General features: G+C 71.3%; 42 protein-coding genes, 4 pseudogenes and 1 CRISPR repeat array. Of the genes and pseudogenes, 24 read left to right on the top strand and 22 right to left on the bottom strand.

What is annotated here, in order from left to right:
* Nucleotides 1-197 precede the first annotated feature (197 nt).
* Together ACIRD3_RS32180 and ACIRD3_RS32175 are read left to right on the top strand one after the other, a co-directional pair.
* Nucleotides 198-4,247 (top strand): DEAD/DEAH box helicase, encoded by a 4,050-nt coding sequence (locus tag ACIRD3_RS32180; protein ID WP_402223638.1) that lies wholly within the window; start codon nt 198-200, stop codon nt 4,245-4,247.
* 132 nt (nt 4,248-4,379) lie between these two features.
* Nucleotides 4,380-4,757: a hypothetical protein gene (locus ACIRD3_RS32175; RefSeq protein ID WP_402223636.1), complete on the top strand. Its 378-nt coding sequence runs from the start codon at nt 4,380-4,382 to the stop codon at nt 4,755-4,757.
* Here ACIRD3_RS32175 and ACIRD3_RS32170 read toward each other — a convergent pair.
* Together ACIRD3_RS32170 and ACIRD3_RS32165 are read right to left on the bottom strand one after the other, a co-directional pair.
* Entirely contained in the window at nt 4,747-5,157 is a 411-nt protein-coding gene (locus tag ACIRD3_RS32170) for a transposase (RefSeq protein ID WP_402223634.1), read from the bottom strand. The two genes, ACIRD3_RS32175 and ACIRD3_RS32170, sit on opposite strands and share 11 nt — an antisense overlap.
* Nucleotides 5,158-5,201: 44 nt before the next feature.
* A pseudogene (locus ACIRD3_RS32165) lies at nt 5,202-5,360 on the bottom strand (transposase); the annotation flags it as partial.
* A gap of 356 nt (nt 5,361-5,716) precedes the next feature.
* On the opposite strand from ACIRD3_RS32165, the pseudogene ACIRD3_RS32160 reads away from it, so the two are divergent.
* Nucleotides 5,717-6,523: pseudogene (locus ACIRD3_RS32160) on the top strand (IS5 family transposase); the annotation flags it as partial.
* Between the two features lie 873 nt (nt 6,524-7,396).
* Here the strand turns inward: ACIRD3_RS32160 and ACIRD3_RS32155 are convergent.
* The 3 genes from ACIRD3_RS32155 to ACIRD3_RS32145 all read right to left on the bottom strand — a co-directional run bounded on the left by ACIRD3_RS32155 (nt 7,397) and on the right by ACIRD3_RS32145 (nt 8,717).
* Entirely contained in the window at nt 7,397-8,059 is a 663-nt protein-coding gene (locus ACIRD3_RS32155; protein WP_402223632.1) for a hypothetical protein, read from the bottom strand.
* A gap of 320 nt (nt 8,060-8,379) precedes the next feature.
* Nucleotides 8,380-8,535 (bottom strand): hypothetical protein, encoded by a 156-nt coding sequence (locus tag ACIRD3_RS32150; protein WP_402223630.1) that lies wholly within the window; start codon nt 8,533-8,535, stop codon nt 8,380-8,382.
* 17 nt (nt 8,536-8,552) lie between these two features.
* Nucleotides 8,553-8,717, bottom strand: a complete 165-nt coding sequence (locus ACIRD3_RS32145) for a hypothetical protein (RefSeq protein ID WP_402223628.1) — start codon at nt 8,715-8,717, stop codon at nt 8,553-8,555.
* A 285-nt stretch (nt 8,718-9,002) separates the two neighbouring features.
* On the opposite strand from ACIRD3_RS32145, the gene ACIRD3_RS32140 reads away from it, so the two are divergent.
* Together ACIRD3_RS32140 and ACIRD3_RS32135 are read left to right on the top strand one after the other, a co-directional pair.
* Nucleotides 9,003-9,764, top strand: a complete 762-nt coding sequence (locus ACIRD3_RS32140) for an XRE family transcriptional regulator (protein WP_402223627.1) — start codon at nt 9,003-9,005, stop codon at nt 9,762-9,764.
* Nucleotides 9,751-10,218 carry an NUDIX hydrolase gene (locus tag ACIRD3_RS32135; protein ID WP_402223625.1) on the top strand — a complete coding sequence of 156 codons (468 nt, stop codon included), beginning with the start codon at nt 9,751-9,753 and terminating at the stop codon, nt 10,216-10,218. The genes ACIRD3_RS32140 and ACIRD3_RS32135 overlap by 14 nt, the downstream gene beginning before the upstream one ends.
* 60 nt (nt 10,219-10,278) lie before the next feature.
* Nucleotides 10,279-11,588: a CRISPR direct-repeat array (repeat unit 28 nt; unit sequence GGCTGACCCCCGCGTGTGCGGGGAGGAG).
* Nucleotides 11,589-11,853: 265 nt separating this feature from the next.
* Here ACIRD3_RS32135 and ACIRD3_RS32130 read toward each other — a convergent pair.
* The 3 genes from ACIRD3_RS32130 to ACIRD3_RS32120 form a co-directional block, all read right to left on the bottom strand.
* Nucleotides 11,854-12,966: a ParB/RepB/Spo0J family partition protein gene (locus ACIRD3_RS32130; protein ID WP_402223624.1), complete on the bottom strand. Its 1,113-nt coding sequence runs from the start codon at nt 12,964-12,966 to the stop codon at nt 11,854-11,856.
* A gap of 29 nt (nt 12,967-12,995) precedes the next feature.
* Nucleotides 12,996-13,634, bottom strand: a complete 639-nt coding sequence (locus ACIRD3_RS32125; RefSeq protein WP_402223622.1) for a ParA family protein — start codon at nt 13,632-13,634, stop codon at nt 12,996-12,998.
* Between the two features lie 736 nt (nt 13,635-14,370).
* Complete coding sequence (locus ACIRD3_RS32120; protein WP_402223620.1) at nt 14,371-14,784, bottom strand: hypothetical protein; 414 nt, start codon at nt 14,782-14,784, stop codon at nt 14,371-14,373.
* 398 nt (nt 14,785-15,182) lie between these two features.
* Here ACIRD3_RS32120 and mobF point away from each other — a divergent pair, with 398 nt between their 5' ends.
* From mobF to ACIRD3_RS32060, 12 genes and pseudogenes are all read left to right on the top strand, one after another.
* The gene (mobF, locus tag ACIRD3_RS32115; RefSeq protein WP_402223618.1) at nt 15,183-20,414 is read left to right on the top strand and encodes a MobF family relaxase; all 5,232 of its coding nucleotides are present in this window, start codon (nt 15,183-15,185) and stop codon (nt 20,412-20,414) included.
* Between the two features lie 506 nt (nt 20,415-20,920).
* Complete coding sequence (locus ACIRD3_RS32110; protein WP_402223616.1) at nt 20,921-21,199, top strand: hypothetical protein; 279 nt, start codon at nt 20,921-20,923, stop codon at nt 21,197-21,199.
* Nucleotides 21,192-21,413, top strand: coding sequence for a hypothetical protein (locus ACIRD3_RS32105; RefSeq protein ID WP_402223614.1), 222 nt, complete (start codon nt 21,192-21,194; stop codon nt 21,411-21,413). Before ACIRD3_RS32110 ends, ACIRD3_RS32105 begins: the two co-directional genes overlap by 8 nt.
* Nucleotides 21,410-22,318: a CehA/McbA family metallohydrolase gene (locus ACIRD3_RS32100; protein WP_402223613.1), complete on the top strand. Its 909-nt coding sequence runs from the start codon at nt 21,410-21,412 to the stop codon at nt 22,316-22,318. Before ACIRD3_RS32105 ends, ACIRD3_RS32100 begins: the two co-directional genes overlap by 4 nt.
* 52 nt (nt 22,319-22,370) lie before the next feature.
* A complete protein-coding gene (locus tag ACIRD3_RS32095; RefSeq protein ID WP_402223611.1) occupies nt 22,371-22,940 on the top strand; it encodes a hypothetical protein in 570 nt (189 codons plus the stop codon).
* Nucleotides 22,941-23,010: 70 nt separating this feature from the next.
* Entirely contained in the window at nt 23,011-27,186 is a 4,176-nt protein-coding gene (locus ACIRD3_RS32090; RefSeq protein WP_402223609.1) for an NUDIX domain-containing protein, read from the top strand.
* 492 nt (nt 27,187-27,678) lie between these two features.
* Nucleotides 27,679-27,792, top strand: a pseudogene (locus tag ACIRD3_RS32085) (AAA family ATPase); the annotation flags it as partial.
* Between the two features lie 761 nt (nt 27,793-28,553).
* Nucleotides 28,554-28,808 carry a hypothetical protein gene (locus tag ACIRD3_RS32080; protein WP_402223607.1) on the top strand — a complete coding sequence of 85 codons (255 nt, stop codon included), beginning with the start codon at nt 28,554-28,556 and terminating at the stop codon, nt 28,806-28,808.
* Nucleotides 28,711-30,732 carry a zeta toxin family protein gene (locus ACIRD3_RS32075; protein WP_402223606.1) on the top strand — a complete coding sequence of 674 codons (2,022 nt, stop codon included), beginning with the start codon at nt 28,711-28,713 and terminating at the stop codon, nt 30,730-30,732. Before ACIRD3_RS32080 ends, ACIRD3_RS32075 begins: the two co-directional genes overlap by 98 nt.
* 74 nt (nt 30,733-30,806) lie before the next feature.
* Nucleotides 30,807-31,238 (top strand): hypothetical protein, encoded by a 432-nt coding sequence (locus ACIRD3_RS32070; protein WP_402223605.1) that lies wholly within the window; start codon nt 30,807-30,809, stop codon nt 31,236-31,238.
* A 17-nt stretch (nt 31,239-31,255) separates the two neighbouring features.
* Nucleotides 31,256-31,570, top strand: coding sequence for a hypothetical protein (locus tag ACIRD3_RS32065; protein WP_402223603.1), 315 nt, complete (start codon nt 31,256-31,258; stop codon nt 31,568-31,570).
* A gap of 298 nt (nt 31,571-31,868) precedes the next feature.
* Nucleotides 31,869-32,234 carry a DUF2690 domain-containing protein gene (locus tag ACIRD3_RS32060; protein WP_402223601.1) on the top strand — a complete coding sequence of 122 codons (366 nt, stop codon included), beginning with the start codon at nt 31,869-31,871 and terminating at the stop codon, nt 32,232-32,234.
* A gap of 5 nt (nt 32,235-32,239) precedes the next feature.
* Here the strand turns inward: ACIRD3_RS32060 and ACIRD3_RS32055 are convergent, their stop codons facing one another.
* The 8 genes from ACIRD3_RS32055 to ACIRD3_RS32020 all read right to left on the bottom strand — a co-directional run bounded on the left by ACIRD3_RS32055 (nt 32,240) and on the right by ACIRD3_RS32020 (nt 41,677).
* Nucleotides 32,240-32,764: a hypothetical protein gene (locus ACIRD3_RS32055; protein WP_402223599.1), complete on the bottom strand. Its 525-nt coding sequence runs from the start codon at nt 32,762-32,764 to the stop codon at nt 32,240-32,242.
* Nucleotides 32,757-34,472 carry a type IV secretory system conjugative DNA transfer family protein gene (locus tag ACIRD3_RS32050; RefSeq protein ID WP_402223597.1) on the bottom strand — a complete coding sequence of 572 codons (1,716 nt, stop codon included), beginning with the start codon at nt 34,470-34,472 and terminating at the stop codon, nt 32,757-32,759. The genes ACIRD3_RS32055 and ACIRD3_RS32050 overlap by 8 nt, the downstream gene beginning before the upstream one ends.
* A gap of 1 nt (nt 34,473) precedes the next feature.
* A complete protein-coding gene (locus ACIRD3_RS32045; protein WP_402223595.1) occupies nt 34,474-36,027 on the bottom strand; it encodes a type VI secretion protein in 1,554 nt (517 codons plus the stop codon).
* Nucleotides 36,027-37,553, bottom strand: coding sequence for an SCO6880 family protein (locus ACIRD3_RS32040; RefSeq protein ID WP_402223699.1), 1,527 nt, complete (start codon nt 37,551-37,553; stop codon nt 36,027-36,029). Before ACIRD3_RS32040 ends, ACIRD3_RS32045 begins: the two co-directional genes overlap by 1 nt.
* 9 nt (nt 37,554-37,562) lie before the next feature.
* Nucleotides 37,563-39,488: a hypothetical protein gene (locus ACIRD3_RS32035; protein ID WP_402223593.1), complete on the bottom strand. Its 1,926-nt coding sequence runs from the start codon at nt 39,486-39,488 to the stop codon at nt 37,563-37,565.
* Nucleotides 39,489-39,636: 148 nt separating this feature from the next.
* Nucleotides 39,637-40,410 carry a hypothetical protein gene (locus ACIRD3_RS32030; RefSeq protein WP_402223591.1) on the bottom strand — a complete coding sequence of 258 codons (774 nt, stop codon included), beginning with the start codon at nt 40,408-40,410 and terminating at the stop codon, nt 39,637-39,639.
* Nucleotides 40,410-40,766, bottom strand: a complete 357-nt coding sequence (locus ACIRD3_RS32025) for a hypothetical protein (protein ID WP_402223589.1) — start codon at nt 40,764-40,766, stop codon at nt 40,410-40,412. The genes ACIRD3_RS32030 and ACIRD3_RS32025 overlap by 1 nt, the downstream gene beginning before the upstream one ends.
* Nucleotides 40,763-41,677: a hypothetical protein gene (locus ACIRD3_RS32020; RefSeq protein WP_402223587.1), complete on the bottom strand. Its 915-nt coding sequence runs from the start codon at nt 41,675-41,677 to the stop codon at nt 40,763-40,765. The genes ACIRD3_RS32025 and ACIRD3_RS32020 overlap by 4 nt, the downstream gene beginning before the upstream one ends.
* Before the next feature lie 438 nt (nt 41,678-42,115).
* On the opposite strand from ACIRD3_RS32020, the gene ACIRD3_RS32015 reads away from it, so the two are divergent.
* From ACIRD3_RS32015 to ACIRD3_RS32005, 3 genes are all read left to right on the top strand, one after another.
* Nucleotides 42,116-43,195 (top strand): NlpC/P60 family protein, encoded by a 1,080-nt coding sequence (locus tag ACIRD3_RS32015; protein ID WP_402223586.1) that lies wholly within the window; start codon nt 42,116-42,118, stop codon nt 43,193-43,195.
* Nucleotides 43,196-43,212: 17 nt separating this feature from the next.
* Nucleotides 43,213-43,839: a hypothetical protein gene (locus tag ACIRD3_RS32010; RefSeq protein ID WP_402223584.1), complete on the top strand. Its 627-nt coding sequence runs from the start codon at nt 43,213-43,215 to the stop codon at nt 43,837-43,839.
* Nucleotides 43,840-44,442: 603 nt separating this feature from the next.
* Nucleotides 44,443-44,919, top strand: a complete 477-nt coding sequence (locus ACIRD3_RS32005) for a hypothetical protein (protein WP_402223583.1) — start codon at nt 44,443-44,445, stop codon at nt 44,917-44,919.
* Between the two features lie 148 nt (nt 44,920-45,067).
* Here the strand turns inward: ACIRD3_RS32005 and ACIRD3_RS32000 are convergent, their stop codons facing one another.
* The 4 genes from ACIRD3_RS32000 to ACIRD3_RS31985 form a co-directional block, all read right to left on the bottom strand.
* Nucleotides 45,068-45,481 (bottom strand): DUF4158 domain-containing protein, encoded by a 414-nt coding sequence (locus tag ACIRD3_RS32000; protein WP_402223582.1) that lies wholly within the window; start codon nt 45,479-45,481, stop codon nt 45,068-45,070.
* 61 nt (nt 45,482-45,542) lie between these two features.
* Nucleotides 45,543-47,108, bottom strand: a complete 1,566-nt coding sequence (locus ACIRD3_RS31995; RefSeq protein ID WP_402223581.1) for a DUF2637 domain-containing protein — start codon at nt 47,106-47,108, stop codon at nt 45,543-45,545.
* 40 nt (nt 47,109-47,148) lie between these two features.
* Nucleotides 47,149-47,550 (bottom strand): hypothetical protein, encoded by a 402-nt coding sequence (locus tag ACIRD3_RS31990; RefSeq protein WP_402223580.1) that lies wholly within the window; start codon nt 47,548-47,550, stop codon nt 47,149-47,151.
* Nucleotides 47,551-48,018: 468 nt separating this feature from the next.
* The gene (locus tag ACIRD3_RS31985; protein ID WP_402223578.1) at nt 48,019-48,366 is read right to left on the bottom strand and encodes a hypothetical protein; all 348 of its coding nucleotides are present in this window, start codon (nt 48,364-48,366) and stop codon (nt 48,019-48,021) included.
* 521 nt (nt 48,367-48,887) lie between these two features.
* Between ACIRD3_RS31985 and ACIRD3_RS31980 the strand changes: the two genes are divergently transcribed.
* From ACIRD3_RS31980 to ACIRD3_RS31965, 4 genes and pseudogenes are all read left to right on the top strand, one after another.
* Nucleotides 48,888-51,965: a Tn3 family transposase gene (locus ACIRD3_RS31980; RefSeq protein WP_402223576.1), complete on the top strand. Its 3,078-nt coding sequence runs from the start codon at nt 48,888-48,890 to the stop codon at nt 51,963-51,965.
* A 156-nt stretch (nt 51,966-52,121) separates the two neighbouring features.
* Entirely contained in the window at nt 52,122-54,116 is a 1,995-nt protein-coding gene (locus ACIRD3_RS31975; protein WP_402223574.1) for a hypothetical protein, read from the top strand.
* A gap of 40 nt (nt 54,117-54,156) precedes the next feature.
* Nucleotides 54,157-54,504, top strand: a pseudogene (locus tag ACIRD3_RS31970) (Tn3 family transposase); the annotation flags it as partial.
* A 239-nt stretch (nt 54,505-54,743) separates the two neighbouring features.
* Nucleotides 54,744-54,956, top strand: coding sequence for a cold-shock protein (locus tag ACIRD3_RS31965; protein ID WP_402223697.1), 213 nt, complete (start codon nt 54,744-54,746; stop codon nt 54,954-54,956).
* A gap of 294 nt (nt 54,957-55,250) precedes the next feature.
* Here ACIRD3_RS31965 and ACIRD3_RS31960 read toward each other — a convergent pair whose 3' ends face one another.
* Together ACIRD3_RS31960 and ACIRD3_RS31955 are read right to left on the bottom strand one after the other, a co-directional pair.
* A complete protein-coding gene (locus ACIRD3_RS31960; protein ID WP_402223572.1) occupies nt 55,251-55,574 on the bottom strand; it encodes a hypothetical protein in 324 nt (107 codons plus the stop codon).
* Between the two features lie 105 nt (nt 55,575-55,679).
* Nucleotides 55,680-56,654: a tyrosine-type recombinase/integrase gene (locus ACIRD3_RS31955; RefSeq protein ID WP_402223570.1), complete on the bottom strand. Its 975-nt coding sequence runs from the start codon at nt 56,652-56,654 to the stop codon at nt 55,680-55,682.
* Between the last annotated feature and the right edge of the window lie 1,017 nt (nt 56,655-57,671).

Here is a 57,671-nt window from a genome sequence, read left to right as displayed (position 1 = left end):
TCCGAGTACCCGGCCCGCCTGCGCGTCGTCCGGTAGATTCGGCGGCCGGCTGATCGGCACACGAAGCGGCTGTGGGCCGCAGGTTCGACGCAGGGGGCAACGGGGTGCGGACCGGGGACGGGCGGGGCCAGCGGGTCGGGGATCTGCTGGATTGCTGGCGGGCGATTGAGTTGTTCAGTCCGCCGTCGATCCCGGAGGTGCCGCGTAAGCGCCGTGCCGGGCGGCTCCGGGCGTCGGACACGGTCGTCGTCGAGGTCACCCCGGCCGCGGGAGGGACGGCGCCGGTGTTGCCGTGGGCGCCGGAGCACCCGGAGACGGCGGCGTGGCGGGCGCCGCGGGGGACGGTGTGGCGGCACGAGGTGTACGGCGGGGTGTTCGACCTGGAGCGGCTGCGCCGGGCGATGATCGCCGCTCTGCCGAAGGGCACGGAGTCGGATCCGGGGGTGCCGGACGAGGAGCTGCGGCTGCCGGGCGGGAGCGCGATGTTCGCGCTGGTCCTGGACGAGCACGGCCGCCCGATCGGGGACACCTCGGTGGTGTCCGCGTGCGCCTGGGCGACGGGACGGCTCTTCGACCCGGGGCCGTCGGCGGCCGGATGGCTGGACGGGTTCGAGGAGTTGGGCGAGGCCTTCGAGGTGGCGGTGGGGCGGCTGGCCGCCGCGCCGGTGCCGTACGCACCCGCTCCTGCTCCCCCTCGCCTGCCGAACCCCCTGCTGTCGCGGCCCGTGGGCGCGGCGCCCGTACGGCAGGAGGCCGCCCCCGACGGCGGATGGCGGCAGCTGCTCGCGGAGATCCTGGGCGGCGCGGCGGTGGCGGCGGTCGGGGCGCTGTTCGGCGAGGTCGCCGGGGCCGCCGTGCAGGGGGCGGCGGAGCCGCTGGTACGCCGTGTCGCCGAGTGGTCGGCGGCCCGCCGTCCGAACCGGGAGGACGCGGCCCCGGGGAGCTCGGCCCGGGAGGGCTCGGAAGACCGTCGCCTTCCGAGCCCCGGGCCCACCGCCCCGCCCTCGCCGAGCCCGGGAGCCGCCGACGCGCGGTCACCGGACGGCGAGGCCGCGGACGACACCGGCAAGCGCCCGGTCACGCTCGCCGACCTCGTCGCCCTGACCGCCCAGATCGCCCACCTGTGCGGGGTCGAGGAGCACCTCGACCCGCGGGTGATCCGGGTCCAGAGCAGGCTGGTGCGGCTCCCCCGCGACCCGAAGGACAAGCCCGCCGCCCCCCAGCCGTTCCTCAACAGCCTCCTGCCGCCCGACCTCGCCCGCGTCCGCGCCGCGCTCGGCGACGACGCGGCCGGCGGCCTCGGCCCCGCCCTGCAGGCCTACCTGACCGACCGCCGGGACATCCCCCTCGACGCCCGCATCGATCTGCGCGAGGACCGCCTCACGGTCCTCGAAGGCGTCGACCCGGCCCTCGTCCCCGCCGGGCGCTGGCCCGCCAAGGCGAGCCACCCGCTCGCGCTCAGCCAGCAGTTCGCGGTCAACCGCATGCTCGCCGACCGGGCCGGACACGACCGCGCCGCAGACGCGAACGCCGACGCCGGCGGCCTCTTCTCCGTCAACGGCCCGCCCGGCACCGGCAAGACCACCATGCTGCGGGACCTGGTCGCCGCCCTCGTCGTCGAACGGGCCGCCGTGATGGCGACCTACCGGCGGCCCGAGCAGGCGTTCACCGGTTCCGAGTGGCGCGGCAGGGACCGCCAGGGCCGCCACGCCCGCTTCGTCTACGCCCTCGACCCGCGACTCACCGGCCGCGAGATCGTCGTCGCCTCCTCCAACAACGGCGCCGTGGAGAACATCACCGCCGAACTACCCGGCGCCGACGCCCTCGACGAGCACTGGCACGGCGGTCCCGACCACTTCTCCGACCTCGCCTCCGCCCTGCTCGGCGGCGCCCCCGCCTGGGGGCTGGTCGCCGCCGTCCTCGGCAACAAGACCAACCGCACCCGCTTCACCGAGCGCTTCTGGTGGGGCCGGCTGCCCGAGGATGAGACCGCCGCCCGCGCCGCCGCCGGACTCCCACCGCTGCGCGGCATGAACGAGATCCTCGGCGACTGGATCCCACCGACCCCCACCAAGCCCGCCACCCGCACCCAGCGCGGCGACCACACGCGCGCCACCGCCCGGAGCACCGCCGCCCCCGCCGCCGACCGGAGCGGCACCACCGCGCCCCTCACCGCCCCCGCCCACCCCGTCCCCTCCTGGCGCCAGGCCGTCGCCGCCTTCCACACCGCCCAGACCGAGGTCGAACGCCTGCGCGCCGAACGCGCCCGCCTCGCCACCGCCCTCGCGGACACCCGACCCGAGCACGCCGACGCCCGCCTCGACACCCGGCGCGCCGCCATCACCCGCGCCGACACCCGCGCGGCGGACGCCCGAGCCCGCCACGACGCCGCCCTCACCGCCCTCGACACCGCCACCGAGGCCGTCCGCACCGCCGACGCCGCCCACCGCGCCGCGACCGAGCGCATCCCCCACGCCCGCCAGGACCTCGCCGACGCCCGAGGCCTCCTCGCCGCCGCCCGCGAAACCGCCGAACACCACCGCCGCCAGGTCGAAGCCCTCACCGCCCTCCACGACGAACCCCCCGCCCCCCAGCCCGGCCTGCGCGCCGGCCTGCGCCGACTGCTGCAGAGCACCGCCGAACGCGAGGCCGCCGAACAGCACCGCCACCAGACCCGGGCCGAACTCCTCACCCAACTCGTCCAGCAGCGCACCGCCCTCGAGGACGCCTACGACCACATCGCCCGCTGCGTCCGCGCCCAGGACCTCGCCGCCGACGAACTGCGCACCCGCTCCACCACCGCCCTCACCGAAGCCGCCACCGCAGTAGCCCAGGCCCGCGCCCGCGAGGACACCGCCCGCGCCGCCGAATCCGCCGCGTACGCCGCCGCCGAGAAGGCCCGCGAGGACGCCTGGGCAGCCCGCCGCGACCTGGAGGACGCCACCGCCCGCCTCGACGCCGCCCACCGCACCCTGCGCGAAGCCGCCACCACCCTCCCCTCCCTGCCCCTGGACTGGCTCCACCTCGACGACCACGACCAGGAACTCGGCGCCCCCTGGTCCGACGACGCCTGGAACACCGCCCGCAGCGACCTGTTCCTACGCGCCCTCGACCTCCACCGCGCCCTCGCCGCCCACACCGCCCAACGGATCCGCCGCAACCTCCAGGTCCTCGTGGACCTCATGACCGGCCACCACGGCCCCGTCCCCGACGAACAGGTCCTGCACGCCTGGCAGACCCTCTTCCTCCTCGTCCCCGTCGTCTCCACCACCTTCTCCTCCCTCGGCAGCATGTTCGCCCGCCTCGGCCGCGCCTCCCTCGGCTGGGTCCTCGTCGACGAAGCCGGCCAGGCCACCCCACAGGCCGCCGTCGGCGCCCTGTGGCGCGCCCGCCGCGCCGTCCTCGTCGGCGACCCCCTCCAACTCGAACCCGTCGTCACCATGCCCGCCGCCCTACAACGCCGCCTCCTGCTCGCCCACCGCGTCGACGACGCATGGCTGCCCAGCGCCACCTCCGCCCAGGCCGTCGCCGACCGCGTCAACCGCTACGGCACCTACCTGCCCGCCCCCACCGGCGCCGAGCACGACACCGTCTGGGTCGGCTCACCCCTGCGCGTCCACCGCCGCTGCGAAGACCCCATGTTCACCGTCAGCAACGACACCGCCTACGGCGGCCTCATGGTCTACGGCACCCGCCCCCAGCCCTTCCCCGACCCCGACCACGACGGCCTCCTCCCCAGCCGCTGGCTCGACACCCCCGACCCCGACCGCCCCACCGACGCCCCCTGGGGCGAACGCGACCGCCGCGCCCTCACCTTCCTCCTCCGCCAACTCGACCGCCACGGCGTCGACGTCGACCGCCTGCGCATCATCGCCCCCCTCCGCGCCCTCGTCCGCGAAGCCCGCGAAACCTGCCGCACCCTCCCCGGCTGGACCCCCGAACACATCGACGAACGCTGCGCCACCGTCCACCGCGCCCAGGGCAAGGAGGCCGACGTGGTCGTCCTCCTGCTCGGCGCCGGAGGCCGCCCCGGCGCCCGCGCCTGGGCCGCCCGCACCCCGCACCTCCTCAACGTCGCCGCCAGCCGCGCCAAACGCCGCCTCTACGTCGTCGGCGACCGCGCCCTGTGGGCCCCACTGCCCCACTTCGACGTCCTCGCCGCCGAACTCCCCGCCTACGACCACCTCGGCGACCGCGACACCTGGCCCCTGGACGGCCCCGAACCGACCGCCGCCCCACCCGCGTAGCGTCTCCGCCCCGACCCTCAGACCGCGTTTGAGATCTTCCTTGAAGCTGTAGGGCCCGGCTGAGGATGAAGGACTGGCAGGACGATCCGCGTCGGTGATCGATAGGATCGGCAGGTCGGAGAGGATGTGATCTTGCAGGTTCTCTACAGCAGGGAAACCAGAGAGCTCGAGCTCTCTGGGACGCGTCGAGAGCTCCTGGCGCTCGGACAGTTGCTGCGGGGTAAGGCTGGAAGCTGTGATCTCTCCGAGAACCGGCAACCCATTCCCTACGAAAGGTCGCTGTCCGAGATCGCGTTCCGGGAGGATCCGGAGCACGACACCGCTTCGATCGCCACGGAGGACCAGATCCTAAGGATCCAGGGAGGGCGGGAGGCTCTCGACCTCCTCGCCGACAACATCGAGGACTTCGCATCCGAGGCCGACGCAAGCGATCACTGCCACGTCGACTCCCCGACATACGACTACATAGCGCCCGAGTCGGACCCGTTGGTGATTGCGTTCACGAGGTGAGCGGAGAGCCTTCGGGCGCACGGCAGTTGAGCCCGCAGGCCTCAGCGCGCGAGAACGATCGTGGGCCTGGTCGGCTTGCCGGTCGCCCTCGGGTGAGACGACGGACCATGACGCCGATCATCGTCCAGCGGATCACCGTCTCCGAATGGGCGAGGCTGGTCTCGTAGTCCCTGGCGAGGCGTCGGCGGGCGATGAGCCATGAGAAGGTGCGCTCCACCGCCCACCGCTTGGGTTGCACGTGGAAGCCGCGCTGGTCGGGGCCTCTGCGGACGATCTCCAGCTCACGGCCCAGGATCTGGGCGGTCCAGTGGGCCAGGCGCCCGACGAAGCCCTGGTCAACCCAGACCTTCGGCACCCCAGGGTGGTCGAGCCTGGTCCACAGCAACGGTCGCTTCGCCATCGCGGTCCTGGATTCTCACCGCGACAACGTGCCACGAGCAGGCCGAGGGCGTCGGTGACGATGAACCTCTTGCGGCCCTTCACCTTCTCGCCCGCGTCGTAGCCCCTGGTTGCAGCGGGGACGGTATCGGCGGTGCGGACGGACTGCGAGTCGATCAGGCCAGCGCTCGGCTCGGCGTCGCGGCCGTCGGCTTCACGGACCATGCCGCGCAGGGCGTCATGGATGCGCTCAACCGTGCCGTCGTCGTACCACCACGTGAAGTACCAGTACACCGTCGGCCACGGAGCGAAGAGCAACGGGGCACGGCAGATCTCAAACGCGGTCTCACTGGGCGTTTCGTCCGCGAGGGAGCCGATTGATGCTGGTTTCCGAGCCGTTCGATCGAGCCGCTTGAAGGGGCTTCCGGGGCTGTTGGGACAGCAGCGCCACCACTGCACGAATGTCCGCCGGAACTGCGCCGTTCCTCCTGTCTCATCCCAGGAAGCCAGGTCGAGTCGTACTTGTCCGCCGAGCGCCGCGGCCTCTGGTCAAAACGGCAATCGCGCAGTATGCCGTCATCATGACGGATCGCCGACCGTACCCGAGCGACCTGTCCGACGCCCGCTGGGCGCTGGTCGAACCCACCCTCACCGCGTGGCGAAAGGCCCGCACCGAACGCGCCCTCGCGTTCGGCCGGCCACCCGAGCACGACCTGCGCGACCTGCTGGACGCGATCCTCTACGTCGACCGCACCGGCATCCCCTGGCGCTACCTCCCGCACGACTACCCGCCCTGGGAGACGGTCTACGCCTACTTCGCCCACTGGCAACGCGACGGCGTGTTCGAGCAGCTCAACGGCCTCCTACGGCGCCTCATCCGCACCGCCGAAGGCCGCAATCCGGCACCCACCGCCTGCATCATCGACTCCCAGAGCGTGAAGACCTCCACCAACGTCCCCGCCTCCACCCAAGGCATCGATGTCGGAAAGAAGATTGTCGGCAGGAAGCGGAACATCGTCACCGACACCCTCGGCCTCCTGCTCGCGGTCCTGGTCACCGCCGCGAGCGTGCACGACGGCACCGCCGGGCGGCACCTGCTGACCACAGTGGCCTGCGAGCACCCCACCATCCGCAAGGCCTGGGCCGCCATGGGCTACAAGAACACCGTCGTCGAACACGGCGCCACCCTCGGCATCGACGTTGAGATCGTCCGCCGCGACCCCGCCACCAGGGGATTCGTCGTCCAGCCCCGACGCTGGGTCGTCGAACGCACCCTGGGCTGGCTCATGAACCACCGCCGCCTGGCCCGTGACTACGAAGCCCTGCCGGCCCGCTCCGAAGCCATGATCCACGTCGCGATGATCAGCCTCATGACCCGTCGCCTCACGGCGGATCCACCCCAACCTGACGGGGAACCTGACCTCGACAAACCAGGAACGAAACGCCCACTCAGGCCACGGCGAACGCGCCCGCGCCGCCCAGCTCAGACCAGGACGCTCGCCCCGGCTCACAGTTCCCGGCGCCGTCCCGGCCGGTGTTCTATGAGGCGGCCGCTGAGTGCTCCTTGAACTGCGGGTGCGTGTCCAGGAACGGCTGACCCCCGCGTGTGTGTGGATGGAGAGGGCCGCCGCCGTCCTGCGCACCGTACGGCTCGGCTGACCCCGGCGTGTGCGAAGAAGAGTTGGCGTCCAGCGCCGAGATGGTCAGCTCGTACGGCAGACCCCCGCGTGTGCGAGGAGGAGACGACCGTCCCGATGCGATCATGACGCGCGCCCGGCTCACCCCTGCGGGTGCGGGGAGGACACGTCTTCCATGCGCAGGAACTCCGGCTGAACCGGCTGACCCCCGCGGGTGCGGAGAGTTCCGCGACCTCGGATCCACCTACGCCCAGGCCGACGGTTGACCCCCGCAGGTGCGGGGAGGACATCTGGGCCGAGCACGAGTTCGGCGGCGACGTCGGCTGACCCCGCGGGTGCGGGAAGGACAGGCCGCGTGGCACCAGCTCATCGTTCATGATCGGCTGACCCCCGCGGGTGCGGAGAGGAGCCGGTCCCCAGGTCAGAGGCGGACGCGCCGAGCGGCCGACCCCCGCGAGTGCAGGGAGGAGAGGTGGTACTCGACCGCTTTCGCCTTCTGGGACGGCCGACCCCCGCAGTTCAGGGAGGAAGCGTGGCCCCGGCCGCGAGCGCGTGAAGGGGCGTGCATCCGGAATGGGGAGTGGAGGCCGGGTCTCTCCGGTACCTATTGATCCGACTCACCGTTCAACACGGCAGCAGAACGCCGCGTTCGCGGATGACGAGTTCTTCGCCCTCAGTAAGGCTCGCGTACGCGATGACCTCATCCAACAAGCGGAATGCGCCGCCGATCTCTCGGCGGGCGGTGACGATTCGTTCGGCCATGTCAGAACTGACATCGAGTACCTGGGAGATCGTCTGAGCGTCGGCGCTGTTCAGATCCAGCAGGCCGCCGTCGTCGTAGCCGGTGCCTCGGCCCGGTCGGCCGATACCCAGTTCACGGGCCATGGCGGGATCATCCTGAACGATGCGACGCGCCTCGGCGCGCAGAGTTCGGGCCTGTTGGACGGCAGCGAGAGCACCAACGGGCTCTGGCGAGAAGGCCGGCAGTGGTTGTTGAGTGCCATAGATCAGGGCCCGGTACGGAGACAGGAGGATCGGGGCGATGATCATCCCGGCGAGCGCGGTGAACCCTGCAGCAGGAGGAATGATGAGGCCGATCGCAAGGATGACGGTGAACACAATGGCCAGTCGGCGAGCCTTCGCCGCGTCCCGCGAATGAGCCCGAGATAGTCGCGTGGTGGCGTGCCAGAACGGTGCGCAGGCGAGCAGGCCGATGCTCAATATCGGCGTAAGGACGTACCAGAGGCCGGGGCGACGCTGGGCGGCTTGGGTGGGGTGCTGACTCACGAAGGCAGCGTATCGATGACTGAGCGTCAGATATGCTCGTACGGGAGGACCGGATTGACTTGCACCGAACTTCGCGGAGACGCCCGGTATCCACCTGCTCTGAGGTGGCTGACCCCCACGTGTGCGGGGAGGCCCAGCGGCGACCGGAAATCCGTGTCGAGCCGGGAGCGCGAAGCCACCCCGGCGCCGCTCGACGACATCACCGCGATGGCGCATGTCCTTGGCGTTGCAACCTGGCGCCTGTTCTACGGGTAGCCCCAGCCAGCCAGCCAGCCAGCCAACCAGCCGCGCCGCCGCACGGCCGGCCAGGGAGCTAGCGGCTACTCCGGCTCGCCCTCGACCACGTCCGCCGGGCAGCCGACGTGGTCGATGATCCAATCGGTCAGGGCCGTGCGGATGCCGTCGTACAGGCCGCGCCCGTACTGGCCGCAGTCGCGGCAGTAGCCGCTCGTCTCGGGCTCGGCGTCGGCCGGCAAGGGTTCCCCGGCAAGGTTCACTCGTTGGCCTGCCTTGCGGGCGCGGGGCCGTAGAGGGCCTCCAGCTCGTCGGCCTCGCTCAGGGGCGGCGCCCCGCGCCTCTGGCGTGACAGCTCAACCATCTCCACGACGCCGGCGACCGCCGCACGCCACTCCGGAGAAGTCGGATCGAAGTCAGGCATCAGGTCTCCTGGGGGCATCCGTCGGCGCAGACCACGACGGCCCAGCCGAGCGGGGCGGACTTCTCGCCGGTCGGCGTGTAGTGGTGGCCGGCCGGGACCAGATCGCCCCCCTCCTGTCCGCAGCGAATGCAGGCCTCAGCCTGTAGCTGGGCTCTACTGGGAGAGGGGGATTCCGTCACGACTGCATCGTCGGCCCACCTGATGGGACGTCATACTGCGTTTCGAGGACGTTTGGGACGTTTCACTGGTAGACCTTGAAACGTCCCGAACGTGGAAGGAGAGCCGGTGAATAGCCCCCTGCGTGAGGCGATGGCCCGTGCCAACATGACCTCGCCCCGGCTCGCGCGGTTGTGCGGCGTCGACCCCAAGACGGTCGATCGCTGGCTCGCGAACCCCTCGCGCGAGCCCCACGCCCGGCACCGCGCGGTGGCCAGCCAGGCCCTCGGCGAGGAGGAGACCGTGCTCTGGCCATCCGTGCAGCAGTTGGTGAAGTCGGGTCCGGATCGGGAGCTGGTCCAGATGTACCCGTACCGGTCGGCGGCCCCGGCGACCCTGTGGCGCCAGCTGGTGAGCGGCGCTGAGAGGGAACTCGCCTTCGCCGGTTACACGAACTACTTCCTGTGGCTGGAGCACGCGAACTTCGGCGCCCTCCTGCGCAAGAAGGCGGCTGCAGGCTGCCGGATCCGGTTTGTCCTCGGAGACCCCGCGAGCCCGGTCACCCGGCAGAGGGAGATGGAGGAGGACGTCCCGCTCACGCTCTCCACCCGGATCGAGGTGACGCTCTCCGAGCTGGCCAAGCTGCGCGACACCAACATCGAGGCGCGCTACGAGACCGGGCACGTCAGCCTGTCGGCTTTCCGCTTCGACAACGACATGATCGTCACGCCGCTGCTGCCCGGTAGGATCGGCCACGACGCCCCGATGATGCACTTCAGGCGAGCCCAGGACGACGGCGTGTTCGACCGCTTTGCCGGTCACATCGAGGACCTGTGGGCCAAGGGGCGCGATGTGTGGACGATCCCGGAGGTGCAGCATGCCCAGGCGTGACTACGAGGACGACCCGAACGCCCCGAAAGCAAACAGCCTGGTCCCCGCCGCGAGCGTCGTCGTGGTCGATGACGCTGGCCGCGTCCTCCTTCAGCGCCGCACAGACAACGGTATGTGGGCTCTGCCGGGCGGGAAGATGGACCTCGGTGAGTCCCTCGCCGGGTGCGGTATCCGCGAGACCCGAGAGGAGACCGGCCTCGACATCGAGATCACCGGCATAGTCGGCACCTACACCAACCCCGGACACGTCTTCGCCTACGACGACGGTGAGGTCCGGCAGGAGTTCAGTATCTGCCTGCTCGGCCGGCCGACCGGCGGCCGGCTGCAGACCTCGGACGAGTCGTTCGAGGTCGCGTGGTTCACCCCGGCTGAGACGGACGAGCTGCCGATGGTGCCCAGCATCCGCAAGCGGCTCGCGGATTGGCGCTCGGGAGCGATCCCGGTAGTGCGCTGAGCTTTGACACGACCAAGCGCCCGCGCCCGAGCCGAGCGGGGGCGTAGTCACACGTCGAGGCCGGCTGACCCCGCGCGTGCGGGGAGGAGGCGTGGAGCGACCAGCACGACTACGCCGGATCCGGCTGACCCCCGCGTGTGCGGGGAGGAGAAGTGCCAGCTGTCGAAGTTCCCCGAACTCGGCGGCTGACCCCCGCGTGTGCGAGGAAGGAGCGGCGGGTGGTCGACTCCGAGGTGATCGACACCGGCTGACCCCCGCGTGTGCGGGGAGGAGGATTCCACCAAATGACTGGCCGTGACTAACTGTGGCTGACCCCCGCGTGTGCGGGGAGGAGGTCCCGAACGGGGTGCTCGCCTCGGTGCCGCACGGCTGACCCCCGCGTGTGCGGGGAGGAGCACACTACGCCGGGGGTTTTTGCATGACCGAACGGCTGACCCCCGCGTGTGCGGGGAGGAGCCCTCCACCCCGACCTCACCGAGGAACACCGCCGGCTGACCCCCGCGCGTGCGGGGAGGAGCTCGCCAACCGCAGCATGATGACGATGACCGGCGGCTGACCCCCGCGTGTGCGGGGAGGAGGCGTGCAGGCGGGCCTCGGGGGCGGTGAGCGCCGGCTGACCCCCGCGTGTGCGGGGAGGAGGATCCTGGCAGTCCGGGCGGAGAACGCACAGAAGGCTGACCCCCGCGTGTGCGGGGAGGAGATCGAGCGGTTCCTGGCGCTGGCCTCCGAGTCCGGCTGACCCCCGCGTGTGCGGGGAGGAGGAGACGGTGACGTGGGTGGCGGCGTGCGACAGGGGCTGACCCCCGCGTGTGCGGGGAGGAGGTGGTGGATGCCGGGCACGCTGACGCCGTTGACGGCTGACCCCCGCGTGTGCGGGGAGGAGCGAGGAGCAGTGCCGAGATGCTCAACACCGCCTGGCTGACCCCCGCGTGTGCGGGGAGGAGCGGCCCGATAGCTCCATCTCCAACTCCTCCTCCGGCTGACCCCCGCGTGTGCGGGGAGGAGTTCCGAGTGGCCGCGAAAGGCGGTTCCGGGCACGGCTGACCCCCGCGTGTGCGGGGAGGAGCACGTCCGCCGGGCCGCCATCGCCGCCTTCAACGGCTGACCCCCGCGTGTGCGGGGAGGAGGAACGTCGACCAGACTCCTGCCGCACCGCCCGCGGCTGACCCCCGCGTGTGCGGGGAGGAGCTGTTCACGGCAAACCTTATTATCGACCCCTACGGCTGACCCCCGCGTGTGCGGGGAGGAGCACTGCTACCGGCGACGCGCGCGGGGGGGCCGCGGCTGACCCCCGCGTGTGCGGGGAGGAGTGAGCTTCCAGTCGCCGCCGGTCCACGACAGCGGCTGACCCCCGCGTGTGCGGGGAGGAGACTTCCTGACCTGCGGCGCAGCAGGGGCTTTGCTATTTCTTTGCCGATGAGATGTTGGTACCGAATGCTTGCCACTTCGTTGCCGTAGGGGGCGCGGTTGGGCTGTTGAGGAGTCAAGGAGCGCCTGACATCGTGCCATGAGCGGGCCTGGCAGCGTCCGCGGAGTGTCGGCGAGGATGAGCCGCCGAATCGCATCGGCGGCCAGACCCGTAACAGCTGTGGTGTCCCGCCTCGCCTTCGGGAGAGGCGGGACACCACGGGTACGTCAGCCGCTGGTCGTCAGCAGACGGTTGGCCAGGGCGTCGGCGAGACGGTAAGCCTCGTCGGCTGACAGAGTGCGGCAGATGGCGTCTGCCAGTTCCTCGACGTTGTGCCAGTCGACATCGGCGAGCTCCACCGTCGGGGTGGGGGCCGCCGGCTTCTCCCGCTGCTCAGGCATCGGGAGCGGCTCGGAATTTTCCGCGGAAAATCGGTCAGCGCTAGGCGTGGGCTCAGCGCTCGCGAGCGGAGCCTGCGGCGCGGGCTCCGGCCGGGAGACGGGAGGTACCACTGGCTGCGGCGCCGCCGGCGCCGCCTCCGTGACTGGCTGGGCGGCCGGCGCCGGCGCGACCACCGGCTGCGGAGCCGGCACCTCGGCAGGCGCCGCCTTGGCTGCGGCCTTGGCCTCCACCCGCGCCGCCCGCTTCGCCGCCACCGCGTCGGCATCGGACTGGAGCAGCTGCTCCAGCTCCGACGTCTGCTCGGCCAGGGACATCTCCTCGATGCCCTTCACCGACCCCAGACGCCGCGCGACGTTGATGGAGATGCCCTCCTCACCACGCGCCTTGGCACGCACCTGCCGCTGCAGCTCCGGATGAAGCTTCAACAGGTTCTTGCGATGCGAGATCCAGCTCTGAGACCAACCCTCCGCCTCGGCGGCCTCCTTGGCGGTCGGGTACTGCGCCACGATGAGTAGGACCGCATTGGCCTCCTCGATCGGGTCGAAGTCCTTCCGCGCCATGTTCTCGTCGAGCGCCGCCCGCAGCAGGCTCGCCTTGGACTCCGCCACCGTGTCGTCCACGACGACGAGCAGCTGCTCCCGCCCGTACAGCTGCGCCGCGGCGCGGCGGCGGTTGCCGTTGACGATGACGACGTCCTGCGGACCGGCCCCGAGCGCCTGCCGGTCCTCCGGCCACAGCCGCAGGTAGGCGTTGGGGGTGACGGCGAGGCAGCTCTGGAGCTGGCGGTCCTTGATGCTCGCCAGGTCGGAGAGGTCACCCAGCTCGTCTCGGGGATTACGCGGGTTGGGCAGGCAGTTGGCGGTGGGGACCCACCGGGCCGGGGTGTCCTTGGTACCGCTGTCCACACCCGGGGCGTCGACGACCGGGTCGGCGGCCATGGACGCGAAGGAGACACGACGGCCCGCCATCAGCGACCCCCGTACCCGAGCTCGAGGGACAGGCGGAAAAAGTCCTCGCGCGCCCGGTAGGCGGTGCCGCTCTCCTTGTACTGGGTGACGACGGTGCCCTCGGCGACCGCCCGCGAGTGGATCTTGTAGCGGCGCAGAACGGTCTTGGCGCGCGGCCAACCCTTGGCCGCGATATACGCCTCGGTGTCCTCGAGGTCGGCGCGGCCGTCCCGGGGGTCCCAGTTGTTGACGACGATCCGGAAGGGGATGTCCATCGGCTCGATGACCTTCTGGATGGTGCGGGCCGTCGGGTCGAAGCACAGCGGCTCGGTGATCATCGGGACGAGGACGTCGTCCGCGATCTCCAGCGCCCGGCGCAGGATCTCCTCATCGGCCAGGGTGCCCGGCGTGTCGATGAAGATGTGCTCGTACTCGTCCTTCTCGCCCAGCACGTCGAAGGTGCACGCCGCGAGGTTGACCGTGGTGGTGGTCTTGCCCACGCCGCCCTTCTGGTTGGCGATGACGTGGATCTTCGCGCCGGTCTTCTTCAGGTGGATCAGCTGATCGGCCTGCTCGTGCGCCGCCATGAAGTCGAAGGGCAGGTTGTCTCCCACCCGCTCCGCCCAGACGACGGCGGACCCCTGGGGGTCGGTGGACACGACAAGCACAGATGGCTTCATGATGTTCCGTTCTCTCCGTGGGCTTCCCGGGCGGTGTTGCCCGGTACTGCGGATGCCCGCCGCTCAAAGCCGAGGGCGGCGGACGGGGAACAGCATTCCAGATGATCACGTAGGAGCCTCACCCGACCCGCGTGTCATTGAGCACAATGATCGGATCTGATTCCGTGCCGAGAGTCGACCTCTTCTCTTGAAAGTGGGGTCCCTGGTTTGTTTCTCGGCAGGCATGGCGACGTTTGTGCGGCAGAGGGGGGAGAACGCCTAAAAGGCAGTAACTCAAGCGCGAGAATCGAACCCCGGTTGCTGTGGTCCGACCTGCGCGTGGTGGTTGGGTGAGATCGTCCTCGCCATGGCGTCGTGTGGGAAGATGCTCTGATCCCTCGTGGAGACCCAGCAGTTGGCACGACTGGGCCATGGCGGGTCAAGAAGTTGCAAAGGCGCTGCGTCGCCGCGGCTCGGAAAGTCCCTTCCTCGCACACGCGGGGGTCAGCCGGGCATGCTCGTCACCAGCGACCGTTTCGATGCGTCCCTCCCCGCGCTTTGTGGGGGTCAGCCGTACGGCGCGCGCTTCCCGTTCATCTGGGAGGCTCTTTCCCCGCACGCGCGGGGGCAGCCGGACACGAGCGGTGCGGTGACCACCGAGGTTCGATTCTTCCTGGGTCCGCTGCGGCGGGGAGGCGTACGACAGTCCCCGCCGGGCCGGCACGGCTCGCGGCGTCTACGACGCATGCGGCCCCGCGCCCTCGGTCGCCGACTGACGCACGCTCGCGGCCGACGCGGCCTCAGCGGCGGTGTGACGCCGCCTCGCCGCCTTGACCTCGGCCTGCGACAGCCCGATGCGCTCCGCCGCCTCGGCGGCGTCGGCACCGGTGTCGAGCAGGGCGACGACGAGGGCGTCGGCCGCCGCGGACTTCGCGGCGAGCTTGGCGGCGCGTTCCCGGCGCAGGTCGGCGACGAGCCGCTCGGTCTCCGCCGCGAACTCCTCGGCCTCGCCGAGGCTCAGGATGACGTCCTCGGCCAGGCGCCGGCGCTCGGCCTCGCGGCGTTCGAACCGCTCGGCCCGCTCGGCCGCCGCGAGGCGGGCCTTCTGGCGCGCCGACAGTCTGCGGGCTCCCCCGGTCTCCTGTGTCACGAGATCCCCTCCCCAAGCGATCATCCGTGGGCCCCATTGTGCCGCGCCGGCGTCGCGCGCGGGCGCGATTCGGGCAGGACCCGGCGGCTGCCGCGCCCGCGGCCGGTCCGCTCGACGCGTCCGTCGTCGCCGCACCGTCCGTCCCGGCGCACCCTCATGCCGCGCTCGAAGGCACGTCGCAGGTGCGGTTGTCCACAGCCGTGCTCGGTGAGCCCGGCTGTGGACAACCGCCTCGCGAAGCTCGTGACTGTCTTGATCTAGAAAAAGCGCCGCTTCCCCGAGTACGTCGACCGCTCGCGAACTCGCTCCACGCCGTCCTCGGCTCGCCTCGCACTTTTTCAAGATCAAGACAGTCACACCTCTGACACTCGAGTGACCTTGGCGGCTAAAGTCCCCGCATGATGACCGTCCATCGCCTCAGTGCGGGGGACGGCTACGCCTACTACCTCCGCGAGACGGTCTCCGCCGACGCGCCCCGCCGAGGCGGCGACCTCGGCGACTACTACACCGCCGAGGGCCAGCCGCCGGGCCGGTGGACCGGCTCCGGGACCGCCCTGCTCGGCGTCACCGGGACCGTCACCGAGGACCAGATGCGCGCGCTGTACGGCGAAGGCCTGCACCCGGACGCCGCCGCCGTGATCGCCGCCCGCATCGCCGACGGGGCCACTGCCAAGCAGGCCCTCGCCGCCGCCAAGCTCGGCCGCGCCTACCCCCGCTACAAGGAGCCCGACGGCGAATTCGGCCGCGAACTCGGCGAGGAGGTCGCGGCGTTCGAGCGCCGCCACCGGCGCCCGCCGACCGCCAGCGAACACGCCGCCCTGCGCGGCAAGGCCGGGGCGCGGCTGTTCGTCCGGCGGTACGGGCGCAGGCCCGCCGGCAAGGAGGAGCTCGGCCGGTTCGTCAAGGCGGCCGAGGCCGGCCGCCGGCAGAGCGCCGTCGCCGGGTTCGACCTCGTCTTCTCCGCCGCCAAGAGCGTCTCCGTGCTCTGGGCGCTCGGCGACGCCGAGGTCCGCCTGGCCGTCGAGCGCGCCCACGAGCGGGCCATCGACGACACCCTCGCCTGGCTGGAGGCCGAGGCGACGATGACCCGCACCGGCAGCGGCGGCGTCGCCCAGGAGCACGTCGACGGCGGCCTGATCGCCACCCGCTTCCGCCACTACGAGAACCGGCTCGGCGAGCCGATGCTCCACGACCACGTCGTCGTCGCGAACAAGGTCCGCGGCCGCGACGGCCGGTGGCGCAGCCTCGACAGCGCGCTGCTGTACGCGCAGGCCGTCGCCGCGTCCGAGCTCTACAACGCCCGGGTGCTCGAGGAGGTCTGCGCCGCCCTCGGACTGCGCGCCGAGGCCCGCGAGGTCAGCGCCGGCAAGCGCCCGGTGATGGAGATAGCCGGGGTCGGCACCGACCTGATCGAGGGCCACTCCCGGCGCTCCCTCGGCATCAGGGAGCGCGTCGCCGACCTCGTCGACGAGTACCGAGAGACCCATGGCCGCGAGCCGTCCGCCAAGACGCTGACCGCCCTGATGCAGCGGGCCACCCTCGACACCCGGCCCGACAAGGACCGCGCCCGCTCGCTGTTCGACCTGCGCACCGCGTGGCGTGAGGCCGCCGTACGGGCCTTCGGCGCCGAGCGCGTCGACGGCCTCTTACGCGCCGCCCGGCAGGCCGCCGACGGCTTCCGGGAGGACAGCGCCGTCCTGCGGATCGACGTCGAGACGGCGGCCCGCGAAGTAGTCGACACCGTCTCGGAGCACCGCTCCGTCTGGGGCCGGCGCCAGGTCCTGGCCGAGGCCCGCCGTTGGGTGACGAACGCGACCAGGGGCACCCGCCCGGGCACCGCCCTCGCCGAGGAGATAGCCGCCCGCGCCCTCGCGGCGCACTGCCTCGACCTCACCCCGCCCGATCCCAACCCCCGCTTCGCCCCGCTCACCCGCGACGACGGCGAGAGCGTCTACCGCCGCCGCGAAGCCCGCCTCTACACCTCCACCGCCGTCCTCGCCGCCGAGGACCACATCGTCGCCGCCGCCCGCACCCCGGTGATCCCGGCCGTCCCCGCCGCCGTGTACGAACGCGTCGAGGCCGCCCACCGGGAGGCCCACCCCGACCGCCCGCTCGACGCCGGACAGCGCGCCCTCGCCCGGGCCTTCGCCACCGGCGAGCACCTCGTCCAGGCCGCCATCGGCCCCGCCGGCGCGGGCAAGACCACCGCCATGGCGCTCGCCGCGGACGCGGTGCGCGCCGCCGGTGGACGGGTCGTCGGCCTCGGTCCCTCCGCCCGCGCCGCCGCCGAACTCTCCGCCGGCATCGGCGCCGCTGCCTACGTTCTGCACGAGTGGCTCGCCCGGCGCGAGGGAGCCCACGACGGCGCAACCGTGGAGCCCGGCTTCGAGCTGTACCCCGGGGACCTCGTGATCGTCGACGAGGCCGGCATGGCCGGCAGCAGGCGCCTGGCCGCCGTCATCGCCGACGCCCGGCGGGCCGGCGCCCTGGTCCGCCTGGTCGGCGACCCCGCCCAGCTCGCGAGCGTCGAGTCCGGCGGCGCGCTGCGCCTGCTCGCGGGCACCACGGACGTGGTCGAGCTCGAGAGCGTCCACCGCTTCCGCGTCCCCGGCGAGGCCGCCGCCTCCCTCGCCCTGCGCGGCGGCGAGCCCGAGGAAGCCTGGACCTGGTACCTGAGCCGGGGACGCGTCGTCGCGGGCACCCGGGAGCAGATGCTCCACCAGGTGTTCGCCGACTGGCAGCGCGACACCGAGGCCGGTCTCACCGCCATGATGATGGCCGACGACAACGCCACCGTCGACGAGCTCAACGCCATGGCCCAGGCCCACCGCCTCGCGACCGGACGCCTCGACACCACCCGCGCCGCACGGCTGCGCGACGGCGGCCGGGCCCACGGCGGCGACCTCGTCGTCACCCGCAGGAACGCCCGCAGGAACGTCGTGCGCGGCGGCAAGGACTTCGTCAAGAACGGCGACCAGTGGTCGGTCGTCAGCGTCGAGGACGACGGCTCCCTGGTCGTGCGCCACACCGGCCACCGCGGCCGCGCCACCCTCCCCGCCGACTACGTGGCCCGGTCCGTCGACCTCGGCTACGCCGGCACCGCCCACCGCGGCCAAGGCGCCACCGTCGACACCGGCAGCGGCCTGTTCACCGAGCGCACCGCCCGCGAATCCGCCTACGTCGCGATGACCCGCGGCCGCCGGGAGAACCGCGCCTACGTCGTCCTCGACGAGGGGCGGACGATCGCCGACGTCCTGCACGCCATCGCCCGCAACACCCAGGCCTCCCGCTCCGCCACCGACACCGTCCGCGAGGAATGGGACCGGGCCTGGGGCATCCGCCGACTCGCGGCCGAGTACACCGACGCCCACGCCCGCGCGCTGTCCCTGCGCTACGAGACCATGCTGCGAGACGTCCTCGGCCCCGCGGCCGAGGCGTTCATCGCCGCCGACGCCTGGCCCGCCGTCGTGCGCGCCGTCCGCGACGCCGAACGCGAGGGCTTCGCCCCCGAGCTCATCCTGCGCGCCGCCCACGACGAGCGGGACTTCCACGACGCCGAGGACGCCTCCGCCGTACTGTCCTGGCGTATCGACAACCACGTCGAACAGGCCCGGGACACCCTGCGGACACTGCGGGAGCACGACCCCCGCCGCCCCCTGGCCGACCTGACGGCCGAACAACTCGACTCCCTGGCCGAACGCGCCGCCGAGCGCCGCGCCCACGCGCTGGAGGAACTCCACCGGGCCGACGCCCGTGTGGCCAACCAGCCGCGCCGCGTGAGGGTCGACGGCCGGGAGGTCCAGGCCTGGCCCCACCGCGTGTACGGGGACCGCACCCGCGCCCGGCTCGCCGAGGAGATCGCCTGGACCCGCCGCTACGCCCGTGCCCTCGGCCGCGCGGACCCCGACTCCGCGTCCGCGCGAGAGGCCTACGAGACCCTGGCCGCGCTCCTGCACGAGCAGAGGCTGCGCGCCCGGATGGCGCCGATCGACCGCATGCGCGAGATCTGGCAGCGGGAACCGGGCACCGGCCACGCGGCCACCGCAGGCCAGGAGGGCGTCATCGTCTCCGCGACGATGGGTGCCAACGTGGAGGCACAGGAGGAGGCCCGTCGGCGGGTCGAGCGGGCCGACGTGGTTATCGCGCGGATCCGCGCCGAGCAGCGCCTGCGCCGACTCCTGCCGGACAGCCCCCCGCCCGTCCCCGACCACGGCGGCCCGGTGCCCGAATGGCTCGCGGAGCGCACGGTCGAACGGGACGGGTACACCCCGCCCGCCTGGATCGACCACCTGCGTGAACGCCGCGAGGTCATCGAGGCCGCGCTGCGCCGCACCGGCCGCACCCTCGCCCAGGACCCGCCCGCCTGGGCACGCGTCCTCGGCCCCGTCCCACCGCCGGACCACGACCTGCGCGAGGCCTGGGAGCGCGCCGCCTCCCTCGCCGACGCCTGGCGCACCCGCCGAGGGCTGCGCGACGGCGAGCCCGGGATCGGCGGGCGGCCGGTCGACGAGCGGGACGCCCGGGCCTGGCAGGCGCTGCACGACGAGGTCGCCGAGGTCGGCCGCCGGGCCCGCGCCGTCGAGGCCGCCGCCCGGCGGGGCGATGCCCTGTACCCGGAGACCGGGCCCGAACCGCGCCTCGACTCCCTCGCACCGCTCGTCGCCGACGAGACGCGGGCCCCGGGCGCGGACGGTCCGCCGCTCGACGCCGCGAAGGCCGGACCGTCCGAGGGCCGGGACGTCGCCGTGGCCGAGGACACGACGCCGGACCTCCCCGACGAGGCGCCCGTCGAGGAGACCACTCCCGCGGCGGGCGAACCACCCGCGTGGCAGGACCTCCCCTACGCGACGCTGGCAGACGCCGAACTCACGGACACCATGGCCCACGCCGCCGACGCCGCGGAGAGCACGTACCGGCAGGCGACCGCCCGGGACGCCGAGGCCGCCGCGCTGGCGACCGCACTCGAGCCGGGCGGCGAGGTCGAACAGCAGGTCACACGGCGGGCCGAGCGGGTCGCGGCGATCCTCCGGATGCGCCGGGCCGCCGACCTGATCCAGGCCCTGGAGACCGGGACCGGGTCGGATGCCGCGGACCGGGAAGCCTCGGACATCGAGGAACGGCTCGCCGACACCGCCCTCTTCGGCCGGCCCGCCGTGCGCGGCGCCGACCGTCAGGCCCTGGAGCGACGGCTGACCGCCGTCCGCGAGGCCCGCGCCGAGCGGGCCCGGCGGCTCGAAGACGCCCGGCAGCAGATCGTCCAGGCCATCGCCCAGGCGGGCGACCCCGCCGAACACGAACGACTGCTGGAGAACTGGCGGCAGGCCGGCGGCACCCGGGACACCGTGCTGGAACGCACGAAGGCCTCCCGCCGCCGCGGCCTGCGCGCCGCCTGGGACGAGGCGAAGGCGGCGTGGGAACGCTGGGACGCCCTGCAGGCCTCGACGACGGCGATCCGCCAGGAGATGAACCGCCGCGACGCCCTGCCCCGCACACAGCGCGTCGCCGAGGAGTCGTGGCGGATCCAGGCCGCGCGACAACGCGCCGCCGACCCCCAGCGCCCGCAGGAGCGGCACCAGCCGGCCCATGATCGGGACCGCGGCGGTCGGGGACTCGGTGGCCCGGGGCTGTAGGGCGCACGCGCACACGTGGCCGCCGTGAGTCGTCCAGGACTCGGCGAAGCCCAAGGCCACGCTCTTCTCGAACCTGAGAGGGCGGGCCTCCCCGGCTCATCGGTGTTTATCCCGGCGATCCGTCGATTCCCATCCGTACGCATACTCAGCCGGAATTGAGTGGCCGCCACCGGAAATGAGGAGACGGATTCCCACAATCCGCCGATAGCGAGCGTGAGTTGCCGGTAGGTTGGCTACATGCCCGAACACGACCCGAGTACCGCTCTCCCGGGATCGCCACGCCGGCCGGGAAGCCTACGGGGCCCGATGCCGGACGAGACCGTTCGGGTTCCAACGTCGTCCCCGTTGACACCGGGCGGCTCGAACAGTGTCATCGCGATGCGCGACACCGGCTCGCGGTGTGTGACCGTGCGGCGATCATCCGACAGATCGAGCTAGCGGAGGACGGAGGGGATCGGTGGATATTCGCCGAAGGCAAGGCCCGACCCCGCGACTCGAGGAGCAAGATGACCGAGCACAGCCCGACCGTGTCCATTCCCGACGACGTGCCCACCTCCGTGGTCTACGACATGCTCATCGAGACCGCGACGCACCTGTCGGCCCGTTACGTGGCCCTCTCTGACGACGCCGCCACCGAGGACGGCCGCCGCCACTGGTGGGGCAAGGTCATCGACCTCCGGGACGAGAAAGAGGCAGTCGACGTCGACGACAGGGCCACCATGATCAGCAAGCTCAACGCGTGGACGGCCACGATCCGCGAGTTGGACGAGGAGCGCCGTGGCTGACCCCGCCTCGCACGAGCTGACTCCGGAGCAGCTCCGGGAGGTGTTCGACGCCGAGATCGTCGACTTCGTCTTCGGCGGCCGGACACCCGGCGACCGGCCGGTCGCCATCCTCACCGGAGCGTGCCGCCTGTATGACAGGGGGGACCAGTACGTTGACGACAGGACAGTCCGACGGGGCGGACGGCCCGACCACGCTCACGAGGGGGCAGCATGACCGAACCACCCTTCAACCAGCCGGGCCGCTTTTGGCGCGGCAATCTGCACGCGCACTCCAACCAGTCCGATGGCGCACTGTCACCCGAGGAGACCGTGGCCCACTACCGTGAGGCCGGCTACGACTTCCTGGCGATCACCGACCATTTCCGCGCCAAGCACGGGTTTCCGCTGACAGACACCCGACCGCTGCGAACCGCCGGGTTCACCACACTGCTTGGCGCGGAGCTGCACGGCCCAAGCACTGAGTTTTCTTCGGAATGGCATATCCTCGCCGTGGGTTTGCCGCTCGGATTCCCTCCTCCCAGGCCCGGAGAGACAGGCCCGCAGCTAGCGCGCCGCGCACGAACCGCTGGCGCGTTCATAGGGATTGCCCACCCTGCCGCATCGCTCCTCACCCTCTCCGACGCCGAGAGTCTGGATGCGGCACACGCCGTCGAGGTCTACAACGCCCTGTCCGCCTACGAGGACCGGGGTGACAGCTGGCACCTGACCGACGTGCTGCTCAACCGCGGTCACAAACTGAGTACCTACGCCGCAGACGACTCACACTTCCAGCCCCAGGATCCACCGGCCTGTGCAGCCTGGGTGCAGGTCCGCTCGCAGTCGCTCTGCCCGGAGGCGCTCCTCGCGGCACTCAAAGCAGGTCATTACTACTCGAGCACCGGGCCTGAACTGCACGACATCCAGCTGAGCGACGACCAGATCTCGGTGGCATCATCGCCGGTACGAAAAGTGTTGATCACAGGCAGCAAGCCGGGCAAGCAGGTTCTCGAAGGTACGGACCTCACCGACTGCTCGCTGCCTGTAGCGATGTTCGCGGGCGGGTACTGCCGGGTCACTGTCGAGGACGCGATCGGGGGGCGGGCCTGGAGCAATCCGATCTACCTGGGACCGCAAGCGTAAGTCCTGGCAACACCATTCCTCTGGTCGCCTGACCGATGAAGGAGGCTTCACCATGCTCTGGCCCGCACTGCGAGTGCTCTCCAACGGAGATCTGGCTTCGCACCAATTCCAGGAACTGCTTGGCGTACTGCAGCTCGAAGCGATCCCTCGTACGGACGGCCCCGGGGCGACCAGGAGTGTCGCTCACCGAGCTCTGGCAAGGGACACTTCCACCCGACTCATTCTGGACCTCGCCCGTACCGGCACGTCCGGTTGGGTGTTCACTCTCTTCTTCGACGGGGAACCACCCTCTACTGCCACTGTCGAGGCCTACCGGGTCCTGCTCCGAGGCACCGTCGAACAGTTCGGTCTCGCATTGGTCGAGATCACTCCGGCGGCCAGTGCCGACGAGGTCCACGTCGTGCCTTCGGCGCCGGGTGGCGCGCCGGAATCTACGCTCGCTCCGGCGTGGGACCTCCCGTACGACGACTTGAGTCAGATGTGGTCACACCTCGGCTTGCGGAGGGACGCGCCCCGGGAGGTGAAGGAGATCAAGCTGCGAGAGGTGATGAGCAGCCCTGCCTGGCCCGCGGCGCCGGCGAAACTCCGCCGCCAAGCCGAGTCCTTTCTGCACGGGGCCTGACGGGCCGCAAGCGGTAGAGGGCGTGGGGCACACCGCGGAACTGTAGAAAGAATCAGCGAGGGGGGTCGTGATGAGTGAACAGCCGGTCGACGAAGGGGGCGTTCGCAGCTGGGCACGTTCGTTGCCCGCGATGCTGGGAGACGGTTGGGTCAACTGCGCTCAGGGACACGCGCACTGGGGCCGCTTCGGCGCCGCCGGGCTGCTGCCCGTACACCGTGCTGCGAACGGCGACCTCTACGCCCTCATGCATCATCGGGGCGCGGACACAGACCAAGGAGGTACCTGGGCGCTGCTCGGTGGCGCTAGGGACAGCCACGAGTCCGCAGCTGACGCCGCCATCCGCGAAGCTGTCGAGGAGAGTGACCTGGACCCGGCCCAAATCCGTGTTGAGCGGGTTGTCCGAGACGATCACGGCGGATGGTCGTACGACACCGTGATCGCCACCGTCGATCGGCTGATCACGGTCCAGCCCGTCGAGGGTGAGTCTGTCGCAGTGGCCTGGGTACCCCTGGCCGACCTCCAGAACATGAACCTCCACCCTGGGTTCGTCGCAAGCTGGGCGAGTGTTCAAGCCGAGCTGCAGATAGTGCTGGCCGGGGAGCCGCTTGCTGACGCCCCGGGCGCGCTCGGGCTTCCGGTGCACCCGGTCACCGGCACCCGGGTGGTTGACATGGTGATGCTCGACCATGGGAGCGACTTCGAGAGCAGGGCGCTCGTCGACTTCGAGGACGGCACGCGGGCCGTGTACGAGTCGTTCGCCCGCTCCGAGGGCGCGAGGATCAAGGTGCTCGACGCCTATGTCGGCCGAGCGGTGGGCGCCCGAGTCGCGCTGTCGCACCCGGTGGGGCCCCGCGGCGTATACACCGATCACATGCCCGGTAGGCCGACCCGCCATCAGAGCCTGAGTGAGTTAGACGAGCATGGGGCCCCCTCAACCCGCGATGGTGTGTTCCTCGGGCTGCACTATGCCCTGACCGCCACCCACCGCATCAATGCCGACCACATCATGCTGGGCGCACGGCAAGGTCTGATCGCGGTCGGCAACGGTGCCGGCGCCACCTCACATGGATTGGTCCCCGACGCCGCGAACCCCTTCGTGCGAACCTTCTACCGACAGGTCGAACCTCACGTGTTCGCTTGGGTGGACAACCCGATCCCTCCAGGCGACATCGCGATCATGCGCCGCCAACTCGACGGCTTGCATGCATTGTTCGAACAACTGGGCCGCCCCGATTTGTTCGACGCGGTCATGGAACGGTTCGACCGGGTGGCGGAGCACGCCGTCGGCACCGCGCCGCTCCTGTCCCGGCCGCCCGGCGAACACGTCGAATTGCCCCAGACGCCGACCAGGCAGCACCATTCCCTGGCGCCAGAGCCGGGATCCCCGGAACGAACCGAACACCAGCTGATCAGCGATGCGCTCCTGACTGATGACGGCCGCATCACTCACACTCCCCAGGCCAAGACCATCGCTATCCAGGCCCTAGCCGAGCGGATGCGGTCGCCAACAGCAGAGCTCGTGCTCGCCGCGTTTGGGCTGGGCGTCGGTACGGACATGGGACACCGACTGGGAGATGGCAGTTACGTTCTTGTGCCCCACAACGAGCAGTACCCCTCAATGGGGGCGGACATCTTCCACATCGACGAGCTGGACCGGGCCGATCCCCGGCACGCGTCGGACAAGGTGGTGGGCATGGACGACCCACGCGCCGAAACGCTGGTCCGATGGATCGCGGTCAGCGAATTGATGGGGTCCTGGTCCTACGGCTCCAACAATAACGTGCGTGCGTTGGCCCTCCAGGAGGCCGCCAAGGAGGAGTTCGGCCTCACCAAGGTCCTGGAATGGCGGATGGACCCCAAAACCCGCTCCGCCGTGGACTTGGAGCTCGACTACAACCGCAACGCCCTACGAGACTTCCTGCGCAGCCAGTACCAACTGACCCAGGAGCTTCTCGCCAGTCGGGGAATCACCGAGCTGGTCTCCTACCGGGCACTGGCCTGGCAGGGAGGATCCGAGCGGCCGGACTGGTTCGGTCTGAGCGTCGGCGACACCTTCGAGGCACGTCAACGTCCGTTGGCAAGTTGGTCGTCGGACCGAAAGATCGTGTCCGATTGGCTGGAGCAGCGTGGCGGTGGCCACGCCGTAATCCTCGTCGACCGCAAGCCGGCCAAGGACATCCTGTCGATCCCCATGACCGGCATGGGGTATTTAGGCCAGAAGGAGTGGGTGACGCTTCCAGGGGACGGCCTGGTCACGTTGGACGGCATCTTCACCAGCGCTGCCCCGGCTGGCGCCGCCAAGCGAACTGCGGCAAGCACGAACGTGCTCGGCGGCCCAGACCTCCAGCAGACCGAACCGGCAAAGGTTAGCGGCCCGCCGGAGGGACAGGTCCTCACAGTCCCCGACGCGGCCGACCGATGGCGCCCCATTGCGATCACAGCCCAGCTCGACCCGACCGACCCGCTCGACAGCCGAATGATGAGGATCCTCGGCGCCGAGGAGGAAGCTCCCGAGTGGTGGCCTCGAGACGACTCCGGCTACGCCATCAGGAAACGGGACCTCGACTTTCTAGGTATCAACCCGGTCCAGATCAAGTGGATGCTCACCGGGGAGGCGCCCATGGGTATGACGCCGGCGCTCTACCGCCAATTCGGTGAAGAGATGCTGGAAGCACTGGAGCGCGACGGCATCGACCCCTCCGAAGTCGACATCCGTCTCAAGGGAACCGGCGCCGGGTTCTTCTCCGGAATCCACAAGACGCTGCCGCGTGAGGAAAGCCTGGCCGACAACCCCACAGCAGCGCAGCACCTTCGTGAGTGGTTCGGCACCAGTCAGAACCGCCCCCTGCGCCGACCCTACGATGCCATGTGGCGGTTGGGTCTTGAGTCAGAGCCCAGCGACTTCGACCTCGACATCAACAGTACTGCCATGGTCCGGGCAGCCCGGGCACACTGGCGTGCACATCAGTCTGACCGGTACCCAGGCGACTTTATGGGCGGTCACGGTTATCTGGACAAACAGACGGTGGCGGGCTCCCACTCCGCGCTCGCCGAGTGGGCGGCAAGGTGGGAAGGGAAACTGGGACGGCCGCTGTCACTGGGCGTCTTCGAGTCCAGCGGGCCCTTTGACGCGACTGTACTGGGGCGTGCTCTCTCGTCTCACTTCCGCGACACCGACTGGATCATCCATGCTCCGGACACCCCCACAGCATGGCGCACGCCCCGATCCAGGATCACCACGGACGTCGCCCGGCAGCAGGCCTCGGCGGCCGCCGGCCGCGAAGGCACGACCCGACAGCCCCCGGACGAATCTCGCCCCGCTGGTGCGATCCCCTCAATGCGGGCGGCCGAGACTACGCTCCGCATGAGCGTGGAGGCCGACCGACGGGCCGGTCTGCCGCCCGAACAGCGTCACACGGAGGGGGAACCGCAGGGCCGTCTCCAAGAACAGCGGGCGGCCCCCGAAACGGACCCGCTGCACCCTTATGGGCAGGTGCCGGATGCCGACCTCACCGCGACGCTCGCCTACACCATCGAGCAAGCGGACGCCGCCCGGAGCCAGGCGGCGCAGGCCGAGGCACAGGTGGCCGAGATCGCCGCCTCCCTCGCCCCGGGCGGAGAAGTCGAACAGCGCGTCACCGCCCGCGCCAAGCAGGTGGATACCATCCTGCAGGCCCGAAGGGACGCCGCCCAGGTGGGAGACCTGGCTGCCGACGTTGAGCGGGTCCGCCGGCAGGCCGAGGCGGTGGAACGGCAGCTGGCGGAGCGCAGCATGCTTGGCCTACCGGTTGTGCGCGGTGCCGATCGCGAGACCCTGGAACAACAGCTTGACGACCTGCGCGTGGCCGCCAGGCAGGGTGAGCAGCAGTTGGTCTCCGCCCGGGAACAATCAGGGTCCAGCGCCCGGGCGGCAAGCCCTTCGTCCGAGGACGACGCCGTTCTGGCGGCCTGGCACCAGGCGGGCGGAAGCGTGACGGAGGTGCTGGCGCGCGCCACCGCAGCACGTGAGCGGAACCTGGCCGCTGCCCGAACCGAGGCCCAGACCGCACACCAGCGGGCGGTAGGCCTGGCCACCGCGGCCGGGCAGATCCAGCAGGAGCTGGGCAGGCGCGACGCTCAGCCTCCCGCCCAGCGCGCCGCTGAGGACGCTCAGCGGGTCCAGTCCGTGCAGCAGCAGGTCCAACAGGCCCAGCAGAACGGGCCCGGGGTCGGACGAGGGCAAGGCCGGGGCGGGGCTTCGCGGTGAAGAGTCGGCTGCACCGCCCCCATGCCGTCAGACCCTGATGCTCCTACACGCCCGTGGAGGGCGGCGGCAGGCGGTTGGCTTCGGCCTCCGGGTGGCCGGGGCGACGGTGATTTGGTCCGGGCTGGTGTCGATCCAGTCAGACGGGATTGGCCGGTCGGTCCCGGCCGTGGCCGCGGAGCCCTGTCTGACTGGCGTCGCGAGCGGGGGAGGCGAGGCGCGGGATCAGCAGGTGTAGTTCCTTGATCCAGGTGATCTCACTGAGGGCGGAAGCCTTGGCGGGGTCGCCGGGACAAGTGCGTGCCCAGCCGAGGTAGAGGGTGGTGAGGTCGCAACCCATGAGTCGTTGGTACGTTGATCCGGTGCCCCTCACGATCACGGCCCCGTCCTGGCCTTAATGGCCTGACGTAGCCCCACTTTCCGGCCCGAGCTGGGCCCACCGGAGGGGCGCGTGGGAGTGTTCGTGGGTTGTGTCGGCTTGAGTTAGCCCCACCCTTTGCCGATCCCCGGCTCTACGCGGCCATCTTCGACCGTCTCACCTTGGACGGCACCATCATCGAAACCGGCACCGAGTCCTACCGACTCGCCCAGACCGAAGCGAGGCAGCAGCGAGGCTATCGAAAATCACCTGGAGGTCGCGGCGGCTCCTGGCAGGCTGGTGGCATGGCATCCCTCGGTGATCAAGAACTGAGCACGGCGATTCAGAATGCTGACTCATCGACATGGTCCGTTCGCGCCACTGCCGGGCGGCAGCTTGCGATGTCGGACAAGGTCGACGAGGCGGCGGACGTCATTCACCGCCTCCTGTTGGACGTCCAGAACACTGCCGTCACCCAGGAGACGGCAGTGGCCCTACTCCAACGCAAAGACACCATCGGACTCCGCTGTGTGTTGCTGGCCAGAAGCTACGCGTCAGAAACCTGGACTGCAGATGAGATCCAAGCTGCTCTGGACTGCAACCCCGAATGGATGACGACCGAAGGCGCGGACCGGCTGATCAAGCAGTACCGCGAGCTGGCAACAGACCGGGACGCCGGCATCCGCGACGAAGCCCAACGGCTCCTGGCACAGCTGCGGCCGCGCGAGGGGCTCAGAAGCGGACACCTGACTCTCGACCGATCAGAGTTGCTTGCCGTCGGCTGGGGCCGCGCGAGACCGGAAGCCGAGGCCGGCTCGAGCCGGAAAGACCCACTTCACGACGGCATGGAGCCACCCGGAACTGGAAAGGTGGGGCCCAGTTCAGACCGTTAACGCCACCGTCCCCGTTGCCCGGCAATGCGACGTTCCGTGGGTTGAACGAGAAGCATCCCGGATGACGAGGTTCGAACAAGCGGGTGCCCCTGACGACAATCCATGAGAGGGAGAAACAGATGGACACCGAATTCGACGAGGACGTTCCCACCGCGATGGTGTACGAGGCCCTCGACGAGCGTGCGAATCAGTTGGTCGCCCGCTACGTCAGCCTGCACCGAGCAGCCGACAGCGACGAGGAACAGGCCAAATGGTGGGAGCGCGTCATAGCGGTGCGTGACATCCGACGGCAGGTCCCCGCCTACGACCGAGAGGCGATCATCAGGCAGATCGGTCTGTGGGACGACGAACTTCGGCAGGTCCCGCGTGCCTGACCCGCACTCCTATCAGCTGACCGACGACGAACTGTTAGCGGCGTTCGACTGCCGAGGCGGTGTTCGCGACTTCGTTTTCGGCGGAGCCGCGCCGCAGGCCGTGCCACGTATGGTCCTACTCGGCGCCCAGCCGGCGGCGGGGAAGTCCCAGGCCATGGCAGGGGTCCGACAACGGTATGGGCCCGACACGGTTCCCCTGACCGGAGACCACCTGCGTGTGTTCCACCCCCGGTTCGAAGAGATCATGGGAACTCTCCCTCCGGAGCAGGCCGAACTCGTCACCGGCCAAGCGTCCGGCAGGTGGGTTCGGATGTGCCTGGAGCACGCACGGGATAACAGCTACAGCCTGATCCTCGAAGGCGTCTTCCGGGACCCCGGCATGACACTGCGCACCGCGGAGGAGTTCAGCCAGGCCGGATTCACCGTCGAGCTCGTCGCGGTGGCGGTGCGTGAGGAACGCAGCCGCCTCGACGGGGTCCACCGCTACCTCAACTCCGGCGACGGGCCGGGCCGGTGGACCCCATCGGACCGACACGACCTGGCGTACGCCATGATGCGTGAAACCCTCGCGCTGGCGGAGGCCAGTCCCCATGTGTCCCGGATCGCGTTGACCAACCGCTCAGGTGAGGACCTCTACACCAACGAACGGACTCCGGACGGACAGTGGGGCGGGCGGCCTGCGGCCGTCGCCGCGCTCGACGGCGAGCGCGCGCTGCCGCTGCCCCCGGTGGAGGCGCTGCTCTGGCAGAGCCGTTACCGGGATGTCCTGCTCACGATGGCCACGCGCGGCGAGATCGACGAGATCTCCCGACCCGTGCTCCAGCGGCTCACCCACGACGCCGACGCCATCGCGCGCATGGTCGATTCAGACCCGACCAGCGCGACGCGCCGCGAACACGAGGCCGTCGGGCCGCTGCTGAGGGCCCTGGCGAACGGCGCTCTGCCCGGGACGCAGACAGCGGAGTCCCTGCTGTTGGTGACCTCGGGCCGGTTGGCGGAGCAGAAGACGGCGGACGAGCAGGTGCGGGCGGAGGCCGAGCGACGGGCCGCCCTTCCCTCGGAACTCGGCCTCGCCGAGGAGGAACTTCGGACCCGGATTCAGGAACGACTGCCCGCCGTCGTCGCCGACCAGGCCGCCGGGCCTTACGGCAGCGTGCCGGACGCCGACCTCGCGGCGACGCTCGCCCGGGTCACCGAGGAGGCGGCGGCCGCCCGGAACCACGCCGTGCACGCCGAGTCCCGGGCCGCGGGGCTCGCCGCCGCGCTCGCCCCGGGCGGGGAGGTCGAACAGGGCGTCACCGAACGCGCGAGGCAGGTGGACGCCATCCTGGACGCCCGGTACGCCACCGAGCTGGTGGAGCGCCTGAGCGCCGAGGTCGGGCAGGCGCGGGAGCAGGCCGCCGAGATCGAGCGGCAACTGGCGGAGCGCGGTGTGCTCGGGCGGCAGGTCGTGCGCGGCGCCGACCGCGAGGCGCTCGGACAGCGCGCGGCCGATCTCCTGTCGTCCGCGACGCAGAAGGAGGACGAGCTCATCTACGCCCGCGACCGGCTGGAGTCGGCCAGAAAACTGGCCGGGCCCGCCGACAAGCACGACGCCGTCCTCGGCGCCTGGCAGGAGGCGGGCGGCGGCCACGCCGAGGTGCTCGCGAGGACCGCGGCCTCGCGTCAGCGGGGTGTGGAGGCGGCCCGGGCCGAGGCCCGGGAGGCGCAGCAGCGCGCGAGCGGCCTGGGAACCTCGGTGGGCCTGATCCACCAGGAGCTGGACCGGCGCGGCGCCCAGCCCCCCGCTCAGCGCGCCGCCGAGGACGCCCAGCGGGTCCTGACCGCCCAACGGCTGGCCCAGCAGAGCCGGCAGACGCGGCAGGACGGGCCGGGCCTCGGCCGGGAAGGCCAGAGCCGCAGCGGGCCTTCGGCCTCGCGTTAGCGTCCGGCGTCCTGCGGGCGGGAGCCGGAGGATACGGTGACCACGGGTGACAGTGACGACGCCGAGGGGGCGGGATGGTCGAGATCGAGGTGCCGGGGCCCGAGCCGGACTGGGAGACGGCCCCGTCGTACCAGGGCGGTAAGCGCAATCCGGCGTTCCAGCAGAGCATGTGGCAGTTCGCGGCGAGCTCGTTCCGGGTGGTGGCGGGGTTGCGGCCGCCGCTGGCGGCGCTCGCGGCGCGTCTGCGGCTGACGGTCGAACGCGGCTGGGAGGATCTCGGTCCCGTCGACGTCGCCATGTTCCGCGTCGAGGGGACGGACTTCGCTCTGAGTGAGCTCGAGGGAACCATGCCGCCCTCCACGCTCGTGTGGGTGGACCGTTCCACGGAAGACCCGGAGGCGGCGCTCGACACCCTGCTCGGCGCTCTCGGGATCGGCCGTGAGGCGCTGGTGTTCCGCGGCAGCGTGGAGGACGGGTTCGAACACTGCGACGGGTGGTCTGGATGAGGGATCCGGGGGCATCGATGGTCGAGCTGCGGTGCGAGGCCGTCCGCTGGGTGGACGGCGGTTCGTTCCCGGGGATCGTGGAGGTCCGGTTCACCGATGCGGGCGGATGGCGCTGGTCGTTGGTCGACAAGGCCCCGATCTTCGGCGGCGGGATGGATCTCCACCCTGATTCGGCCTATCCGGTGGAGGTCACCGTCGACTGCATGGTCCGCGAGTGCTCCGGCCCGCCGGACGACGACGGGATCGTCACCGTCGCCACCTCGCCGCACGGTGTCGCGACACCGTGCGGGCGTGAGGAGTTCACGGTCAGAGAGGACCAGCTCATCCGCTGAGATCCGTGAGGGGAGTCGCGCGACTCCCCTCACGGATCTCAGCGGAGCAGCGGGTCCCCGTACGGGCGCGACCGGCACGGAGGCGGCCCATGGGCGTGAACCCGGCGCTCCGCCGGCCACCCCATCCGGTGAACCTGCGGCCGATCTTCGTCTACGGAGCATGCCGAAGGCGCTATGCAGGGAGCCTCAGGCGGTGGCCGACCCGGCCGCCGCGCAGCCGAAAGGGCCCCGCATGATCGCCTCCCGCCTCCTCAGGACCGTCGTCGTGGCCCTCTCGGCGGTCGCGTTGTGGACTCCCGTGACAGCGTCGCCAGCCGTCGCGGCGGCCGGGTGCCACGGCAACGCCTGCGACGGACGGAACCCGAAGGCACAGGGCTGCCAGGGCGACGCGCGGGATGTGCCGGGGAGCAGGGTGCACCCCGGCTCGGCCACGTACCCGGAGGTCTGGGCGCGGTACTCGCCCACGTGCCACGCGGTCTGGGCGAGGGCGGACAAGGCGGACGGCTGGAAGTTCCGCGTCGAGGTCCTGGACGGCCCGTCGTACGCCGAGTCGACGCAGTCCTCCTTCCAGGCGTTCAGCGTGATGGTCGGCGCCGACCACACCTACCGCGTCTGCCTGTTGGACGTGGACCGGCAGTGGGAGTGCGGCCCGTGGCACCGGTAGCGACGTCAGGCTGACGGCGCCGACGGCCCCGCCGCCCCGTGCAGGGCGGCCGCCAGGCGGTTGGCCTCGGCCGGTGCCGGGTGGACGGGGGCGGCGGCGATGCGGGGCGGGTCGGTGTCCAGCCAGTCGTGCAGGTCCTCGCCGGTGGGCCCGCGGCGCGGGGGCGGGGCTAGGTGGCCGTCGTCGCAGGTCGGGGCGGTGAGCAGCGGCAGGGCGGCGTGCAGTTCGCGGATCCACGCGAGTTCGCCGAAGGCACCGACCTGCGGCGGGTCGCCGGCGTAGGTGCGGACCCAGCCGAGGTAGAGGGCCGTCAGGACCTCCAGGACGGGCTCGTGGCCGTCGCGGTACCAGCAGCGGGGGATCCGGCGGTGCAGGTGGTGGTGGTCGATCAGCCAGTCCACCCACACCGCGAGTTCGGTCAGCCGCTGCTGACGGTCGGCGGGCTCCATCGCGGACCACACCCACCGCCTGGTGGCGGGCGCGGCCCCGGCGGCCCCGGCGGACGCGGCGGGCTCGAGAGGCTCAGGCACCGGAGGCCTCCTTGTCGAGCGACAAACCGGGCGACGACCCCGGCGCCGCGGGCCGGGCCAGCCACGCCTTGACGTCCCGGTCGCGCCAGGTCAGCCGCATCCGCACGCGCACCGGCGGACGGTTGAAGTACAGGGCGATCGCGGTGTGCTCGGGGATCTCGCGCAACTGGTGGACCGGCAGCAGGTCGGACTCCACCACACTGGTGGAGGTGGACTCCCGGCCGCCGCCACTGCTGCGCCCGGTGCGCTCCACCAGCTCCTTGCCGAACAGGAACGACATGTAGCGCAGCGTCTCGTCGTCCGCGAGACCCGGCAGGAGCAGCCGCAGGGTGGAGGCGGAGACGATGGTCTTGGCACCCTCGCGCCCCATCCGGGCGACGAGCTGCGAGTAGTCGTGCCAGATCCCGAGGACGGCGATGCCCATGCCGCGCCCGGTGGTCAGCACGTTCGGCAGCTTCGGGTAGCGCAGGAAGTTGCCCGCCTCGTCCACGAACAGGCCGAGTGTGCGGTCCGGGTGCCGACCGACGCGCTCGTAGCGCGCCTCGGCGGCGTGCAGGACGGCGGCGATCAGCGAGGTGAAGTACGGCGCGAAGCGGTCGGCCTGCGACGGCGCCGCGATCAGCACCAGGGTGCCGTTGCGCTCCAGCAGCTCCTGCGGCCGGAAGTCGGTGCGCGAGGCGGCGTCCCGGACACCCTCGCTGCGGTAGGTGGCCGCGAGGACGTTCAGCGTGAACTGCACGCTGCCCTTGCCGTCGTCGTGCAGCGTCGACCACGGCTGGGCGTAGTCCAGCGCCGCCTCCGGGTACCGCTCTTCCAGCAGCGCCCGGACGTGGTCGACGGCCGCCTCGCCCTGGGTGAGCCAGCGCCGGAACGCCTTGATCCCGCCCCCGGAGACGCGGGCCGCGAGCAGCAGCCCGGCGACGATGGCGCGCGCCTGGATCATCCACGGCTCGGCCTTCGGGTCGTACGCCTTCTGGGAGGCGTCGGCCATCCACTCGGCCATCCGCTCCGCGGCCTCCTCGCCGTCGGCGTAGTCCACCGGCGACCAGTGCGCGGTCTTCCACGGCCCGGCGGGGATGCCGGCGGGTGCGATCACCCACACCGGGCCGACGTGGCTGCGCGCCGCGTAGATCTCCTGCAGGTCGGCGGCCTTGGTGGTGGTCACCAGCGCCGGGCCCTGCCACTCCGCCGCGTTGGGGGCGAGCAGACCGGAGGTCTTCGCGGAGCCGGGGGGACCGAACGCGATGGCGGAGGCGCTGCGCTCGATCACGCCGACGACCTTCCGCGTCTCCTGGCCTCGCCCCGCGGTGATGCGGTCCGGCCGCTGGGACGGGTCGTCGGGCAGCGCCATCTCCTTCTCGACCTTCGCACCGCCCCACGTCGCCCCGCCCGCCGGCGAACGGCGCCGCCGCCTGCCCAGTCGCCGCACGACGACCCCGGCGAGAACGGCCAGGAGCACGACCAACAGGCCGAACACGCCGTAGAACAGCCACGCCGGCGGCGCCGGCCGGTAGACCGACGCCGGGCCCCGCGCGACCGACAGCAGCAGCGTGACCGGCAGGGGCTCGGTCATCCGGGGCGGGGCGCCCTCGGACAGCAGCCCGGCCAGCGCCCCGGCCGCCAACGAGGCCGCACCGAGCGAGAGGACCGCGCCCGCGGCGATCCCGGCGAGGAACGTGCCGTCGTCCACCCGGTTGTCCGAGGCCACCTCAGATCACCATCCTCTCGTCCGTCTCGAACAGCTCCTTCTCGGTGCGCGACAGCAGGAGCTGCACGGCGTGCGAGCCCCCGCCGCGGCCGACCTTCCACAGCGCCCGCCCGCGCTGGCCGGCGCCCCAGCTCCCGATCAGGTCGCACTCGGCGTCGGTGAGGCCGATCGCCTCGCGGGTGAGGTTCAGCGGCTTGGTGTCCTGGGCGAGCTGGATGCGCGTCTCGCAGGACGCGATCAGGTCCTTGGCGATCGCCACCGCCTCGGAGCCCGCCGCACCGACCGCCTCGAAGTCGCTCAGGCGGTGGGTGGCGAGCAGCTGGATGGTGCCGGTCGCGCGGGACAGCCGTAGGTCCGCGTCGATCTTGCGGACCATGCTGGAGCCGCCGGACTGCATCTGGCGCCACAGCTCGTCGCGCACGACGATCCACGGACGCCCCGGACGGTCGATCGCCGACTGCGCCCACGAGGAGACGCAGGTCAACACCATCGCCACCACCTCGTCGCCGTACTGCTGCAGGGCGGAGATGTCGACGGACTGGATCGGGGCGTCCCAGTCCAGCGACACCGACGTCTTCTCGTCGAACAGCCCGCCCAGGTGGCCGGAGATCATCGAACCGAGCGCGGAGCGGATGCTGGCCATCTGCTCGCGCGCCGTCTGCACGTCGTCCCCGCGCACCCGCAGCTCCCGCGCCATCGCCGGGGTCGGATCCTTGAGGACCTGGTACACCGACGGCAGGGTCGGGGTGTCCAGGCGGGTGTGACCGGCCCCGCCGAGCGCGCCGGTCACCTCCCGCACGGCGACGTCCAGGCACTCCTCCTCCTGCGGCAACAGCACCCGCTTCAGCTGCAGCTCCAGCAGCGCCTTGCACAGCGTCAGCCGCCGCCGGTGGATCTCGGTCAGCCGCGCCGTCAGCTCGGCGCCGTCCTTGATCAAGTGCAGGTCCGCGCCGAGCGGCCCGGCGTCCAACGGGTTGAGCCGGCCCTGCAGGCCCGGGCCGAGCCGCACCGGCTCGACCCCCAGGTGCCGGCACAGCCGCGCGTACTCACCCTTGACGTCGCCGGCGATCAGCGTGCGGTGCCCGAAGGCCATCAGCCGGAAGCACAGCGCCTTGACGTGCGCGGACTTCCCCGAGCCGGGGATGCCGGTCAGGATCACATTCGGGTTGGTCGCCAACCCCTCCTTCACCCACACGCTCGGGTGCGCGCTGAAGGCCTGCATGGTCAGGGTGTTGAACCCGATGTAAGCGCCGACCGGCGGCAGCGACGCCGCGTGCAGGAACGGGTAGACGCCGCTCGCCCGGCCGGTGTCGGCCCGGAACACCTCGGCCTTGGCGTGCGAGGCGGCCCGGCCCGCGTAGGGCTGGTGCCACCCCTTCTTCGGGGCGATCCGCATCGCCGTCGCCGGGTCCTCCAGCAGACGGGCCCGCCGCAGCTCCCGCGCCGTGGGCTGACGCTGCGCGGGCACCTCCTCGCCCGGGTCGAACAGATCGCTGACCTTCGTCGCCTCGAGCGCGGTGTCGCCGCGGCCCCCGCGGCGCGTGAACAGACCCATCAGATCGCCATCCTCCGCGGCGGCAGCCCCATGCCGAGCGGCAGCGCGGCCGCGGCGAACGCCTCGTCCTGCGCACCCCAGCACCGCCGCAGCTCCAGACCCGCGTCGCTCGCGTCCGCCTGCAGCTCGGCGCACGCCGTCTCCAACTCCTCCAAGTCGGTGACGGTCACCGCGATCAGCGCGACCATGCGCACCACGCCCTGCCCGGAGGCGCGCGCGATGTCCTGCGCCCGGGCGATCTCCGACTCGCGCCGCTCGTCCTCGCTCTCCGATCGGCCGGTCTTCGCCCGCAGCGACCGCGCGGCCTGGCGCTTCGTCTTCTCCTTCGACAGCTCCTTACGGGCCCGGGCCGGACCCACCGGCTCGTACACCAGCGACATCGAGCGCCGGGCGTTCGTCCGAGGCCGCAGCAGCGGCTGCAGGAACGTCGCGTACACCTGCGACTGCGGGAAGTTCCGCACCTGGTACGTGACCGTCCACGCCCCGTCGTGCCGGTACAGGCCCCAGGTGTACTCGGCGGCCGCCGGACCGGCCAGCGCCGGATCGACGCCTGGCAGCACACCCCGGTACGCGGGATCCTCGGCCGCCGCGCCGCGGACGGCCAGCATCTGCTGCGCCTCCGGGTCGTACGCGGTACGGATGGTGGCGGCCACCCGGCGCGGGTCCAGGAGCTCCACCACCTGCAGGCCCGCCGAGGACAGCGAACCGTGCATCGCGTGGAACTCCCGTACGAGGACGGCGGCCGCGCCGACCTGTCCGCCGCCGGCCCCGCGTACGGCCAGGCGCGCCCGGGTCGCCGACAGCGTCACCGACAGGTACGTCTCGCGGATCGTGGCGGCCGGCCCGGCGGAGACCATCAGCTCGTCCAGCGCCTGGACGGCGGCCGCCGGGGCGTCGGGGGTCGCGTGCCGTGCGGTCCACGACCGCAGCGCCTCGCCGTCGTCGGGGAGCGAACGCTGGTGGACCTGGATGCGGGTGATCGCCCCGTCCTCCTTGCACTGGCCGCGCAGGAACGCCGCCCACTGGCGCACCCGGGCGTTCTGCCGGTCGGTGTCCACCAGGGCGAGGCCCGGGAAGGTGACCCGGGCGACGAGGGTGTACGTGTTGTCGATCGGGTTGTGGACGACGCCGAGCGTGCCGCCCTGGCCGTCGGGCGCGGTCAGGATGCGCAGGCGCGCCAGCACGCCGGGCAGGTCCATCGGCTGGTTCCCCTCCTTGTCGGCGGGGGCGAACACCCCGCTGTAGAACAGATTTCGCTTGGTGGCGACCGCGAGCTGGTGCCGGACGGCCAGCAGCACCCACTCCTCCGCAGCCAGGCCCATCACCCGGCCGTAGGCGAGCAGCAGCAGGACACCGGACAGCGGCAGCGCCACCAGGGCGGCCGACCAGCTGTGCGCGTAGACCGGGACGAGGGCGACAACCGAGGCCGCAGCCATCAGCGCGAAGCCCACACCGGACAGGTCGCCGATGAACCCGGACTTCTCACGCTGCCAGCCGGTGTACGTGTCCGGCTCACTGTGCGTCAGGGACACGGGTCAGCTCCCCTCGGGTGTCGGCGGCTTCGGGGCGGGGCCCTGCCGTGGCGGCCGCCACGGCAGGTCGCCGTGTTTGGGCATGAACGTCGGCGTTCCGAACGGGGGAGTGTCGGTGCCGGAGGGCTTCGGCGGCGCTGGTACCTGAGGGATGTGAGCCGTGCTTCCGGCACCTGACGGCAGCACGCGGGTGTCACCGTCGGAGACCGGGCCGGGCGCCGCCACCGGCGCCGGTACCTCGGCCTCCGGTGAGGCCGCGGCCGGTCCGCTCGGCTCTGAGGCCGTCCCTGTTCCCTCCCCCTCCGGACCGCCGGCGGCCGGCGCGGAGGCGCCGCCCGTTCGCGGGGGGACCACGGTCGAGTGGCCGCTGCCCGGGGCGCCGAGGCCCGCGTGCGCGGCGGCGTTGGCGGCCGCGCCTTCGAGCGTGCCGGCCCCGGCGGCGGCGAGCTGGGCCGCGAGCCCCACCGCCCCGCCCACCTTCGACTTGAGGCTGCGGCTCGGATCGCCCTTCCAGAACCTGCTGCCGGCCTGTTCGGGCAGGGAGGACGCGCCGTCGGCCGCGGCCGGACCGGCCTCCTGCTCCAGCGCCTTGGTGTAGCCGGACCCTCCGCCGACGGCGCCGGCTCCGGCCACGGCCAGGCCGCCACCGGCGAACCCGCCGAACATCGCGCCGACACTGGAGCCGATCGAGGAGACCATCCCGGCGGCCACGGAGTTGCCGCCGCCCGCCTCCACCATCACCAGGAACCGGGCCAGCACCGGCCACGCGAACACCGCCAGGAAGAACACGATCAGGCCGACGATCACGTTGCGGATGCCTTCGGCGTTGCCCATGGAGCTGAAGCCGATCGCGAAGCAGGTCACGATCGCGAGCTTGGAGAACGCCATCGCGGTGAACGCGCGCCTCGCCTTGGGCCACCAGTCCTGCGTCTCGTCGCTGAGCTGTCCGGCCAGGGCGACCGGCATGGTCGCGATCAGCACCATGATCCCGGCCTGCCGGACGAACATCTCGATCCACAGCGCGCCGATCACCAGGATCGACAGGATGCCGAGCACGATGACCACCCCGACGGCCTGGCTCGCCACACCGCCTCCGGTGATCAGCGCGGCCCCGGCCGCACCTCCTCCGCCGCCGGTGGCCAGCCCGGAGAACAGCGTGCCGAGCTGATGCTGCATCGCGTTCGCCGCGCTTTCCTTGTCGGAGCCGCCGCCGGTGAAGGAGTAGTTGATGATCCAGATCGACACCTGGTCGATCCAGGACAGGATCGCCTGCGCCGCGCCCGCGTAGACGCTCAGCACGACGGCGTACTTGGCGAGTCCCTTCAGGACCGTCGCCAGCGGTGCGCCCTGCTGGCTCACGGCGACCTTCCCGAACTGAATTAGGGCGAGGAAGACGGCGATCAGCACCGACAGCACGGTCATGACACCCGTGACCTGGCCGATCCCGACCTTGTGCAGGTCGATGGTGCTCGCGTCGTTGAACGAGTCGGCGAACTGCTGCAGCAACCACACGACGCCCTGCCCGATCGCGCCGGCCAGTTCCTTGAGCGCGTCGGCCGCCAGCTTGGAGATCTTGCCCGCGACCCAGTCGCTCAGGCCGCCGGACGGGACCATCAGGCCCGCATACTTCTGCTGGCACTCATGGAACCTCATGTCACCTTCGATGCACGCCTTGATGGCGGCGTCCATCTTCGCGTAGCCCTCGGCGTTGTGGTCGGTGGTGTTCTCCCAGTCCTTCAGCTTGTCGAGTTCCTGCCGGATGCGCTCCTTCGTGATCTTCGGGTCGTTGCAGCCCTCGTTGTGCTCCTCACAGGAGTCGTAGGTTTCCGGCTTCTTAAGAAGGTCGCAGCCCGCGGCTTGGCCGAGGATGCAGTACTTGTGGTTCTTGTCGACACCGACCGAGGTCTCGTCGATTTGGTTGGCTTTCATCCATTCGGGTGGGATGGGGTCCGGTGGTCCCTTGTCCGAGTGCCAGTGTGCTTCGTTCGGGTCATCGGCCACTGCGGCCGGTACGGCCGCCACTCCCACGGACATGAGCGCTGCGAGTAGAACGGTCAGCAGACGGAATAGTCCGCGCTTAGTCACGGACCACCACCTTCCAGCCGTCCTTATGCGACGTCGGCGAATCGGGGTTGTAGGGAGCCGGGGTGAACCGCTTGGCCACCCACTTCGGATCCGTCGTGATTTTCCAATCGCCGTCCTCCCAAATAAGGACGACGTCGGCCAGCTGGTTCTTGAGCGGGCTGTCGTCCGGGCCGCCCTTCGGCAGCGTGGCAGTGCGGCTGTAGTGCATCCACACGTTGACGACGGAGCCGTCATCGTTGAGTGCCCACGCCTGTGCGGCGTCCACATAAGTGCTGATCGTCAGCCCGGCCGGCGTCCCGCCGGAGGGCGGCAGGCCCACCTGTTCGCGGAGCCTGCGCACCTCGCTGACTCCCTTGTCGATCGAGCCCTCGCTCCCCCTCGCCGTGATGACGGTGAGCTGGCGCCGGACCATGTCGTCGTCCAGCACCGACAGCTCGTCCAGGTGATAGACCGCAGCCGACATCGGCCCGTAGCCGTGACGGGGAAATCCGACCGAGGCGCCGTCCTTCTGCCCGGTCGGCTTGTCCAAATGGATCGGCTTGGCCGTGTTCGGGGTCAGTGTGTTCGTCGCCGACGGGCTCGGCGACGACTCCGGCCCGGGGCCCGTCGTGGCGGTCGGGGCCGCGCCCGGCTTCGTGTTCTTGCCGTCGTCGTCCAGGCCGTGGAGGAGCGCGCCGCTGCCGGCGGCGACGGCAGCGGCGGTCACCACCCCGATACCGACCAGGCGTAGGCGCGCCCTGCGGGCCGCGCGGTCGTGCCGGTCCATCAGGACGCCATCGAGTACGCGGCGAACACGAGCCCGCTGGTGCAGGCGATGCCGACACCCGCGATCAGCGACATGATGATCGCCTTCTTCCCGCGCGCGGCCATGCCGCCGCGCTCGGAGTTCTCCCCGATGGCGACGGCCGCCCACCCGAGCAGGCCGCCGAGGACGGCGAGCGACAGGCCGCCGCCGGCCACCCAGCCGAGGATTGTGCCGGTGGGCTTGGAGACGTTCGTGGGCAGCTCCGGCTTGTACGACGGGATCGGGTTCGCCGGAGCCGTCGGGCCGTCCGCCAGGACGTGGACGTGGACGTGCGGGTCGTTCAGCAGGGCGCCGGCGGCGTGCAGGAACTGGCTCATGGCAGGAGCACCTTCTCTTCGGGGAGTGCGGCGGGCAGAGATCGGGGGGTGACCGGGGCGGGTTGCGCGGCCGTCGGCAGGGGATCGCCCCAGCTCTCACGGGCCGAGGCGACGACCGCCTGGGCGAGCTGCTCGGCGGCCTGCACGGTTCGGGCGCCGAGCCGGGAGGCGTCGCGCAGGCCTCGCGCCCGCAGGTCCGGGTCGTAGGGCACGCGGACGACGGCCGCCACTCGCGGGATCAGCATGGTCTCCCCCGCCCGGACCGAGGCCGGAGCGCGGCCGTCGCCGGTGGACACCAGGGCGACGACCATGCGGGGCAGCGGCAAGCCCTCGGCGGCGGCCACCGACAAGGCCGTCTGCAGCGCCGCCATCCCGGAGCCCGTCGCGGCCGCGCACACCACCGGCACGCTCACCGGCAGCGCGCACCATGCCGCGGTCAGGCCCCGGCCGCCGCCCGTGCGGGCGGCGACCAGGTCGTGCGCCATCGGATGGCAGGTGTCGGCGACCACGGCCGGCCAACCGCCGACCGCCGCCAGCTGGTACCAGGCGCCCGGCGCCTCGACGGTGGGCAGTGGCGGCGCACTCCACTCCCGATGGTCCGTCAGGACATCCCAGGACGAGCCGTCCGGACCGGGGATCCGGGCCGCCGCGGCCTGCGCCTGCGACCGGCTGAGCGGCCGGTCGGGCGGGATCGACGCCAGACCCGTGCCGGGGTCAGGTGCCCAGCCGGGCCAGGGTGAGGCCAGCCGGTGTGCCAGGTCCAGCACGACACTGGGCGCTGCCTGGGCCAGGGCGACGGCCAGCAGGCCCGCCACCGTGGACCGTCCGCTGCCGCCCGCGGCGGCCAGGACGGGCACGACGAGCCTGCTGCGGACAGGCAGGTCTATCGTCCGGAAAGGTCTACGTGCCATCGCTCCCCCCGAGGTTCTCGTCACCGGTGATCAGGTTCCCGAGGGGCCCCGCCGTTGTCATGAGTACGTGTACTCATGACAGCCGGGGCGTCCGCCCTCTTGGATGGGAGCCGTGAGCTCGGTCACCCCCCAGTCACCGTGCGTGTCGACGCAGTCTAACCTTGACGGTGAACAGATGTCCTAGCGGTTACTCGATGATCGTCCGTCACACCCGTGACAGATGAGCGGCGTTGAGGGGAGGCTTCTCCGGTTTAGCGGCGAAATGCGCTTGTCGGCACACGCCTCATGGGCGAGTGTCGTTCGATCTGCGGTGAGGTGCGCCGGGCCGCAGGCCGTCTCGCCGCAATGTCGGCATCGCGAACTCGGCCTTGCGGCAGAGTCGTTGGGGGATTCTTATGTCGTGGCGTGTACGGACTCTTGGCCAAACGGGGGGTAGGGGTGAAAGCCAAGCCGATACTGCTGGCCGCCGTGGGCGCGGTCGGCTTGAGCCCGCTCGTGCTGGGCGTCGGCCTGATCATGTTCATCGCCGCGGTGGGGAACGACAACGACACCATCGGTGGCGGGACGTCTCCGGTGGCCTCGTCCGGCACCCTGCGGGTAGGGCCCGGCGGCGTGCCCGAGCAGTACGCCCAGTTCATCAAGGACGCGGCCGCCGCGTGCGACCAGGGCCTGAGCGCGGGCGTACTGGCCGCGCAGATCAACGCCGAGTCCGCGTTCGACCCCCGCGCGAACAGCGGCCAGGCGCAGGGGATCGCCCAGTTCACCCCGGAGACCTGGCAGACCTGGGGCAACGGCGGGAGCGTCTGGGAGCCCCGGGACGCCATCGCGGCGCAAGGGCGCTTCATGTGCAGCCTGCTCAAGACCGCCAAACAGCACCCGGACTACAACGGCAGCCCGATCGAGCTCGCCCTGGCCGGCTACAACGCCGGCTGGGGGCGCGTCGACGAGTACAAGGGCGTGCCCCCGGCCTCGTTCGCGAAGGGCCAGACCTACGACTACGTCAAGAAGATCATGGCGGACGTCCGGAAGTTCACGACCACCGACGACACCGTGACCGTCGAGCTCCCCCCGGACTACCAGCTGCCCGCCGACACCCCCCAGCAGGTCAAGACCGCCGTCGCGTGGGCCCTCGCCCAACGTGGCGGCTGGTACCAGTGGGGCGGCGACTGCACCGACCCGCTCGGCACCAACGCGCAAGGGCACTGTGACTGCAGCTCGCTGATGCAGCAGGCCTACGCCCATGCCGGGGTGACCCTCCCGCGGACCACGTTCGAGCAGGTTAAGACCGGCACCCGGGTCAGCCCCGACGCCGTGAAACCGGGCGACCTCGTGTTCAACGCCGGCTCCGACGGCAGCGACGACTCCCCTGGCCATGTCGGCATGTACGTGGGCAACGGCTGGATCGTGGAGGCGCCGAGGACCGGCGTCCAGACGAGCACGGTCGCCTACAGCGGCTGGCGCAACAGCACATCGGCGATGACCCGGATCACCCACGTCGTGCGGGTGGTCCCGTGGTGAGCGGCAAGGAGGCAGCAGTGCTACGGGACGACCAGCAGGCACGCCCGTGGGGCGTCGTGACGAGTGAGTTCTGGGCCGAGCCCGCCGCCGAGCCGGAGCCCGGTCCGGCGGACACGCCCGAGTGGGACGAGGACCTGCGGTACGAGGAGCCGGCCGCCGTCGCCGCCGCCCGCACCACGACCCCGCAGCACCCGCCGCAACCCGGGGCCGGGCACGCCGCGAGGTTCGCCGCGCTCGCGGGCAAGCTCGGCACCCCGCAGACCGGCGTCACGCTGCTGCTGGCCGCGGCGGAGGCCGTGCAGCTCGACCAGGAGCTCACCGCCACCTGCGGCCCCGGCCATCCGAACACCGTCGGGGTTCGCGAGCTGCGCGCCCTGATCGCCCACCTGCAGGGCCAGCGCGCCGAGGCCGCCCGACTGTACCTGCACGTCACCGGCCTGCACGCCTCCGTCGCCGGCCTCGGCCACGACCTCACCAAGACCAACGCCCAACGCGCGTTCGCCGAATGGCGGTCGATCGCCGACCCGGCAGAGCGCGCCGCTGTCGGCCGCGACATCCTGCCGATGCTCACCGCCGTGGCGGGCCCCAAAGCCAGACCCACCCGCGAGGTGCAGTCCTACCTCACGGCCGACGACTCGCCGTAGCGCGCTGTCCGACCGGCCGATCCAGGCCGCGACTGCCCGGATCGGCCCGTAATCCTCAGTGCGATCCGGTCCGTCCTGTCAGTAGCGGGTGGCACGATGAGAGGCGCTCCTTGACAACTCGACAGCCCGACCGGTGCGCTCACCGAGACTCTTACTGCAGCGACCGAAGCGGAAAGATGGTCAAGAATCTGCAAAGACGCCGCAGGTCGGGAAGTCTCCTCCCCGCACCCGCGGGGGTCAGCCGCGCGCTTCCCACTCGGCCTGCCGCCGGGCTTCCTCCTCCCCGCACCCGCGGGGGTCAGCCGCGCGCTTCCCACTCGGCCTGCCGCCGGGCTTCCTCCTCCCCGCACCCGCGGGGGCCAGCCGCGCGCTTCGATAGCCTCGCCGTGCTCGGTCAGCTCCTCCCCGTACCCGCGGGGGTCAGCCATATCTCGCATGAGATCCCGGTTTGGACGGCTTCTTTCCCGTACTTGCGCCCCTCCGGAGCCTTGGGAGCGCACAGGGCAGCCACCCCCCGAAGACCCGGGGAAAGCGACCGCTTAGACGTGTCTTCTTTTGGTGGTTCCTGGTGCCCAGGGTGTGCCGGATACTTCTGGGGTCCGGTTGACGTGGATCGCCGAGGTAGCACACGAGCCGCTGGTGCTGGAGCCGACTGACCGGCGGGTGGAGTGGGAGACCAACACCTGGTGGCTGGGTGCTGAGGATGAGGACAGGCGGGCCTTGTCCGTGTCCGAGGTGGTCGCAGCCTTTGAACGGACCGCCGAAGGCATCCGGTTCCGCATCCACGAACTGGGCTTCGCCGGGGTGGTGACGTTCTATGTGTGGCACGACGAGCAGGCTGGGCAGCTCCGGTGCTCGACCGGGTCGGTGTCCGCCGATGAGCTGCCGTCCGGCGGTGCCTACGTGCCTTCCGACGATCTCTGCGCTGTGATCGAGGGCTTCCTGATCGACCGCGAGCCGGGCCTGGTCGCCTGGTCGGACCTTGAGGACATGCACGATCCGTCCGAGCACGGCGTGGCCGAACCGGAGGCCGCACCTTTTCCCGTGTGGGTCTGCAGCGTCGGACCGGTGTCACGCTGACCGATTCGGTCCGGTCAGTGGCCCCCTTTGAGGGCGCGGATTCTCACCGAGTCGATGGCGCACCGGCCTGGGTCCGAAGTGTCCTGCGAAGCCCTCTCACACATCTCGAATGAGTCTGTTTTAGACAACCGCCAGAGACACCACCCTCTCAGCGGAATCGCGCGCGCCCCTCACCCCGCTTTCCCCACGCGCATCGACCACCCTGCGACTGAGTGGGTGGAATCCTTCGTCGGTTGTCTAAAGCAGATTTTGTCGAGGCGATGTGGCCCGGCCCGACGGCATACTCGTACGCCGTCGGCCTGCGTTCGGTGTACCGCTTCACGCACGAGGCGTCCTCGATACCCGGCTGCTCGGCCAGATACGCCCACTGGCCACGGCACGTCCAGCGGGTCGTCGCCAGGAACCGGCCGATGTACCGCACCGTGCAGATCGGCAAGGCGATGCCCGGTCGATCGCTGTCGGAACGCCGCGGCGCGATCGGGTCCCGGTCCGCGTCGTCCAGGAGGAAGAACCGCCCCGGCTCCGGGCGGCTCCGGACCTCGTCGAAGGTCCCGTACGACACAGCCTGATCATCACGACGGTCCGGCACCTGAGGTTGTCGGACCGTCGTCGTAGGGCGCGCGTCAGACCCCGGCGCTCTCCGGCTGGAGCCGCTCCCGGCCCTCCCGAGTGAGCGGAAAGAGGTCCTTCAGGTCGTTGTAGTAGCGCTCGACGCTGCGCAGGCTCACCGGCTGATCGCCCTTGCCCCGTGCCCGGAGGTTGTAGGGGTGGCGGAAGAGGTGGCGACGGAGTTCCTCCGGCCCGGGGTGACGTCCGTACTCGGCGACCCAGGCGGCGAAGCCGATGGCCCACTCCAAGGGGATGTTCCTGGCGAGCACCTGGTCCGCCAGCGCGGGGTCGATGGACGGCAGGGAGTCCTCGCCCGGGTCGGCGGAGGGCGCGGCCCCTTCGCTGCGGGTGGTCTCCGCAAGGTCCGCGAAGCTCTCCCGCACCGGCTCCTCGGGCTTTCCCGCACCCCCGAGAGCTGTGCGGGGATCCGGGGCGTCCGGCGGCTCGGACGCGCCCGTCAGGTCGGGCTCCGGCTCGGCCCGCACCGCGTGCGGCGGCGCCGAGGCCGTCCCTGCGAAGCTCCCCGTAGGGGCGCCGACCTGCGAAGGCTCAGGAGAAGCCTGGTCAGGGACCGGGCTCTGCGGAGCGCGGTGACCCGCGCCCGCAAAGGCCTCGGCGCCCGGCCCCGCAGGGGCGAAGGCCTGCCCGGCCGACCCCGGCACAGCGGTCGGCCGACCGGACACCGGGGCCGCAACGCTCTCGTACGGCGCCCGCATCGGCTCCGTCCGTTCTCCGGCAGGGGCGGACGGTATCTCGCCGTCCGCTGGGGCCAGCTCCTTGCGCGGACCGGCGACGGTCGGCAGCCGAACCGAGCCCTCCGGAACCCGGACCTGCTGCTTCGACTCGCGGTCGGCGGCTGTCGCGCGCGCGGCGAAGATCCGGTCCAGCGGGCGGGTCGCGACGCCGGCAGCCGCGAGGCCGTCCTCGTAGGTCACCTCGATCGGCACTCCGAGTTCCGCCAGCTTCAGCGGCAGGTGCGCTGCGGCGGGCAGCTTCTCCTTCGGGCCGATCGGGGCGTCCTTCAGCAGGGTCAGGTAGGCGAGCCGGGCCTGCTCCAGCCGGACCGCATCGTCCACACTCCGGATCTCCCACAACTGCATCCGCCGCCACATCGCCCAGGTCTGCCGGGGAGCGAGGACCCAGCGCATCAGGCGGATCTTCTCGATGGTCCTGTCGGAGCCGAGTCGCGCGAGGCGGGAGATCGCGTGTCGCGTCGCTTCGCTGATGATGATGAAGAGCACCGGGATCACGGCATGCATCCCGGTCCCCAGCGGGTCGGGCCAGGAAGCCGCGGCGTTGAACGCGATGGTCGCCACCGTCAGGCCCCATGCAGTGGGACGCAGCAGGGGGAAGGGGATGCGCAGCCAGGTGAGGACGAGGTCCAGGGCGAGGAGGACCAGGATGCCGGCGTCCACGCCGATCGGGAAGGCGTAGGCGAACCTGCCCATCCCCACGCCGGAGGCCACCTGGCGAACCGCCATGTACGAGCCGGCCAGGCCGATCAGGGCGACAACCGTCGCGCCCAGCGCGACGAGCGAGATCAATGCCCAGTGGATCTTGGTCAGGACCGGTCGTGTCACGGCACTCCCCTTTTGCTGCGGTGCTCAGGGAGCGAGTTTGTCACGTGGTGGTCGCCTGGACGTCGGTGGCTTTGAGGAACGCCAGGCGGTGGTTGAAGCGGATCGGGTAGTAGGTGTCGTGGCCGACGACCAGGGTGCGGGCGTCGGGTCCGTCGCCGTTGATGTTCCGGCCGCAGAAGTAGTCGGCCCGCTCGGGGGTGACGGCGTTCTCGGCGGCGACGTCGACCTGGGTCAGCCCGAGGACGCCGTAGTTGCCGGTGGTGCTGGGTGCGCCCTGGTGGGACTCCCAGCGGCTCTCCTGGTACGCCGGGGCCAGCGGCAGGCCGGGTGGGACACCGATCTCCTCGGCTGCGGCGGTGAACTGGCGTTGCAGGACCAGAGGGCCGGCCGGGACGGCGCGCGCGGCGGTGCCGGCGACGGCCAGGGCGAGCAGGCCGACCACAAGGGGCCGTGCCCGGCGGGCCGCGCGTGCATTCCACGGTTGTAGCCCGTCTCACGACGAATCACCCGGCGTGACATTCGCGCGGCAACCGGGCCACGCATGGCCGGCCGTGGCCCCGGCGTGCAGCAGGCACACGCCGTCCCCCAGCAGCAGGTCGCCCGCCTGGCCCGCCGGGACCGGTCCTCGGGGGGCGGGTGGGCGCACGACGCCTGCGTCAGGCCGGGCAGGCGGTGGCGGCGTCGATCGGCTGGCATGAACCGGTGGAACGGCGCACGGATGTGTGGGCGGTGGCCGGCGCGGCTCCGGTCGTGATCGGCCCGCCGGAACCTCCTGGGGCTCCTGCTGGCCGCGCCCTGGTGGCGCGACCGCCCTGCTCGTACCGGCTCCTCCGCGGCGCGGGGCCGCGCGAAGCACCGGAACGGTCCTACCGGGCGTCACGCCGCGCTCGTCCGCACACAGCCCTCGCCCTCAACCCACGTCCTGGATCACCACGCTGCACGCCAGGCCGCACAGCACGCTCACAGCGGACGCGACGAAGCGCCAAGGACCCCACCGCGTCCGGCGCGGCAGCATCCAGGCGGCCACGATGAGCACCACCTGTACACCCGTCAGGCCGTGGGCGGCGTCGTACTGCGGGCCCCAGTCCCGCCCGCAGGCTCCCCGCGGCACGCACTGGTCGACCGTGACCGCGCGCACGAGGGCGAAGTAGCAGTAGAGAACCTGGGAGATCGGCAGCAGAACCGTCGCGACGAGCGGGAACTTCCACGCGTCGCGGTCATGCGACCGCGACGCGGATACGGCGGGCTGGTTGTCCATGAACCGATCCCACCGCACCGAACCGGAGTCGCGCATCGGCGCGACTACTCAACCGGGACGCACCGGATACCCGGGTTCCCCCTACCGGGCTCAGAGTGACGCCGGCCCCCGGCCCACTGCCCGCTCAGGGGCTTCGGGTGCGGGCCGGTCCTTCCGGTGAGCGGACGGCCCCGGGGTGGGCCCCCGCCGTCCGGACCGGCGCCGAGGATGGCCCCGCCGTCCGCCAGGGCTTGCCCGACCGTCCGTGTCGCCGACGCCGCGCCGCGTCCGGGCGCGAGCCGGGCCGGCGGCCCAGCCGGTTGCGCCGGCGGTCGGCCGGGCGGTGTTCCGGCCAGTGGCTGGGGTCAGGGGGCGACTCGGTCGCCGATCCTGGACCAGGTGCCCGGTGTACTCGGGGGTTGAGGAACATCGGAACGAAAACCGGCGCTAAGCCCTCCCTGCGATCCGGAGCCCGTTGACCTGCGGTTTCGTACTGGTCGAACCTCTGGCAGTCGTGTTGATCAACTGCCTGGAGGTCCGGAGTGCCGGTCGAGTTTCTGACGGATGAGCAAGCTGCGGGGTACGCGGCGTTCCGAGGGGCGCCGGCCCGCGCGGAGCTGGAGCGGTTCTTCTTCCTGGACGACGCGGACCGGGAGCTGGTCGAGTCGAAGCGGCGCTCGCACAACAGGCTCGGCTTCGCCGCCCAGCTGACGACGGTGCGCTACCTCGGGGTGTTCCTGGACGACCCGACCGACATCCCGGTGGAGGTCGCCGACTACCTGGCCGAGCAGCTCGGGATCGAGGACGCCTCGGTGCTCAAGGGGTACGGCGAGCGGGAGAACACCCGGCTGGACCACGTGCGGGAGCTGCGGCGGCTGTTGGAGTACCGGGAGTTCGCCGAGGTCGAGCCCGAGGTCCGGGCGTGGGTGGACGCGCGGGCCTGGACCACCGGCGAGGGGCCGAAGGCGTTGTTCGACGCGGCGGTGGGGTGGCTGCGCGAGCGGCGGGTGCTGCTGCCGGGGGTGACGACGCTGGCCCGGCTGGTGGCGTCGGTGCGGGAGGCGGCGAACCAGCGGCTGTGGGACACCCTGCACGGGATGCTGACGCCGGGCCAGCGGGCGGTGCTGGACGACCTGCTGACGGTGCCGGCCGGGCAGCGGGTCTCGGAGCTGGACCGGCTGCGGCGTGGTCCGGTGCGGGTGTCGGGGCCGCAGATGAAGGCCGCGCTGGAGCGTGCCGAGGAGATCGCCGCGCTGGGCATGGGTGAGGTGGACGTGGCCGGGGTGCCGCCGCGCCGGCTGGCGGAGCTGTCCCGGTATGGCGTGGACGGCAAGGCGTCGCTGCTGCGGCGTCACGGCGATTCCCGGCGCCTGGCCACGCTGCTGGCCACCGCGGTGTACCTGACCACGCGGGCGGTGGACGACGCGCTGGACCTGCTGGAGGTGCTGGTCGCCACCAGGCTGCTGGCGCGGGCGGAGCGGGACACGGCGAAGGAGAAGCTGCGGACCTTGCCGAAGGTCGAGCGGGCCGGCGCGAAGCTCGCTGTCGCGCTGCAGGTCGTGTTCGATACCACGGCCGAGCAGGTGGACACCGACACCGGGGAGGTTACCGAGCCGAAGGTGGCCACGCTGGCGGCGATGTGGGAGGAGATCGAGGCGGTGGTGACCCGCGAGGAGCTGGCGGCGGCGATCGCCGCGATGTTCGAGCTGGCACCGCCGCTGGACTCGGACGCCGACGAGGCGTGGCGGCGGGTGCTGGTCACCCGGTTCGCCACGGTGCGGCCGTTCTTGAAGCTGCTGGTGAAGGTGGTGGACTTCGGTGCCACCCCGGAGGGAGCGGCGGTGGTGACGGCGCTCAAGTCGCTGCCGGAGCTGATGGGCCGCAAGAAGGTGGGCCAGGCCGAGATCGACACCGAGCTGCTGTCCGGCTCGTGGAGGCGGCTGGTGCTGGCCGCGCCGCACCTGGAGCCGGGCGAGGTGGACTGGAAGGCGTACACGTTCTGCGTGCTGGAGCAGGCCCACCGGCTGCTGCGGCGCAAGGAGGTGTTCGCCAAGAACTCCTCGAAGTGGGGCGACCCGCGCGCGAAGCTGCTGTCCGGTGAGGCGTGGGAGGCGGCGAAGCCGACCGTGCTGGCATCCCTGGGCCTGCCCGAGACGGCGGGCGAGCACTTGGCCGGGCGGGCCGCGCTGCTGGACGGCACCTACCGGGAGGTGGCTTCCCGGGTGCCGGCGAATGCGCAGATCGTCTTCGACGACGACGGCCGGCTGCACTTCGCGGCGCTGGAGCCCGAGCCGGAGCCCGCCTCGCTGCTGGAGCTGCGGGCGCAGGTGAACTCGATGCTGCCACGGGTGGATCTGCCGGAGGTGCTGCTGGAGGTGTTCTCCTGGACCGGCGCGGACCAGGCGTTCACCTCGGTGACCGGCGGCGAGGCCCGCCTCAAGGACTTGCACGTGACGATCGCCGCGCTGCTGGTCGCGCACGGCTGCAACGTTGGCTACACCCCGGTGATCGGCGGGCCGGACGCGCTCAAGTACGGGCGGCTGTCCCACGTGGACCAGACGTACCTGCGGCTGGAGACCTACCGGCAGGCCAACGCCGCCCTCATCGCGGCCCAGGCGTCGATCCCGCTCGCGCAAGCGTGGGGCGGCGGTCTGGTCGCCTCGGTGGACGGGATGCGGTTCGTCGTGCCGGTGCCCTCGGTGTACGCCAGGCCGAACCCGAAGTACTTCGGCGCCTCGACCGGCGGAAGCGGGCGGCGGGCCGGGGCAACGTGGCTCAACCTGATCAACGACCAGGCCGCAGGTCTCGGCGGGAAGGTGGTGGCCGGCACCCCGCGCGACTCCCTCTACGTGCTGGACGTCCTCTACGACCGCGACGGCGGCCGGCGCCCCGAGGTGATCGTCACCGACACCGCCAGCTGCAGCGACATCGTCTTCGGCCTGCTCACCCTGGCCGGGTTCACCTACGCCCCGCAACTGGCCGACCTGCCCGACCAGAAGCTGTGGCGCATCGACCGCACCGCCGACTACGGCCCCTTCCAGGACGCGGCCCGCGGCCGGGTCGACCTGGACCGGATCGAGAAGCACTGGGAGGACGTGTTGCGGATCATCGGCTCGATCCACACCGGCGCGGTGCGGGCCTACGACGTGATCCGCATGCTCTCGCGCGACGGCCGGCCCACCCAGCTCGGCGACGCGATCGCGCACTACGGGCGGATCGCCAAGACGCTGCACATCCTGCGGCTGGCCGACGAGCCCGGCTATCGGCGGCAGATCAAGACGCAGGCCAACCTGCAGGAGGGCCGCCACGCGCTCGCCCGCAAGATCTTCCACGGCCGCGCCGGCCAGCTCTACCAGAACTACCAGGAGGGCATGGAGGACCAGATCGGCGCGCTCGGCCTGGTCCTCAACGCCCTGGTGCTCTTCAACACCCGCTACATGGACGCCGCCCTGGCCCGGCTGCGGGCTGACGGTTTCGACGTCCGGGACGAGGACGTCGCCCGCCTCTCCCCGTTCGTGCGCCACCACGTCAACATGTTGGGCCGGTACTCCTTCCAGCTGCCGGAGCTACCTGGGGGCCTGCGTCCCCTGCGCGACCCGGGCACCGTCGGCGAGTGGTGAGCGCCCGCGGAGTGGTCATGGAAGGGCGTACCAAGGAACCATTTCAGGACATTCTGTGGCCAGTAGGGATCTTCGGTGCTGATGCCGCCTTGTGCCCCCTAGCCTGTAACTGTTCGTCGTCAAACGACTGCGGACAGCTTCGATGTGGGGAGTGCTGTGACTGAACAGAAGGTCGAGCAGACGGAGCAGGACCGGCTGGAGCGGGTGCGGGGCTTGCTGTCCGGGACGATCGCCCCCGAGGGTGCGGGAGCCCGGGTGCAGAGCGCGCACGGGAACGTCCTGATGGGAGCGTTCCTGCATGGTGCGGACCGCCTGAGGCAGGGGCACGAGCCCACCGATCTGGAGCGGCTGATGCTGGACGCCGTGGGGTCGGTCCTCCCTGAGGAGGAGATGCGGGCCTGGGGCGGGGTGTACCGGGAAGTGGCCGACAGCGACGCCACCATGGCGATGGTCCCGCAGGCGTTCGCGAATCGGCCCGTGGGCGAGGGCTACGCCATCGCGGACCTGCGCAACGACCTTCCGGACATCATCGCGGAGGCGATGGCGGCGGGGAACACCCAGATCCGCGATCCCCGCAGGCCGGACCGCGACACCGACGATCCGGCGTTCCTGACGGCCATGCGCACGGCGAGGTTCGCGGTCAGCGCGTTCGCCGTCGGCGGTGAAGCAGCCGGCACCGCGGCCGAAAACGGCGGGGCCGCCGAGGACGGGGGCGCCGACGGCCCGGAGGCCGGCGCCGCCGCGACGTTCAGGGCGAAGCTGGAAGCGGAGAAGTTCTACGTTCGCCGGGCGGTCGGTGACCGGTGGGGGACCAGTGACGAGATTTTCTGGACCGCCTCGGTCGGCACAGGCGTCGGGGCGGGCGGAACCTTCCGTTCCGAGACGTTCGGCAACGTCGACAAGGGCGACGAACGCGCCTTCATGTCCAGCAACAAGGTCCTGTTCGACGGCACCACCAGCGGTGACTACCTGGGGGCGCAGGTCATCTGCTGGGAGCAGGACGACGTCAACGCAGACTGGTGGGCGGCCCTGCAGAAGGCGCTGACCGACGCCATGGACAAGATCAACTTCCTGCTGGACTTCGACAACTTCGTCGGGTTCTTCCCCACCTGGGTGGGCATCGCCACCGCGGCGGCCACGTTCATCGCCCAGTTCCTCCAGTACTTCCAGAACAAGAGCGACATCTCCTGCCAGCGCGCGATCGGGATGGGCCGCCACGAACTGGCCATCCTCTCCCGCGTCGGCCGGACCGTCTGGCGCTTCGACGGCGACGGAGACCACGACCTGCACGTGAAGTGGTCCGGCGCCACGATCCCCTTCGCCGAGGGATTCCTGGAACACTCCATCCGCTCCGGTACCGACGGGACATGGCGAACCGGGATCCCCCTGACCTACAAGACCATCACCATGCCCGCCCTGGCCGTCCACGAGGGCCGGCTCTACATCTGCTTCCTGCGCCCCAGCGACCAGGGGGTCATGTGGGCCAGCACCGACGCGGCCGGAAACTGGACCCAGCCCGCGCAGGTCGGCGGCGACCACGCCTGGTACGCCCCCGCCCTGACCTCGGCGAACGGCAAGCTGCACTACGCCGTCACCGGTAAGGACGGCAGGGTGTACACCCGCACCTACACTCCAGCCGGCGGGTGGAGTGCATCCCACATCATGTCCGGGCGGTCCAAGTTCAGCCCGGCTCTGGCCACCTACGAGAACCAGGCCTGGCTCGTCGCCTACGGCCTGGACGAAAACCTCTACCACGCCCGGCACAACGGCACCTGGGGCGGATGGGTCGAGGACAACCTCGACTGGAAGCTCGACACCCACGTCGCTCTCGCCCCCCGCGACCGGCGCCTGTGGCGCATCGCCACCAACCGGGAAGGGCGGATCAACACCAGCATCAACGGCGGCGGATCCTGGGCCGGCGAGCCCATGCCCGCCGCCCACTGGCGTGCCTCCCACGCCCCCGCTCTTGCCGGCAACGGCTCCACCATGACCTTGGTCATGCGCAGCCCCGATGCCACCTTGTGGACCGCCGAGTACGACGGTAACTGGGCCGGTGCCCAGAAGATCGCCGGGATCACCGCGACGGAGACACCGGCCGCGGTCTACTTCGGCGGCAACCTCCACGTGATCTACCGCCGCATCGCCTCCTGACACCCCCGGACCGCCTCCCGGCCGCCTTACGAGAGGAAGCCGCTACGAGCCCGCCGGGAAGATCTTCCACGGCCGGGCCGGCCAGCTCTACCAGAACTACCAGGAGGGCGTTGAGGACCAGGTCGGCGTGCTCGGTCTGGTCCTCAACGCCCCGGTGCTGTTCAACGCCCGTTACATGTACGCCGCCCTCACCCAGCTCCGCACCGAGGGCTTCGAGGTCCCCGGCGATGACGTGGCCCGCCTGTCCCCGTTCGTGTGCCACCACGTCAACATGCTCGGCCGGTACTCCTTCCAGCTGCCGGAGCTCCCCGGGGGCTCCTGCGTCCCTGCGCGACCCGGGCCTCACCCTGTAGGAGGGCGATCCTGGTGCCTGTGCGGGATCTCTTGATCGTCAGCGAGGCCCTCGTGAACGTGAGACCTGTGACCCTGGCTTTAGGGACGCCGTCGTGGCTCTCCGGCGATGAGAGAGCCGACGCCAGGGCGGACATCGGGCGTTGATACGCCCGTGCGGACCGACATTTCCAGCCAGACGCGCTGAACTCTGCAGCCTTCTTCCCATCACCGGGGATGATCAGCTCGTCGGGCGTCCTGTTGGTCGGCCCGAGCATGGGATTCGAGGGAGTGGATATGACGCAACGGCAGTCCGGCACCGTGAAGTGGTTCAACGATGAGAAGGGGTTCGGCTTCATCACCCCCGACAGCGGTCCGGACCTCTTCGTGCACTTCAGGGCGGTCCAGGGAAGCGGTTTCAAGAGTCTTCGTGAAGGTCAGAAGGTGACCTTCGTCGCGGTGCAGGGCCAGAAGGGGATGCAAGCGGACGAGGTCATTGCGGAGGACTGAGTCTCTGATCAGGGAAGCGTTGAGCCTGCCTGCCCATACGCAACGGCGGTCCCGGCCGGGTGGCCGCGACCGCCCTTCGCGCGCGTCGTCCCCGGGCTGAGGTGCCGAGGTCCGCGACCAGAACATGGCCCGCGTCTCCTCGGCCATCAGCATCAACGGGGGCGGCTTCCCCACAGGGCCTCCGCGTGGTCGCCCAGGCTTCCTTCTCTCACGGGCACCACGTTCAGGGCCGATCCGAGACGGCGATCTCATCGGCCGCGCTCATGGTCGAGGCGGCACCGAAGGGTGCGGTTACTACATTCCCCCATTAGCCATGCCGAAGACGTTGGGGCCCAGCGCAGCCGCTGCCGACGCGTTCATCCACGGGGCCTGGGGCTGCGTCACCAGCGCGTAGCTACGGGCGAGTTCCCCCAACACCTTGGCCGCCTGCTCCGGTTCCAGGCCCGCGGCGGACCGCGCCTGCTGGCCGATGGCACTCAATAGCTGGTCGCGGGCCTCGGCAACCGCGGGGTCCTCCGGCGGCACGTCGACAGCGGCCCGCACCCCCGGCGGCACGGTGATTGGCGCCGGACCCCGGCTGTCCGCAGCGGCCTGCTCTACCGTCGTGCTGTCAGGCATGATCTCTCCTAGTGGCTTTGAGTCCTCGGCTACTGCTGCCTGAGCACACTATCCAGCGATCCGCACTGTCATGCAGCGTTCAAGCTGGTTACTCCGAACGGGTCATCAGCGTCGGCTGTCGCCGGGGGCGAGCAGGCTGGTGACCACGGCGATCGCCTCGGGGGATGGCTTGAAGTACCGGCGCACGTTCTCCGTCTTCCTGTGCCGGGACTTGGCCATCAGCATCAGCTCGGAGGCGCCCTGCTCGCCGAGGTGGGTCAGGCCGGAGTGGCGGTACTCATGCAGGTCCCAGCCGGTGCCCGGCCCCGCGTGCGCGGTGTGCTGGTCGAGCAGCGCGCGGGCCTGGCCGTAGGACAGCCGGGCGAGGCCAGTGTCTGGGCAGACGTCCCGCGCGGAGACGACCTTCCCGGGGCCGGGGCGGCGGTGGGTGACGAACACCGGCCCGCGAGTGCGGCCTTTGATCAGGCGGGGCAGCAGCCGGGCGGTACCGGCGTCCCAGAACACCGTCTCCAGCACGTAGTCGGAGCGGGCGGCGCCGCGGCGGCGGACCTTGGGCTGGGCGCCCTTGGACTTCACCGGGCAGCGACGGCCGGCCAGGTCCAGCTCCTCGATGTTGACGCCCAGGACCTCCTCGGAGCGGGCGCACGTCTCGTAGAGCATCCGCCACAGCGTCTTCTCCCGCAGGTGGACGTCCCGGCGGGCAATCAGCCGGTCGATCGCCATCTTCGAGCGCACCGGGGTGTCGGAGTCCGGCGGCGGCAGCCGCTTCGCCCAGACCGGGACCGCCGGCCCGTCGTAGCCGCGCTCGACACACCAGCTCGTCCAGGAGAGCACCGCGCCGCGGCGGGCGTTCCAGGTGTTCACCGCCGAGCTGCCCCACAGCAGCTCCAGTGCCTCTCCGATCTCGTCGTCCGCGACGGCGGCGAGCGGCCGGCCCTCGCCAAGGTGCTCGGCGGTCTTCCCGACGGCGATGCCGTAGTTCCGGACGGTGTTCGGGTTGGTGAGCGAGTCGAGGAAGGCGTCGGCCGCCGCCCGGACGGTCAGTGCCTTCCCGGTCGGCAGCAGCAGGACCGCGGGCACCGTCACTCCCTTGCCACAGATAACAGGGCCGCTTCACGCAGCGTGCAGAGAACGTACCCGCAGGTCGCGCTCAGTGATACCGCAGATAATAGGGCGTTATCTGCGGAACGACTTCACAACCACCCCAGCACCGACGACCCGTCAGCCGCTCACCTGGACCGATCTGGGCTTAGCGCCGGTTTCCGTTCCGATGTTCCTCAACCCCCTACTCGTAGTCCCCGGAGTGGTCGGGGCTGACGCCGTAGAGGGGGTCGGCGGTGGTGACGAAGGCGGCCCCGGCGCGCCGACCCGGGTCCAGGTGTGTGGTGGTCGCGGTCGTACTGCTCGATGGGGCCGGTTGCCGCATCGGTCGCGCAGAGAGTGGTACCGCTGGTGAAGACGCGGTCGGTCGCGCCCCGAACCTGCCCCCAGGCCGCCGTCCTTGCTCGGGTCTGACCGACGGCCCCCAGGTCCGCACGGCGGGGATGCTGCGCGCCCTGCTGCCCGGTCAGGAGCCGGAGGACTGGCTGCCCGGCTACGGGCTCGACCCGCTGCCCACCGGACTGCTGGACGACGAGGCCCCGGTGCTGATCTGCCGGGGGGCCAGCCCGGGACAACCCTGTCGGCGGCCAAGCGCGGACCGGTCGCCCCGGCCGCCGCCGACCGCTACCTGCACCTGCACCAACTCGGCCCCAACCGGCATGAGGGCGGCAGCGAACTGTAGACCGCCTGCACGCGACCTGCTGCCCGACCCCGGCCGCTCCATCACCTCGATCGCCAAGCTGCTCGGCGTCTCCCCGGGCACCCTGTACAACCACTTCCCCGACCTACGCGAACTGCGCGCGGGCGCCGGTCCCCGCCAGCTCGAAGCCCCGCGAAGTAGCCCAGCACGAGCGAGATCAATCTCAGCGGCGCTTTCTGTACGGCACCTACTCACACCCGGATCAGCGGGGCAGGATGCGCAGTACTGCCTCGCGTTCTCCGCTGAGCTGCAGGCCTTGCTGTACCGCGGTGCCCAGGTCGAGGTCGCCGAGCAGG

This window comes from Kitasatospora sp. NPDC093550 (assembly GCF_044764985.1).
In the GTDB taxonomy this organism is placed as follows: Bacteria; Actinomycetota; Actinomycetes; order Streptomycetales; family Streptomycetaceae; genus Kitasatospora.
Note: the sequence above shows the minus strand (reverse complement) of the source record. Positions and strands in the feature narration are given on the sequence as shown.

Coding starts and splice junctions, on each gene's coding strand:
- ACIRD3_RS32065 (WP_402223603.1), top strand. CDS start 31,256: ATGGTCGAGCTGCGGTGCGAGGCCGTCCGCTGGGTGGACGGCGGTTCG.
- ACIRD3_RS32020 (WP_402223587.1), bottom strand. CDS start 41,677: ATGGCACGTAGACCTTTCCGGACGATAGACCTGCCTGTCCGCAGCAGG.
- ACIRD3_RS32090 (WP_402223609.1), top strand. CDS start 23,011: ATGAGTGAACAGCCGGTCGACGAAGGGGGCGTTCGCAGCTGGGCACGT.
- ACIRD3_RS32045 (WP_402223595.1), bottom strand. CDS start 36,027: ATGGGTCTGTTCACGCGCCGCGGGGGCCGCGGCGACACCGCGCTCGAG.
- ACIRD3_RS32135 (WP_402223625.1), top strand. CDS start 9,751: ATGCCCAGGCGTGACTACGAGGACGACCCGAACGCCCCGAAAGCAAAC.
- ACIRD3_RS32030 (WP_402223591.1), bottom strand. CDS start 40,410: ATGGACCGGCACGACCGCGCGGCCCGCAGGGCGCGCCTACGCCTGGTC.
- ACIRD3_RS32145 (WP_402223628.1), bottom strand. CDS start 8,717: ATGCCTGACTTCGATCCGACTTCTCCGGAGTGGCGTGCGGCGGTCGCC.
- mobF (WP_402223618.1), top strand. CDS start 15,183: ATGATGACCGTCCATCGCCTCAGTGCGGGGGACGGCTACGCCTACTAC.
- ACIRD3_RS31960 (WP_402223572.1), bottom strand. CDS start 55,574: ATGCCTGACAGCACGACGGTAGAGCAGGCCGCTGCGGACAGCCGGGGT.
- ACIRD3_RS32035 (WP_402223593.1), bottom strand. CDS start 39,488: ATGAAAGCCAACCAAATCGACGAGACCTCGGTCGGTGTCGACAAGAAC.
- ACIRD3_RS32025 (WP_402223589.1), bottom strand. CDS start 40,766: ATGAGCCAGTTCCTGCACGCCGCCGGCGCCCTGCTGAACGACCCGCAC.
- ACIRD3_RS32110 (WP_402223616.1), top strand. CDS start 20,921: ATGACCGAGCACAGCCCGACCGTGTCCATTCCCGACGACGTGCCCACC.
- ACIRD3_RS32070 (WP_402223605.1), top strand. CDS start 30,807: ATGGTCGAGATCGAGGTGCCGGGGCCCGAGCCGGACTGGGAGACGGCC.
- ACIRD3_RS31985 (WP_402223578.1), bottom strand. CDS start 48,366: ATGGACAACCAGCCCGCCGTATCCGCGTCGCGGTCGCATGACCGCGAC.
- ACIRD3_RS32170 (WP_402223634.1), bottom strand. CDS start 5,157: ATGGCGAAGCGACCGTTGCTGTGGACCAGGCTCGACCACCCTGGGGTG.
- ACIRD3_RS32100 (WP_402223613.1), top strand. CDS start 21,410: ATGACCGAACCACCCTTCAACCAGCCGGGCCGCTTTTGGCGCGGCAAT.
- ACIRD3_RS32130 (WP_402223624.1), bottom strand. CDS start 12,966: ATGGCCGCCGACCCGGTCGTCGACGCCCCGGGTGTGGACAGCGGTACC.
- ACIRD3_RS32095 (WP_402223611.1), top strand. CDS start 22,371: ATGCTCTGGCCCGCACTGCGAGTGCTCTCCAACGGAGATCTGGCTTCG.
- ACIRD3_RS31965 (WP_402223697.1), top strand. CDS start 54,744: ATGACGCAACGGCAGTCCGGCACCGTGAAGTGGTTCAACGATGAGAAG.
- ACIRD3_RS32080 (WP_402223607.1), top strand. CDS start 28,554: ATGGACACCGAATTCGACGAGGACGTTCCCACCGCGATGGTGTACGAG.